Below are 53,447 nucleotides of genomic sequence, written 5' to 3'. Positions count from 1 at the left end.
CCATGCCGGCGCTGATGCCGGGGCTTGGCCCGCTCACCTGGCCGGAAGCCTCGCAGGATCCCCGTGCCCGCGCCTATTTCGCGCAGGGCCTCAACCTCGCCTGGGGGTTCAACCACGCCGAGGCGGTGCGCGCCTTCCGCGCAGCGCAGAGCTACGACGCTGCCTGCGCGCTCTGCCTCTGGGCGGAGGCCTGGGCGCTCGGCCCGAACATCAACATGCCGATGGACGCCGAGGCGAATGCGCGCGCCATGCAGGTGCTGGCGCTCGCCCGTCGGCTGGCACCGCGCCAGGGCCCGCTGGTGGTGGGGCTGGTGGAGGCGTTGTCGAAGCGCCACGCCGCTGATCCCACCGCGCCGCGCGCCCCGCTCGATCAGGCCTATGCCGAGGCGATGCGCGCCCTGCAGGCGCGCTTCCCCGACCACGCGCATCTTGCCGTGCTGGCCGCCGACGCGCTGATGAACCTCAGCCCCTGGGACTACTGGGCCGATGAGGGGCACACGCCGAAGGGCGCCACGGCGGAGGTCATGGCCCTGCTGGAAGGCGTGCTGGCGCGCGAGCCGAACCACATCGGCGCCATCCACCTCTACATCCACACGGTGGAGGCCTCGGCGCGGCCGGAGCGTGCGGCGCCGCATGCGGCGCGGCTCGGCGCGCTGGCGCCGGCGAACGGCCACCTCGTGCACATGCCCTCGCATCTCTGGTACCGCCTCGGTGCCTGGCGCGAGAGCCTGGAGGCGAACCGCGCTGCGGTCGCCGCCGACCGCGCCATGCTCGCCCGCGGCGGCGCCAGCCTGCTCTATGCGGAGGCCTACCACCCGCACAACGTCCACTTCGTGCTGGCCTCCGCGCTGATGGGCGGCGACGGCGCGACGGCAGTGCGGGCGGCGGAGGAACTCGCCGGGCTGGTTTCGGACCGCGCGGCGCGCGAGGTGGCGTGGACGCAGCCGATCCAGGCCGCGCCCTATGTCGCACATGCGCGCTTCTCCGCGCCGGCGACGGTGCTGGCGCTGCCGGCGCCGGCCAGCGAGGGCGCCTTCCTCGCGGGGCATTGGCACTATGCTCGCGGCGTCGCCTTCGCACGGCTCGGCCGCGCGGAGGAGGCCAGGGCGGAAGCGGCGCGTATCCGCGAGCTGGCCGGCACGGACGAGATCGCGGGCCTCACCGCCGCCGGCGTGCCCGCCCCCGCGACGCTCGGCATCGCCGCCCGGCTGGTGGAGGCGCGCGCCGCCTCCGCCGAGGCCAACCATGATGCAGCCGCAGCGCATTTCTCCATCGCGGCGGAGATGCAGGAGGCGCTGCCCTACATGGAGCCGCCCTTCTGGTTCGACCCGATCCGCCCCGCCCAGGGCGCCGCGCTGCTCGCGGCCGGCCGTGCGCGGGAGGCGGTGGAGGTGTTCCGCGCCGCGCTGGTGCGGGTGCCGCAGGATGGCTGGTCGGCCGCCGGGATGCTGGCCGCCGCGCAGCGCCTCGGCGACCGGCCGCTCGAGAGGGAGATGCGCGCGCTGCTGGCGCGCAGCTGGTTCGGCGAGGCGCTGCCCGCGCTCGACCGTCTCTGATCGCACCGACATCGAAGGAGAGAACGCCATGTCACGCACCGATCGCCACGGCAACGCCGTGTCTACCGACAACCGCGCCGCGGTGGAGGCGCTCGACGACGCCACCGAGCTGATGCTCGGCTACCGCACCGATCCGCTCGCCGCGGTGGATGCGGTGATCGCCGAGCAGCCGGACTTCGCCATGGCGCATGCCTTCCGCGCCGGGCTGATGGTGATGTCCATGGAAAGCGCCGCGGTGCCCGAGGCGGCGGCGAGCATCGCCGCCGGCCGGGCCGTCTCGCGCGCCAATGACCGCGAGCGCGGCCACCTGGCCGCGGCGCAGGCCTGGTCCGAGGGCGAGTTCGAGACCGCGCATCGCCGCTACGCCGACCTGGCGGCGGCCTTCCCGCGCGATCTCTTCGCGCAGCAGGTCGCGCACCAGTTCGACTTCTTCCTCGGCAACCCCTCCGGGCTGCGCGACCGCCCGGCGGCGGCGATGCGGGCCTGGCAGACCGGCGAGTCCGGCTTTTCCTGGCTGCTCGGCATGGCCGCCTTCGGGCTGGAGGAGAACGGCGAATACGAGGCCGCGGAGGATGCCGGCCGCATGGCGCTCGCGCTCGAGCCGCGCGACGCCTGGGCGGTGCATGCGGTGGCGCATGTGATGGAGATGCAGGGCCGCGACGTGGAGGGTGTCGGCTTCCTCACCCGGCGCGAGGCGGATTGGGCGCCGGCCGGCCTGCTTGCCGTGCACAACTGGTGGCATCTGGCGCTGTTCCACCTGGAGCGGGGCGAGTTCGGGCGCGTGCTGGCGATCTACGACGCCGCGGTGGCGGCCGGCCTGGCGAAGGGCGAGGCGCAGCCGGCGATCGAGCTGGTGGACGCCTCGGCGATGCTGTGGCGGCTGCTGCTGCGCGGCGCCGAAACCGGGCGGCGCTTCGCCCAGCTCTCCACCGCGTGGGAGCGCACGGGCGGCGAGGGCTTCTACGCCTTCAGCGACCTGCATGCGGTGATGGCGCATCTCGGTGCCGGGCGCGAGGAGGTGGCGGCGCGCGTGGTCGGCGCGATGCAGCGCGCCGCCGAGGCCGGTGGCACCAATGCACGGCTGACGCGCGAGGTCGGCCTGCCGCTGGCACGCGGCATGATGGCCTTCGCGCGCGGCGACTATCCCCACGCCGTGGAGCTGATCGCCCCGGTGCGCCGCGGGGCGGTCGCCTTCGGCGGCTCCAACGCACAGCGCGACGTGCTCTCGCTGACGCTGCTGGAGGCGGCGCTGCGCAGCGGCGAGCGCACCCTGGCGCGGAGGCTGGCGGCGGAGCGCATCGCCGCGAAGCCGGACAGCCCGCTGGCGCGTGCCCTCGCTGGTCGGGCCGGCGGCCTGGCGCAGGCGGCCTGAGCACGGCCGATCGGGCCGGCGCGCTGCTGCGCGCCGCATTCGCAGCGCGACGGGTGCACGGCCCGTCGGGCACGCGATGCATCCGGCGGGCGATCTCCCATCAAGGAATGACTTGCAACTGCCGTTGAAGCGGGAGCGTTGGCGGGCTGGGCGCGGATAGGCCTCTTCCGTGATCCGGATGACCCCTCGACAGACGGAGATGCCCGTGTTGCACATGTGGCTGAAGCGCGCCGCAATGGCGTCCCTCTTCGCGACGGCGACGATCGCCGCCCCTGGAGTGGCGCAGGCGCAGACGTATAACTACGGCGGCTACGGCTATGGCACGCCGTATCGCGGCGGCGAGCGCGCCGAGCGCTTCGACCGCGAGCCCGACTGGAGCGGCTACAACCAGCGCCGGACCTATGGCTATGGCGGCGAGCGCGCCGAGCGCTTCGACCGCGAACCCGACTGGAGCGGCTACAACCAGCGCCGGAACTATGGCTATGGCTATGGCGGCGGTGAGCGCGCCGAGCGCTTCGACCGCGAGCCCGACTGGAGCGGCTATAACCAGCGCAGGAACTATGGCTCCGGCTACGGCTATGGCGGCGGGGAACGCTCCGAGCGCTACTACGATCGGATGGAGGAGCGCTACGATCGGCTCGAGAGCCGTTCGGATGATCGCGACGGTTGGGATTGGTGGTGAGTCCCGGCCCGCCCGGCGGCGATGTTCGCCGGGCGGGCATGGCCGCCGGGCGTTGACCCCTGGTTCCGGACGGCCGGCCCGGGCGGGCCGGGGTCGCGGCCCGCCGGGGCGCCCTAGCCACCACGGTGCCGGGCCTGTAACCCGGCCGCCATGCCGCGCCCGCCCGCCATTCTCCAGGTGCTGCCCGCCCTTGTCTCGGGCGGGGTGGAGCGCGGCACGGTGGAGATCGCGGAGGCCATCGCCGGTGCCGGCTGGCGCGCGCTGGTCGCCTCCGCCGGCGGCCCTCTGGCGGCGCAGGTGGAGCGCGTCGGCGGCGTGCATGTGACGCTGCCGCTCGATACCAAGTCGCCGCCCGCCATCTGGCACAACGCCGCCCGGATCGCCGCGCTGGCGCGGGCGGAGGAGGTGGCGATCATCCATGCCCGCTCGCGCGGCCCGGCCTGGTCGGGGTTGATTGCAGCGCGGCGGACCGGCGCGCGCTTCGTCACCACCTATCACGGCGCCTACAACGAGGGCGTCCCGGGCAAGCGGCTCTATAACTCGGTGATGGCGCGCGGCGAGCGGGTGATCGCGATCAGCCGCTTCATCGCCGAGCTGATCGAGGCGCGGCACGGCACGCCGAGGGAGCGCATCCGGCTGATCCCGCGCGGCGTGGACCCGCGCCGCTTCGACCCGGCCAGTGTCGCGCCCGCCCGTGTGCTGGCGCAGCGCGAGGCCTGGGGCGCGGCGCCGGCCGACAAGGTGGTCCTGCTGCCCGGCCGGCTGACGCGCTGGAAGGGCCAGATGGTGCTGGTGGAGGCGCTGGCCCGGCTGCCCGGCGCGATCGGCGTGCTGGCCGGCGGCGGCAACGACGCCTTCGCGCAGGCGTTGCAGGACCGCGCCGTGCAGCTCGGCCTCGACGCGCGGCTGGTGCTGGCCGGGCATGTGGAGGCGCTGGATGTCGCGCTGCTCGCCGCCGATGTGGTGGTGCATGCCAGCACCGACCCGGAAGCCTTCGGGCGCACGGTGATCGAGGCGCAGGCCATGGCGCGCCCTGTCGTCGCCTCCGACCTCGGCGGCCCGCGCGAGACGGTGGAGGAGGGCGTCACCGGCTGGCGCGTGGCGCCCGGCGATCCGGCGGCGCTCGCCGCGACCCTCGCCCGCGTGCTGGCCATGCCCGAAGGCGAGCGCGCCGCAGTCGGCGCCCGCGCCCGGCAGGCGGTGCTGGCGCGCTACTCGACGCAGGCGATGCAGGCGGCGACGCTGGCGGTCTATCGCGAACTCCTGCCATGAGCGCGCACCGCATCCTGGTGATCCGGCTCGGCGCCTTCGGCGATTTCTTCCAGAGCTTCCCGGCCTATGCCGCCATCCGCGCACACCACCCGCGCGCCCAGATCACGCTGCTGACCACCGCGCCCTTCGTCGCCATCGCCCGCGCGGCGCCCTGGTTCGACGAGGTGTGGTCCGATGGGCGCCCGCCCTGGCGCGACCTCGGCGCGGTGCTGCGCCTGGCGCGCAGGCTGCGCGGCGGGCGGTTCGACCGGGTCTATGACCTGCAGACCTCGCGCCGTTCGTCGCTCTACCGGCTGATGGCCGGGCGCGGCGTGGAATGGTCCGGCATCGCGCGAGGCGCTTCCCACCGGCACGGCACGCCCGGGCGCACCCGGCTGCTGACGCGCGAACGCCAGCGGGAGCAGTTGCAGATCGCCGGCATCACCCACTTTCCGGAACCCGAGACCGGCTGGCTGGCCGCCGACCTCGCCGGGCTCGGCCTGCCGCCGCGCTTCTGGGTGATGGTGCCGGGCGCCTCCGCCCGCGCGCCGGAGAAGCGCTGGCCGGTCGCGCGCTACGCCGCACTCGCCAAGCTGCTGCCGCTGCCGCCGGTGGTGGTGGGCGGCCCGGCCGAGGCGCCGCTCGCCGAGGCGATCCGCGCACAGGTGCCGGGGGCGGCGGATCTCTGCGGGGAGCGGAGCCCGCCTGCCGTGCTGGCCGCGCTGGCGCAGCGCGCGGCCTTCGCGGTGGGCAACGATACCGGCCCCACGCACCTGCTCGCGGTCTTCGGCTGCCCGGTGCTGGCCCTGTTCGGGCCGGGCAGCGATCCGGTGGTGCATGCGCCGCAGGGCCGCGCGGTCGCCGTGCTGCGGAAGGACCCGCTCGGCGCGCTGGAGCCGGAGGAGGTGCGCGGCGCGCTCGCCGGCCTGCTCGCCCGCGAGGGCATCCAGACCACCCTGGGATGAGGGCCGCCGGCTGGACAGCCGCGCCGCGCCGCGCCACATCCTGCGCATGCTCCTTACCATCCCCGCCTCGGCCGGGGAGGTCATCGACAAGCTGACCATCCTCGACATCAAGCTCGCCCGCATCGCCGATCCCGTGAAGCGGGCCAATGTCGCCCGCGAGCACGCGTCACTGGCCGCGGCCTGGGCGGCCGCGGTGCCGGAGCCCGGTGCGCTCGGGCACCTGGTCGCCGATCTGCGCCAGGTGAACGAGACCCTGTGGGAGGTGGAGGACGCGCTGCGCGAGCATGAGCGCCAGGGCGACTTCGGTGCAGCTTTCGTCGAGCTCGCGCGCAGCGTCTATCGCACCAACGACCGCCGCGCCGCGCTGAAGCGCGAGATCAATGCCCGCCTCGGCAGCACGCTGATCGAGGAAAAATCCTACGCGGCCTATTGAGGCGCGACGGCGGTCTCCGCGGCTTGGTCCGTCCCTTGGGCCGCGCCGGTGGCCACATGCAGCGCCCACTCGCGCAGCGCCTCCTTCTCGCTGTCGCTGAGCTGCTCGTTGACCGCCCGCACGGCCGCCACCAGCGTCGCGTAGAGCAGGCGTCCCAGCCGCAACGCGGCGTCGGGCGGCGGTGGATCGGCCAGCTTCGCAAAGCCCCGCAGCAGCCAGCGGATGACCGCCACCACCTCGCGCGCCGAGACGTGATGGCCCTGCGCCGCACCGGCAGCGGCGATGCCCGCGGCGATCTCGGCCGTCTCATCGGGGGCGAAGGGCAGGCGGTCGGCGACGGCGCCGAGGACGAAGCCGATCTCCGCGGCCGAGAAGGCGGGAAGATCCTGCGCCAGGCCGCGATTGTCGCGCGATCCCCACAGCAGGTCCCGCACCAGCAGGGCGGCTTCCGACATCAACTCCTCGGCTGACGGACCGGCCTCCTCGACCATCGGCGGCTGATCGGGGACCGGTGGCCGTGGTGCTGGCGGCACTGCAGCCGGTTCGGCCGGCACGGGGGCTTCGATCATCGGCTGTTCGGGCGGGGGCGGTTCCGCGGCCGGCTCCTCCGGCGCCTCGATATCCTGCTCCGCCGCCGCGCCGGTGTCCGGCTGCTCCTCGACGCCGGGCGGCAGGTCACCGGGTGGCGGGCCGCGCTCGGGGTCGAACACCCAGAGCCGCGGCGGGGTGCCGGTCACCGCCAGCCTCGGATCCCGTCCCTCCTGGATCAGCGCCAGCAGCGAGCCCGCGCCCGCATAGCTGGTCTGCCGGAGGGAGGGAAAGGCACGCCCGATCGCGGTGCCGACCTCGGTGAGACGCAGCGCGCCGGAGGCACTCGCGGCAACCGCCTCGCGCAGCCAGGCCAGCGCATTCGCGCGCAGGCTCGCCGCATCGGCCTTCGGCTCCGGCCGCGGCACCGCGCGGGGCGGCGCCTGCTGCTCCTGAGGCGGCGCCGCCTGCGCCTGCGCGATGGGCAGGTTGCCCATGCCCCGGTCGGCGAAATCCTCCAGCCCGACGACCACGTCGGCTGCGGCCAGGTAGGCGCGCCGCGCATTCTCCTGCGCGAGGATGGTGACGCGCCGGTCATGCGCCCGCAACCGCGCCAGGGCCGGCAGGAAATCGCTGTCGCCGGACAGCAGCACGAACTCGTCGAAGCGCGTCGGGTGGTCCAGCGCCTCGCGGATGTCGAGCGCCATCTTCATGTCGGCAGTGTTCTTCAGGTAGGCGACCGGCGGGCAATCCACCACGTCGAAGCCGGCCTGCACGAAGGCGGCGCGGAATTCGCTGAAATAGGTGCGGTTGCGCAGGTCGCGCGCCGCGCGGTAGCGCGCCACGGCGCGGCCGGGATGGAAATCGAAGAATCCGCCGGGATTGAGATAGCAGCGGCGGATCAGCGTGCGCCGCTCGGTCGGCAGCCCATTCCCCTCGCGCCCTTCGAGCCAGGCGAGCCAGGCATCCGGGCGCTCGCCGAAGGCATAGGCCGCGCGCTCGTCCCAATGGACCAGCGAGATGAAGACGTTGTCGAAATCGACATAGAGCGCCGCACGGCGCGGCGGGGCGGGCTCAGGCATGCGGGGTCCCGATTCGACTTAGCCGGAAAACGTAGCACACCGGATCGGCGCCTTGACGACCGGGGCCCGGACTGGCCATCTGCCGCCCCTTCAAACACCCGAGGAGCCCGGTTTCCTTATGCCCGCCATCACCCTGCCAGACGGTTCCGTGCGCGTCTTCGACGGGCCCGTCACCGGCACGACGGTGGCGGCTGCGATCGGGCCGGGCCTCGCCAAGGCCGCGCTCGCTATGGAGGTGGACGGCAAGCTGCGCGACCTCGGCACCGAGATCGCCGCCGACGCCGCCATCCGCTTCGTCACCCGCAAGGATGACCGGGCGCTGGAACTGATCCGCCACGACGCCGCGCATGTGCTCGCCGAGGCGGTGCAGGAGCTCTATCCCGGCACGCAGGTCACCATCGGCCCGGCGATCGAGAACGGCTTCTACTACGACTTCGCGCGGAACGAGCCCTTCACCCCCGAGGACTTCCCGGCGATCGAGGCGAAGATGCGCGAGATCATCGCGCGCAACGCCGGCTTCGAATGCGTCGTCACCACCCGCCACGAGGCCATCGCCCTGTTCGAGGCGAAGGGCGAGAAATACAAGGTCGAGCTGATCCAGGACCTGCCGCGCGGCGAGACCATCACGCTCTACCGGCAGGGCGACTGGGTGGACCTCTGCCGCGGGCCGCATATGCGTTCCACCGGCGATGTCGGCGACGCCTTCAAGCTGATGAAGGTGGCCGGCGCCTATTGGCGCGGCGACCACCGCAACGCGATGCTCTCGCGCATCTACGGCACCGCCTGGCGCGACCGGAAGGAGCTCGACGCCTATCTCCACCAGATCGAGGAGGCGGAGAAGCGCGACCACCGGAAGATCGGCAAGGAGATGGGGCTGTTCCACCTCCAGGAGGAAGCGGTCGGCTCCATCTTCTGGCATCCGAAGGGCTGGAAGCTCTATCGTACCATCGAAGGCTACATGCGCCGCCGGCTGGACGAGGCCGAGTACCAGGAGGTGAAGACCCCGCAGCTGCTGGACCGCAAGCTGTGGGAAGCCTCCGGCCATTGGGAGAAGTTCCGCGAGAGCATGTTCATCGCCACCGTCGAGGACGAGTCCGAGAAGGATCGGATCCTGGCGCTGAAGCCGATGAACTGCCCCTGCCATGTGCAGATCTTCAACCAGGGCATCCGCAGCTACCGCGACCTGCCGCTGCGCATGGCGGAATTCGGCGCCTGCCATCGCTATGAGCCTTCCGGCGCGTTGCACGGCATCATGCGGGTGCGCGCCTTCACCCAGGACGACGCGCACATCTTCTGCGAGGAACACCAGATCGCGGAGGAGACGGTGCGTTTCGTGGCGCTGCTCTCCTCGATCTACTGCGACCTCGGCTTCGAGAGCTTCCGCGTGAAGTTCAGCGACCGGCCGGCGAATCGCGCCGGCGACGACGCCACCTGGGACCGCGCCGAGGGCGCGTTGAAGCAGGCCTGCGAGACCGCCGGCGTGGACTACCAGCTGAACCCGGGGGAGGGGGCCTTCTATGGCCCGAAGCTGGAATTCGTCCTGCGCGACGCGATCGGGCGGGATTGGCAGTGCGGCACGCTGCAGGTTGACTTCGTGTTGCCGGATCGGCTGGACGCCGAATACGTGGCCGAGGATGGCAGCCGCAAGCGCCCGGTCATGCTGCACCGTGCCATCCTGGGAAGCTTCGAGCGCTTCCTCGGCATCCTGATCGAACAGCATGCCGGCCGCTTCCCGCTCTGGATGGCACCCGTCCAGGTTGTGGTCGCGACCATCGTGGACGACGCCGCGCCCTTCGCCAGGGAAGCGGCGGCGGCCCTGCAGAAGGCCGGGCTCGCGGTGTCGCTCGACCTGCGGAACGAGAAGATCAACCGCAAGGTGGTGGATCACATCGACCAGCGCGTGCCCGTGCTGGTCGTGGTCGGCCGGCGCGAGGCGGAGGAGCGCAGCCTGGTGCTGCGCCGCCTTCCCGGCCGCGAGCAGGAGACGGTGCCGCTGGCCGAGGCGGTCGCGCGCCTGGCGGCGGAGGCTGCCGCGCCGGACCAGCGCCGATGACCGGTGCCGGGACCTGTTGCACCGGGCGCACCGGATCGCCATAAAGACGCATTGCACTGCCAGCCACAACGATAGGAGATCGCCATACCCCGAGGACCGATGCCCGCTCAGCTGCCGACACGTGACGGCCCGCGGGTGAATGAGGAAATCCGTGCGCCGCAGGTGCGGCTCATCGACCAGGAAGGTGAGATGCTCGGCGTGATGAGCGCGCGCGAGGCACTGATTCGCGCCTATGACGTCGGCCTCGACCTGCTTGAGATCAGTCCGAATGCCGTGCCGCCCGTGGTCAAGATTCTTGACTATGGCAAGTACAAGTACGAGCAGCAGAAGAAGGCCAACGAGGCCCGCAAGCGCCAGAAGGTCGTGGAGATCAAGGAGATCAAGGTTCGTCCGAACATCGACGACCACGACTACGACGTGAAGATGCGCCAGGCCAAGGACTTCATCGGCGAGGGCGACAAGGTGAAGGTCACGCTTCGCTTCCGCGGCCGCGAGATGGCGCACCAGGATCTGGGCCTGAAGGTGCTGGACCGCATCCGGACGGAACTGGCGGAGATCACCAAGGTGGAATCCATGCCCCGCCTGGAGAACCGCCAGATGATCATGGTGCTGGCGCCGAAATAGGCTTCGATGGACGCCCCGGCCACCCATGTCGGTGACACCGGTGCGCCACGGCACGACTCCTTGGCCCCGCGCTGGATAGTTGTTGATTCCACCAGGTGGGGCGCCGGCGCGGTCAACGCGCAGGACGAGATCCTTTTCATCAGGCGGGCGCGGCTTCTGCCCGGGTTGTGGGGTGCGGCGTGGCTCGCTATCGGCGGCTGCCTCGCGGCACCTCTGGCGCTCCTTCATGGGCAGTTCGCGGAGGCCGCCAGGTTCCTGCTGGTCGGCATCGTTGGTGTCCTGGCGTGGTGCTGGATCGGGCGTCGGCGTGCCCGCCTGCTGAGTGAAAGGCGCCTGCTCGCCCAGCAGTCTCCGGCGAACTGATCCATAGCCTTGACCCTGGGCAGCTTCCGGGCATAAGACGCCGTGCAGGTCCGCCCCGGACCATACGGTCGTCCCGCATTGTGCAGGATGGCTCCGCCGCTCCGCGAAGGCTCGCGCAGCGGCGCTTTCGCGTTTGGGGCGGCCGTAATGGAAAGGGACTCTCCCGCCCGATGTTCGAGGCGCTGGGCAACAGGCTGAACGGGGTCTTCGACAAGCTGCGCCGTCGCGGCGCGCTCTCGGAGTCCGATGTGCAGGAGGCGCTGCGCGAGGTGCGCGTGGCCCTGCTGGAGGCCGACGTCGCCCTGCCGGTGGTGAAGGACATCACCGCCCGCGTGCGCGAGCGCGCCGTCGGCGCCGAGGTCATCCGCTCCGTCTCGCCCGCCCAGCAGGTGGTCAAGATCGTCAATGATGCGCTGGTAGAGGCGCTCGGCGGCGGGGAAGGGGACCAGGGCAAGCGTGGCCTGGACCTGAACGCTCCCGCGCCGGTGCCGATCCTGATGGTCGGCCTGCAGGGGTCGGGCAAGACCACCACCTCAGGCAAGATCGCGCTGCGGCTGCGCGCGCGTGAGCGGAAGAAGGTGCTGCTCGCCTCGCTCGACGTGCACCGCCCGGCCGCGCAGCTGCAGTTGCAGCAGCTCGCCGCACGCGCCGAGGTCACTTCGCTGCCGATCGTCGCTGGCGAGACGCCGATCCAGATCGCGAGCCGCGCGATGGATGTGGCGCGCCGCGAGCTCTACGACGTGGTTATCCTCGACACCGCCGGGCGGCTGGCGATCGACGAGGCGCTGATGGCCGAAGTGGCCGCGGTGAAGGCCTTCGCGAAGCCGCACGAGACGCTGCTGGTCGTGGACGCCATGACCGGCCAGGACGCGGTGAACACCGCGCGCGCCTTCCAGGACAAGGTGGGCGTCACCGGCGTGGTGATGACGCGCGTGGATGGCGATGCGCGTGGCGGCGCGGCGCTTTCGATGCGGGCCGTCACCGGCGCGCCGATCAAGCTGCTCGGTGCCGGCGAGAAGCTGGACGCGCTCGAGGATTTCCACCCGGACCGCATCGCCAACCGCATCCTCGGCATGGGCGACATCGTCAGCCTGGTGGAGAAGGCGGCGGAGAACATCGACCAGGCGGAAGCCGAGAAGCTCGCGAAGAAGATGCAGAAGGGGTCGTTCGACCTCGATGACTACGCGCAGCAGCTCAAGCAGATCGGCAAGATGGGCTCGCTCTCCGGCATGCTCGGCATGCTGCCGGGGCTCGGCAAGATGAAGTCGCAGATCGAGAACGCGAATCTCGATCAGACCATGCTGAAGCGCCAGGCCGCGATCATCGGCAGCATGACGCCGAAGGAGCGCCGCAACCCCGACATCATCAAGGCGAGCCGCAAGAAGCGCATCGCCGCCGGGTCCGGCACCTCGGTCCAGGAGATCAACAAGCTGCTCAAGCAGTTCGACGACATGTCCGCGATGATGAAGCGGATGAACAAGCTCGGCCAGAAGGGGCTGATGCGCGGGGGGCTCTCCGCGCTGATGCCCGGCCTTGGCAACCGCAGACCGTTCTAGTTCCTGACAGGAGAGTCCGTACTCATGGGCCTGAAGATCCGCCTCGCCCGCGCCGGCGCCAAGAAGCGCCCCTACTACCATATCGTGGTGGCCGACAGCCGCTCGCCGCGCGACGGCCGCTTCATCGAGAAGCTGGGCTCCTACAACCCGATGCTGCCCTCCGACCATCCGGACCGCGTGCGTCTCTTCGCCGAGCGCATCAACCACTGGAAGTCGCAGGGCGCCCTGCCGACCGATCGCGTCGCGAAGTTCCTCGGCCATGCGGGCCTGGCGCCGATGCCGGTCTTCCCGGAGCAGCCGAAGAAGTCCGCGCCGAAGAAGAAGGCGCAGGAGCGCGCCGCCGCCGCCGCCGCGGCCGCGGGCTGAGCTGACCGCCGGGGTCCATCGTGACGAAGCGCGTGCTCATCGGCGAGATCGGGAGGCCGCACGGCGTGCGGGGCCTGGTGCGTCTGCACGCCTTCACGGAGGACCCGAAGGCGATCAGCGCCTATGGCCCGCTGACGGATGCCGCCGGCACGAGGCGCTACGCCGTCTCGCCGCTGCCCGGCGGGCTCGGCCGTATCGAAGGCGTCGCCGACCGTGACGCCGCGGCGCGGCTGACCGGCACGAAGCTCTATGTCGAGCGCGACCGCCTGCCGCCGCCCGCCGATCCGGACGAGTTCCTGCTCTGCGACCTCGAGGGCCTGCCGGCCTTCGCGGAGGACGGTTCGGCGCTCGGCACCGTGCGCAGCGTCGAGGAATACGGCGCCGGCCCCTTCCTGGTGATCCAGGGCGAGGGCGGCGAAAGGCTGGTGCCCTTCACCAAGGCCGCCGTGCCGGTGGTGGACATCGCTGGCGGCCGCGTGGTCGTGGTGCCGCCGCCGGAGGTTGTCGTGCCGCCGCAGGACGGGGAGGCGGCCGCATGAGTTGGCGCGCTTCCGTCCTCACCCTGTTCCCGGAGATGTTCCCCGGCCCGCTCGGCCTTTCGCTCGCCGGCAAGGCGCTGCGCGAGGGGCGCTGGTCGGTGGAGGCCATGGATATCCGCGGCTTCGCCACCGACCGGCACCGCACGGTGGACGACACGCCCTTCGGCGGCGGTGCGGGCATGGTGATGCGGCCTGACGTGGTGGACGCCGCGGCTCAGGCAGCGGCGACGGCGAACCCCGGCGCGCCCGTCATCTACCTGACGCCGCGCGGGCGGCTGCTGGACCAGGCGCTGGTGCGCGAGCTCGCCACCGGCCCCGGCGTGGTGCTGCTCTGCGGCCGCTACGAGGGGGTGGACCAGCGGGTGATCGAGGCGCGCGGCATGATCGAGGTCTCGGTCGGCGATGTCGTGCTCTCCGGCGGCGAAGTCGCGGCGCTGCTGCTGCTCGACGCCTGCGTGCGCCTGCTGCCGGGCGTCATGGGCGCCAGCGCCAGCGCCCTCGAGGAAAGCCACGGGCCGGAGGGGCTGCTCGAATACCCGCACTACACGCGGCCCGCCGAGTGGCAGGGCCGGACCGTGCCGGAGGTGCTGCTCTCCGGCCACCACGCCGAGGTCGCGAAGTGGCGTCGCGCGCGGGCGGAGGAAGCCACGCGCACGCGCCGCCCCGACCTCTGGGCGAAGCATCTGCAACGGAACACAGCGTTCCGCCGCGAGGCGGACGGACATCAGGAGTCGGGGCGGCTGGACGGCCACCCGGCTGCCGCCTAAACGCATCGAACGAAGGGAACCACTCTGATGAACCTGCTTCAGCAGTTCGAGGCGCAGCAGCAGGCGCGCCTCGCCGCCGCCCGCGCCACGCCCGAATTCGCGCCGGGCGATACCGTCCGCGTCATGGTGAAGGTGGTCGAGGGCGAGCGCATCCGCACGCAGGCCTATGAGGGCGTCTGCATCGCGCGCTCCAATCGCGGCCTGAACAGCAATTTCACCGTCCGCAAGCTGTCCTACGGCGAGGGCGTGGAGCGCGTCTTCCCGCTCTACTCGCCGAACGTGGCGGAGATCGTGGTGGTGCGCCGCGGCCGCGTGCGCCGCGCGAAGCTCTATTACCTGCGTGGCCGCACCGGCAAGTCGGCGCGCATCCAGGAGCGCGCGCGCGAGGCCGGGTCTGCCGCCGCCGCCGCCGGCCCGGCCGCCCCCGCGGTGGCCGAGCAGGGCTGAGACTGATATCCCGCGCGGCCCGACCAGGCCGCGCGGGTTCCGTTTGAAGGGCCAGGGAAACGATGTCGGCATCACGTCCGCGCACGCTGTTCGACAAGATCTGGGACGCCCATGTCGTCGAGACGCTTCCGGACGGCACCGCGCTTCTCTACATCGACAAGCACCTGACGCATGAGGTCACCAGCCCGCAGGCCTTCGAGGGCCTGCGGTTGGCTGGCCGCAAGGTGCGCCGCCCGGATGCGACCATCGCGGTGGTGGACCACAACATCGCCACCGACGCCTCCCGCTACGGCACCATCGAAGATCCCGAGAGCCGCCAGCAGGTCGAGACGCTGGAGCGCAACGTCGCCGAGTTCGGCGTCCCCTACATCCCACTGACCGACAGGCGGCAGGGCATCGTGCATGTGATCGGGCCGGAGCTGGGCCTCTCGCTGCCGGGTATGACGCTGGTCTGCGGCGACAGCCACACCTCCACGCATGGCGCGATGGGCGCGCTCGCCTTCGGCATCGGAACGTCCGAGGTCGAGCATGTGCTCGCCACCCAGACGCTGCTGCAGAAGCCTGCGAAGAACATGCGCGTGGTGGTGGACGGCACATTGCCGGTCGGCTGCACAGCGAAGGACATCGTGCTGGCGATCATCGGCAAGATCGGCACCGCGGGCGGCACCGGCCATGTGATCGAATATGCCGGCGAGGCGATCCGCGCGCTCGACATGGCCGGGCGCATGACGGTCTGCAACATGACCATCGAGGCCGGCGCGCGTGCCGGCATGGTCGCCCCGGACCAGACCACCTTCGACTACGTGAAGGGCCGCCCCTTCGCGCCGAAGGGCGAGGCCTACGACCGCGCCGTCGCCTGGTGGAAGACGCTGCCCTCCGACCCGGGCGCGCATTTCGACAAGGAAGTGCGCCTGGATGCGTCGCAGATCGTCCCGCAGGTCACCTGGGGCACCAGCCCGGAAGACGTGCTGCCGATCACCGGCAGCGTGCCCGACCCCGCCGCCATCACCGACGAGACGCGCCGCGCGCAGGTGCAGCGGATGGTGGACTATATGGGCCTCACGCCCGGGCAGAAGCTGACGGACCTGAAGGTGGACGTGGTCTTCATCGGCTCCTGTACCAACAGCCGCATCGAGGACATCCGCGCCGCCGCCGCCATCGCCCGCGGCCGCAAGGTGGCGGAGGGCGTCCGCGCCCTAGTGGTGCCCGGCTCCGGCCTGGTGAAGGCGCAGGCCGAGGAGGAGGGTCTCGACCGCGTGCTGAAGGAAGCGGGCTTCGAGTGGCGCGAGGCCGGGTGTTCCATGTGCCTCGGCATGAACCCGGACAAGCTGACGCCCGGCCAGCGCAGCGCCAGCACCTCCAACCGCAACTTCGAAGGCCGCCAGGGCCCGGGCGGGCGCACCCACCTGCTCTCGCCCGCGATGGCCGCGGCCGCCGCGGTGACCGGCCACCTCGCCGATGTGCGCGATTTCCAGCCGAAGGGGTAAGCGACGATGGAACCCTTCACCACGCTCACCGGCATCGCGGCGCCGATGCCGGCGGCCAATGTGGACACCGACAAGATCATCCCCGCGCGTTTCCTCAAGACCATCGCCCGCACCGGCCTCGGCAAGAGCCTGTTCGCGAACATGCGATACAATGAGGATGGCTCGGAAAAGCCCGACTTCGTGCTGAACCAGGAGCCCTACCGCAAGGCGCAGATCCTGATCGCCTACGAGAATTTCGGCTGCGGCTCCTCGCGCGAGCATGCGCCCTGGGCGCTCTTGGATTTCGGCATCCGCTGCGTCATCGCGCCGGACTTTGCCGACATCTTCCACAACAACTGCTTCAAGAACGGCATCCTGCCGGTTCGCCTGCCGCGCGAGATCTGCGAGAAGCTGATCGAGGATGCGAAGCTCGGCGCCAATGCGCGCGTGACGGTGGACCTCGAGCGTCAGGTCGTGGTGCGCCCGAACGGCGAGGAGATCCCGTTCGAGGTGGACAGCTTCCGCCGTCACCTGCTGCTGAACGGCCTCGACGACATCGGGCAGACGATGCAGCACAAGCCGGCGATCGACGGGTTCGAGGCGAAGCAGAAGGCCGCGCAGCCCTGGCTCTACGCCTGATCAGGACAACGACATGCCCGCCAACAAGAAGCTCCTGATCCTGCCCGGCGACGGCATCGGTCCCGAGGTGGTGCGGGAGACGCGCCGTATCATCGAATGGATGGAACGCCGGCGCACCGTCAGCTTCGCGATCGAGGAAGGCCTGGTCGGCGGCGCTGCGATCGACGCCACCGGCTCGCCCTGCCCCGATGCAACGGTGGAGGCTGCGAAGGCCGCGGATGCCGTGCTGTTCGGCTCCGTAGGCGGCCCGAAATGGGACAGCCTTCCCTTCGACCAACGGCCCGAACTCGGCATCCTGCGGCTGCGCAAGGATCTCGGCCTGTTCGCCAACCTCCGCCCGGCGGTGGTTCTGGATCCGCTGCTGGACGCCTCGTCACTGAAGCCGGAACTGGTGCGCGGCCTCGACATCATGATCGTTCGCGAGACGACGGGCGGCGTCTACTTCGGCGAGCCGCGCGGCGTGACCACCGGCGCCGACGGCAAGCGCACCGGCCTCGACACCCAGATCTATCACGAGGATGAGATCGCCCGCGTCGCCCGCGTGGCCTTCGAGCTGGCGCGCAAGCGCCGCAACAAGGTGACCAGCGTCGAGAAGGCGAATGTCATGCAGTCCGGCCGCCTCTGGCGCGCCGTTGTCTCGGAGGTCGGCAAGGCCGAGTTCCCCGATGTCGAGCTGCAGCACATGTATGCCGACAACTGCGCCATGCAGCTTGCCAGCCGCCCCAAGCAGTTCGACGTGATCCTCGGCGATAACCTGTTCGGAGACGTGCTCTCCGATCTGGCGGCGGCGCTGACCGGCTCGCTCGGGATGCTGCCCTCGGCGACGCTCGGCGCACCGCAGCCCTCCGGCAAGCGGTATGCCCTGTACGAGCCGATCCACGGCTCGGCGCCAGATATCGCCGGCAAGGGTATTGCCAACCCCTCGGCACAGATCCTGTCCTTCGCCATGCTGCTGCGCCTGTCCTTCGGGATGGAGGAGGAGGCGAAGATGCTGGAAACGGCGATCGAGAATGTGCTGGCCGGCGGCCTGCGCACCGCCGACATCATGGCCTCCGGCATGGCCCGCGTGGGCACGAGCGTGATGGGCGAAGCCGTGCTGCGCGAGTTGGAGAAGCTTTCGGCGTGATGCGCGGGGCGGAGGGGGTTGCGCACCCCTCCCACCTCCGCTACATCGCCGCTCCCGGCGGGACCCGTAGCTCAATTGGATAGAGCACCAGACTACGGATCTGGGGGTTAGGAGTTCGAATCTCTTCGGGTCCGCCAGGATTTTCAAGGGCTTCCGCGGTGCGGAGGCCCTTTTCGATTCCGCCTCAATGAAGTGCGGACCCGTGGCGGACCCGCCCGATCAACCTCAGACCGCGATTACTGACCGGCGGACGGTCATGCGTTCAGCGGATGTCGCTGCTTCATTGCGAGGCCGGCCAGCTTCGATGATACTTCGCCCATGAAGGAAGCTGACAGGACGCCACAACTGGCTCCGGTTGTATCGCCGGCGATGCGCATTGCCGCCGAAGGCAAGGGGTTTTTGGCGGCGGTTGGCGCTGTGCTGCTCATCTGCCTAGCAACCGCTTGGCTAGCGGGTTTCTTCGCCGACGCGCGATCCGCGGCTGACGCGCCACGACGAAGCGCCTGGGAGTGCGCGGCGCTCTACTCGCTGGCGCCCAGCCTCATAGACGCGCCGCTCAACGATCTGGCGATTGCCGTCGTGCACCGGCTCAGTACGCGGTTGGCGTGCGAAGGCCGTCATGATGAGGCGGCCGAGGTCCGGCGCGTAGGCAGTGCGGCGCTGCAACGGAAAGTGGAACTCATCGGCCAGTTGCTTACCTGGTGTTTAAGGGAATACGGCAGCTCGTCGGCCCAAGCGTGCGGCGCCTGGGCACCGGAGGAGGCGAACCGCAGCGCGGCTGAGCCGCTCCGGGCCGCTCTGCTCCCCTATTTCAGATGAGAAGCGACTTGCGCGACACGAGGCGGTGGCTTCTTGCACACGCTCACGCACTGGCTTGGAACGGCGCTGCCTTCTTGTTCTTAGGCGCGAGCTTCTTCGAACTTGTCGCGCGCTCGGAGCCGCGTCTCGGCGTGGCGACCCTGCTACTCGGCTCAGGTGCCCTAGCCGGAGTGATCGGCAATGCTCATCGCATTGAAGTGCTGAAGGTCTTTGGCCTTGAGGCTCGCACGCGCCAAGTGGTGCAGGAGGCCGAGGGCGTGATTGCATCGCTGCGGGAGGTTGCGGCTGAGTTCGGCGCGGTCATGGTGGAGACACTCAGCTCAGCCAACGGCTTCGCCGATCGGAACACGTATCGGGTTCGAGATGCCCAGAGGCGGCGAGTGCTTGATGCGCTGCGGGGGCTTGGCGTTCCGGCTGACCGTATTACCGCTGTGGGTCTAGCCGACCGAGAGCAAGTGATCGCCGCCTACGCGCACGGCGTTCTGAAGAGCCTGCACCGCGCTGCGAAAGGAACGCCTCTGCAGGAGACGGTGGAGGCGCCGATACTGGCCTGGAACGAAGGTGGAGATACGCCCTCTACGGCGGCCCTTCGGGCTGTCGCACGCTCACTTCCCGCTCCGGTCCCGGCCGCCGAAGCCCTGCTCGCGGACATGGAGCACTACTCTGCCAATGGCGAGCACAGACGCCCCGACGTTTGGGCGGCGCGCGGAGACTGGTGATGCTAGACGACCGCGCAGCGCGGTGCGTCCGGCAACGCCGAGGTTGGGCATGCACTCAGCACCACCCGGTGCGCCGCCCGCGCCCATCGTAGGTCCGGGCCAACTGCTCGCGGATCAGCACCACCGCCACGTCGCGGCCGGTCCGGTCGCGCACCACCGCCAGCGTCCGCCGGTAGCGGTCGCGGCCGTGCCGCTCTAGCCGCACGCCGCCGGCGACAAGCTGCTGTAGGCGGGCCGCTGCGGCTCGGGCCAGGCGGTTCTCGCGCGGGCAGCGCCCGCGCATCTCCGGCGCATCCAGGCCCATCAGGCGGACCACCTCGCCCGACACTCGGATAGTGTCGCCGTCGATCACCTGCGCCCGCTGCTGCGCCAGGGCGGGGGAGGCGAACAGCAGGGCAGCGAGGATGAGGGAGCGCAGCATCGCGCCAGCATGCCAAGCCGCCGGGCTGCCGTCGCGTTCTTTCTCCGTTCCCTCGCGTCGGCTATGCTGCGGCGATGCCCCGCCGGCGCGTCCTCCCGACCACCACCGCCGCCGCGGCCATGGAAGCAGCGGAGGAAATGCGCCGGGCGGCGGTGAGGGTCTGCACTGAGGCGCCGATCGGCGGGCCAGCCTACAAGGCGGCCGCTACGGTGCTGGAGGCGTTGGACGGCATGGCCGAGGCCCTGACCGGCCGGCGGGATGCGCTGCACACCCCACCGCACCGGGCGGGCGGCTGAGCGCCGGTAAGTCAGCTGCGCGGCATGTCCTTCGGATCATAAGAGACATAGACCCACGTGAAGCCAGGCGGCGGGTGGCTTGGCGGCGGCGCGGGGCTCAGGTTCGCGCCGCCTGAACTCGCGTATCTACAGCCAACGGCTGTTCCGATCTGCCGAACAGCTGCCTGCAGCGCGTCCACATCATCGCGCGAGCACAGGATCAACTCGCCTCTCCTCTGACGCGCCAGCATGCGAAGGCGCCCGTCCCACCTGCTCATGCGCGCAAACTCCTCAAATGGGCTCCGGGCCGGTCGCAGCGCGATGCAGCCCCGCCTCCGAACTAGTCGGGGTTCGTCCTCAACGGCCGGGCCGGTACGTGCCCCCGTAGTCTCTCCGCTTCAGCTTTCACGACAAATTCGTGGTGCAGGAACGGCTCCAAGATGTCCATCATCGTGCGTAAGTACCGAAAGCTGGGCTTCCACCCACGATGCGCAGCCGCGCTCCCGGCCTCGGTAAGCGCTTCCAGCGCCGCTCGCTGGCTTTCTCCGATGTGCTGTCCCGCCTGCAGTGCTTTCAAGCGGACCACGAAGGGCCCGTCCGGAATACCGATCAACGTCATTGCTCGATCGAGTGCAGTCCGAATTCCGATAGCTGCGAGGGAGCGCAAATTATTGTCGAGCGCCGAGTATATTTCTTCCAAAATTTCGAGAAAATCTTGATCTATTTCGCCTACAAAAAAGAAGTCATTCAGCCAGCTTGGTCTTTCGCGGCGCTTCGGGATCGGCCAATGCTCAACGCTAGCTCCTTCTTCATTGTCTTCATAGGAGGCAATGATCCTCTGAAAATATACAGCATCACATCCCTTGCATTCGAGGATGCGATACTCGCAATGTTCCCAGTGCGGAGAATTTTCGTCATCGAACTCCGTCTTGAAGAAGCCTCGAACATTAGCGCGGCGGTTTGCGCCGCATTGCGGGCAATGTCCCTTAACTTCCTCAACTATGGCATTGTCCACCAAGAGCCGCTCCGCCATCCGGACCGGCCCATCCTAGCGCGATCATTTGCGGCCCGCATCACCATCCGTGATTGCGCGATCTTCGCCTGATTTGGACAGCAGGAGAGCCTAACAGCAGGGTTCTCGGCATGGCAGACGGCGGAAGCGTGCTTCTCGGCGGGGTCTGGCGATGGCCGACGAACCACAGCGCAGCCACGGCCCTCCGGCGTGCCATCTCCCGAGACCGAAAGGCGCGCGGCCTCGACATGGCGCAGAACCGCGCGACGGGGCTGCCGGCGGGTGGAGTGCGGCACCGCACCTGCCAGTGGCCGGCATGGGCGGACGGAGAGCGTCCAGGCCGCCGCGCGATGTTCTGCGGCGCGCCGGTGGTCGAGCGCGCGAGCTGGTGCGCCTGCCATCGCGCGCGGGTGTTCCAGCCCCGGGAAGCGGCCACCAGCGCCGCCTGAACGGCAGCCGATCACCGCTGCCAGGTCAGCGCCCGAAGCCGCCGCTCGGCGCCTCGCCGGGCGAGCGGGCGGGCTCGATCGGCGCCGTGCTGTAGTGCTGGGCGAAGAAGGCCCGCACCTCCTCCTGCACCCGCTTGTCCATCCGGTACGCGGGGCTGCTCATGAGGTCGTGGATGCGCTTGCCTTCCACGTAGGCGGCCTCCTCGCCGGGCGTGGCGTAGGTCGGCATGTGGACCGGCTCTACCATTACAGGCGTCCCCTGATGCCGCGATGCAGCCGACGGCGGGCTTCGTCGGTGCCGATGCCCTGCGCCGCCGCCGCCTCGGCCACCACCACGTCGAAGGCCACGCGCTCGGCCTCCATCTCGCGGGTGATCGCGTTCTCGCCCTCGGCCGCCGGAAGCCCCGTGCTCATGTCGAGGTTGGCGAGTTCCACCAGGCGATCCGCGGCCGGCTGGTAGGCCGGATCGCGCGCCGTGATCGCCGGCATCGAGGGTCGCACCGCGCGCATGGTGCCGGGCGGGGCGATCTGGAACGCCAGCGGCGGCGAATGGCGTGTGGCGCCCTCCAGCCGGATCGCCTTGAACACCAGGCCGACGCCGCAGTTGGTGCCCTCGAACTGCCGGGCGATCATCCCGGCGATGGTGTGGGGCGTGATCGTCCGGCCGTTCCCCGGTTCGAGCATGTCCACGATCTCGCGGCTGATGTCGGCCACCTCCACGCGGGCAGCGCCGTAGAGCCGCGTCCACGTGTTGATGAACGTCACGGCCGACGGCGCCTGCTTCAGCATGCCGCTGGCCCGGGCGCGCGGCGTGTAGGGCCGCCCGTCCGCCCAGGTGAAGAACTCCGGCAGGTCCGGAGAGTGCGGACCAGGCCCGCCCGCGCCGTCGCCGGGGTGGAAGGCATCGCCGCGCCGCAGCGAGGTCCAGCGCGACAGGGACCGCTTCGAATTCTCCGGCGGCGCCACATGCGCAACCCGAAGCATGGCCTCGGCGACGTAGAGGTCGCCGGCGGCGCCGTCGTCCAGCAGCTTGAACGCGAGCCGATACCATGCCGCCTCGGCCGCATGGTCGGGGTGCATGCCGGCATCGCGGAACTCCGCCACCAGCACGTCATGTGCCGCGCGCCAGCGCACGGCATCGTCGGGGTTCCGGTCCATCGTCGCCACCGTGATCGTCTCCTTCAAGCGCCGATGCCGGCGACGGCATCACGCGCGCGCTGCAGCTTCGCCTCGACCTCGGCGAGCCGCGTCTCCGCCGCCTGCAGCCGGGCCTCGGCCGCCTCGGCGAGCCTCAGCTTCTCGGCCGCGGCGCGGGCCTTCTCCTCCGCCTCGCGCGCCCTCGCATTCTCGGCGGCCTTGCGCGCGCGCGCCTCGCCGATGCCCGTCTCCGCGTCGGCGATCTGGTTCTTCAGGTCGGCCAGCGTCGCCTCCGCCGTCGCGACGCGCTGCCGGATCTCGCGCTCCTGCTGCTGCAGGCCGGCGCACGCCTCGGCAAACTCGTGCAGCGCGCCGAGCTCGCGGTAGAGCCGCGCGAAGCCGCGGGCGGTGTCGAGCGCGGCGGCAGCGGAGATCGGGGGGGATGCCGTGTCGGCGGTGGTGCTCATGCTGGTGCCCTCGTGGATCGCGCCGCCCGGTAGGCGTGCGCAGGGTGCGAATGGGTGTAGCGCTCGCGCTGCGTGCCGGCTGGGATCAGCATGCGGTAGAGCGCCGCCTCGCTGTCGTAGTGGTCGCAGCGGTGCTCCGCGGAGTAGGCGCCGGCCGTGAGATACCAGGCCGCGACCTTCGCCTCGTCTGGGTGCATGCCCCAGGCGATGCACTGCGCCGCAGTCTGCTCGTGGTGCACGCGCCAGCGCGCGGCGTCCGCCCTTGGCGTAGGAGGTGTCATCCTTCGGTTCCTTCGTCGTGGTCGATGACGCGCGGCGCCGGCCGGGCCGCCTCAAGTTGCGCGCGGAGCTCGGCGGGCAGGACCAGGTTCACCACCACCCGCGCGCCATGGTGCTCGGCCTCGGCCACCTGGCCGAAGTCGGCGCGCGTCTCCGGATGCGCCTGCAGCATGGCGAAGTCCGCGCGCCAGTCGCCGCGTGCGCCGGCCTTCTGCACGCGCTGGATCGCTTCGTGCGCGCACTCCGCGACCGCGGCCTCGGCCAGCGAGAGGAACGCCGGATCCGCCTTGAACCAGTCGTCCAGTTGCTGCCGCGTGAGCCCCGCCATGCGCGCGGCCAGCGTCTTGGTCGAGCCGGCGCGCAGAGCGTCGAGGATCTTCTGCATCGCGGCCGGGGTGCGGCGCGCGTCGAGCGCCAGCAGCGCGCGGTCGCGCGCCGTCTGCGGCCGGTTGATGCGCTCCGCCGTGGCCGTCGCGGCGATCGCCTCGGCGTCGCTGCTGCGGCTCCATTCGTACTTGTCCCGGCGCCAGGCGATCGCCTGCCGCGTCACGCCGAACCGGCGCGCGAGGCTGCTCTCCGATTGTCCAGCACGCCAACATTCCTCGATTGCGGGCCAGGCAATGCCGGGCTTGGCGGTGCCGACCATCGGCTGCCTCCTAGGCCGCCGCGCCGGCGGCAGCGCGGGCCGCCGAACGCGGGCGCCTCTCGCGGGCTTCCGCCCATGCCAGCGCCCGGTCGAGATCGTAGAGGGCCGTTCGGCCGAAGATGACGAAGCCGGGCCCGGTGCCGCGGGATGCGTGCTGCGCCAGCGTGTCCGCCGCGATCGGATAGCCGCGCGCCGTCAGCTCCGCCGCCAGTTCCTTCCGCGTCAGCCGGGTCCGCGCCATGCGCGTGTCGGTGCTCATACCACCGCTGTCCCGAGCGGACTGCGCCCGTCAACAGAAATCGTCAGACGTCGTCACGCAGCGCAAAGGCGCACCCGCACCGACGGCATTCGGTTAGTCTAAAATGGCCAGCGCTTCCGTTCGCGACGATGGTACCGGACCATCGCCAAGTAGCGCATCATCGCGCGAACCTCGCGCTCTAGCCGTGCGATGCAAACGAGTAGCCCGATCCAGGATGCCAGCCCCAGTGCCACGAGGCCGACAGTGCCCGTGGCATCAAGCAGGGCAGGGATCTCCAGGAAACGAAGTAAGCCCGGGGCGGTGGTGTCCAGGAAGGCCACGAGCAGGACCACGGGCATCACCGTCGCTACTATCCATGAACTCCACACGAGCATGAAGACGTCGCGCAAAGTCACGGCGCCGTCGCCGTTGATGTCCAGCCCTACAGCGCCGTTCAACCCGTCGAGGGCCGCGAGCACGAAGCATGCCGCCCACGCCAGCGGAAGAAGGAACACAACGACCGGATCATCCTCAAGGCTTCGCATGTGCCGGATGATAGCTGCACGCCGACCGGCGTTGCACGTTGTTCTTGCGGCAAAACGGCAAGGAATGGTCTGCCAGCAGAAAATTCCCGACCTCACTGCGAGGGCCCGAGCAAGGTCGGCAGCGGGGGCGGATTACGTGAGGGGTGGGTAGTACACCGAGGTCGCCGAGTTTTTCCCCCCGGCACTTCTCTGCCGATGATTTTTCCCTGGCGCCGGGGAGGGGTCGCGCATGCCGCCAGAAATCGCGATGCGTCCAGGGGGCGGCCTTCCCGGCGAGGGTGCCTGCGCCGGGCGGCTGGAGATGGCCTTTGTCTCACATGAGCCTGCCCTAGTGGAACGTCCCAGGTGGCGGCCCGCTATGGTCCCAAAAGGTTGTCCCATTGCTTTCGGGTGCCGATAGGCGTATGGTCTAAGACCTTTTGGGAAAGGAGAGAGTTCATGGCGCAGGCGACAGGGCGGAAGGGGGTCAAGGTGCCCGTCAAGCGGGTGCCCCCGAAGGACCAACAGTCAAACGGGCAACTCGTTGGATATGCCCGCACGTCCACCGTCGACCAGGAAGCAGGTCTTGAGGCTCAGGAGAGGGACCTACGCGCGGCTGGATGCGTCCGGCTGTTCTCCGAACGGGTCTCGTCAGTAGCAAAGCGGGACGAGCTTGCCGCAGCCCTGGACTACGTGCGGGCAGGCGACACGGTAGTGGTCACACGGCCCGACAGGCTTGCGCGCTCTGTTGCGGATCTCTTGGACATTATCGGCCGGTTGGAGGCCAAGGGCGTCGGGCTGCTGGTGCTCTCCATGGGCGGGCAGCCGGTGGACACGCGAACCCCGACTGGTCGCCTGACCCTGACGATGCTCGGCGCCGTCGCCGAGTTTGAGCGCGCCCTAATGCTCGAAAGGCAGCGGGAGGGCATCGCCAAGGCCAAGGCGGAGGGCCGCTACAACGGCCGGAAGCCGACTGCGCGGGAGAAGTCCAGCAAGGTGTTCGCCTTGTCCCACGACGGCTACACGGCATCCGAAATAGCCCGACAACTCGGGATCGGGCGCTCAAGCGTCTATCGCATCCTCAACTCGGCGGGGCCAGCGGCGCCCTGATGGGCGCCGACGCGCAAGCCATCCAGGACCGGCCCGACGCGGGAGAAACACCTCTCCCGCACACTCGGGTGTAGGGTTGTGCAGGGTTTCCCGGTTGAGCCGTTATCGTGCGCGCGCACACGCGTAACGCTGTAATCGGCAAACCCTGCACCACCCTACACCAGCGGCCACGCAAGGCCCGCCAGTTCACATCACGCCGGTGTCGGAGGGGCGCAGCCGCAGGCCGAGGAAGACCTGCCCGTGCTTGGTCCGCTTCTTCGCGAAGACGCGCTCCAGGGCTTCGGAGAACGCCTTGACGGTGCCGGGTTCCTCGCCCTGGTCGCGCGCCCATGCTTGCCAGTCCCGGTAGAGGGCGGTGGCGGGCGCCTGCGCCGTTTCCTGCCGCTCGGTGCGCTCGGCGATCCAGCGGGCGAGTAGATCCTGCTCAGCGAAGTAGGCCGCGGTGGCGTCGAGCACGACGGCGGGCGGTTCGAGGCCGTGCTCCTGCCACTCGAGGCATCCGGCGATCAGCCAGGCGAGGATGCCCGGCAGTTCAGCGCGCAGGCGATCGGGGAGTTCGGGGTCGGGCATCGGCGGCACGTAGGTGAACGGCAGGAACAGCAGGCGGCGGCGCATGGCGGCGTCGGCGCTGCGGATGGCGGGGCTGTGGTTCGTCGCCATCACCAGCTTGAAGGTCGGCGTGAACTCGAAGAAGTCGGCGCGCATGAACCGCGCCTTCACCCGATCGCCGCCGGTGAGCGCCTTCAGCCGCGCCTCGGCCAGCCGCGCGCCGGCCTCCGTCTCCTGCGCCACCACCAGCCGGGCGCCGCGCAGGTCGGCGAGGCCGGTGGGATGCTGCTCATGGCGGCCGGCGGTGAACAGCGACGTGTCGGCCGAGGTGGCGTAGTCGCCGATGGCGTCGGCTATGGTGGACAGGAGGAGGCTCTTGCCGTTGCCGCCCGGCCCCTTCAGCACCACCACCTTGTGCTCGCGGGTGGAGCCGGTCAGGCAGTAGCCGAACCAGCGCCGGAGGAAGGCGACGAAGGCTCGATCGCCGCCGGTGACTTCCTGCAGGAAGGCGAGGAAGCGCGGGCAGTCGCCGCCGGGCCCGGCTCCCGTCACCTTGGTGAAGTAGTCGCCGCGCCGGTGCGGGCGCAGCGTGCCGGTTCGCAGATCCACCACACCGGCCGGCGTGTTGAGCGCGAAGGGGTCGGCGTCGAAGTCGTCGGACGCGCGGGCATGCCTCCGGTCGGAGCGGGCGAGCCGCTCGACGGCCGCCACCTTCTGTGCGCTGGCGACGATGGCGGCGAGCCGCGCCTTCTCCTCGCTATGGCCGAGAGCGCGATCGGCCGCGCGTCGGCAGATGGCGCGGGCCAGGTCGAACACGGTCAGCGTGTTGTCGGTCGCCCAGCGGCACCCGTCCCACTTCCGCCACTGCCCCCATTCCGCGACGTGGACGAGGCGCCCGTCGTGCTCGGCGGAGAACTCCAGCGCCAGCGCGTCGTCGGAGAACTCCGGCGACATCGGCTCGGCGTCGTGCTGGTCGTGGCGATGCTCGGCGCCGTCAGGCATGGGCGGCTTCCTCCCTGCCGCGGGCGATGCCGTCGCGGGCCGTCTGTTCTGCACGGCGGCGATCGTCACCGCCGGCTTCCATGGCCGCGTCGGCGAGTGCGGCCGCGGCGCTCAACTCCTCCAGGTGCCCGTCGCGGGCGAGCTCGCCGGCGCGACATGCCGCCCAGAACAGGATCGGGTGGCGCCGTCCCTCCGGCGCGCGCCGGACCATCCGCAGCAAGGCGCCCAGTCGCCTATCGGCGTCGGCGTCGTGACGGATCGGCGGTGTGGGCGGGCGCCGAGGCTGCGCGAGGTAGGCGGCCGGCGGGGCGTGTACCGCGTCGTCCCCCGGCAGCACCGCCAGCCGGTGCGGCAGGTGGTCACGGCGGCCGGCGAGGAAGATCGGCGCCGCGACATAGATCGGCTGTGCCGCCCAGAACACGGTGCGGTCCACCGGCGCGTCGCGCAGCCAGCGGATGGCCTCGGCGCCGGTCATAGGGCGGTCGAGCCAGAACCAGAGGCGCAGCCGGGCGCCGGCCTTGATGCCATGCGAGGCGGTGGCCTGCACCACGCACGATGCCCAGCCGAACGCGCCGGGCAGAAGCGGCATGACGGCGCGGGCGCAGCCCGCCAGGTCGCGCGGATCGGCGCCGGCGGGCAGCGGGACGCTATCAAGATCCAGCGCCAGCCACCGCCGCGGCACGTCGCGCAGCGTCGGCTCGTCCCCGCTTTCCAGGTCGCGCCGTACCAGGCGCCGAACGCCGCGGGCGCGAGCCGGGTCGAGTATCTCGCCGCGCACCACGCAGCAGTCGGGGCGGTGGAGGAGGCGATGCAGCAGCATGTGCACATCCTGCAGCCCGGCGACGTGGCGCTGGTGGAGATCCACCATGCGCGCGTTGTCGTAGGGCTCGATGACGCCGGCCGGATCGATCGTCTTGGCGAGGCGCCGACCGCGGGCATGGACGACGGTGACGGTATCGCCGATCATCGGCGCCCTCCGCCGCCGCTGGTCGGGGGCGCGGCCGCGCCGAACATGAGGACGTGGCTGTGCTCGCCGCCGTCGTTGGCCTCCCAAACGACGATGCGCAGCCCGCCGAGCCTGCCGGTCAAGTAGCGCCGGCCCTTTCGGCTGACGCGCTCGAACAGCCGGCAGCCCTCGATCAGCGGCGCCTCGAAGCGGCGCGCGTCTTGGTCGCGATCGGAGGTCATCGCGGCACCTCGAAAACTGCAGGGGGGAAGCTGCGGCCTCCGCACCAGCGGCCCAGCACGTGCCGGACCAGCGCAACGTCGAGCTGGCGCCACCGGTCGAGCCGGTCGAGGATGTCGCCGCCTTCGCGCTGGTGCTCGGCGATGAACTCCGCGACGGCGCGCGGGCCGCAGGCGTGGAGATGCGCGGCGCCGCGTTCGAGCAGCGCATTTGCGTCTGGCGGGAAAGCGGCTTGCTGTGCAAAGAATGCGGTGTCGTCGCCTGCCAGCTCGACAATCCGCGCCCTCGCACTTGCCGCCCCGCCGGTGAGGCGAGGGCGTTCCATTCAGACGGTCCGCTGCCGCTTCACGGCTTCTTCGGCGCGGCTGCCGACTTCCCTTTCGTTCAGCCACCGCTGAAAGCCGCGCTGCGGATACCCGACGCGGCGCGTGCCCAGCCGCACGAAAGGCGGCCCACCGCCCTTGATGCGCCAGTTCACCAGAGTGTTGTCGTGCACCTGTATCGTCTCGCGCACCTCGCGTGGCGTGAGCACACGATCATGCGCTGGCGCCTCCGCCACACTGGCCGCGCTGCTCAGCAAATTCGGCTTCATTCGGTGCCCTCCGATCTGTGTCGGCTCCACCCTCGGTGGAATGAACGGAGGCTCTCTATCCACACTAAATCCTAGATGCCACCATCGTTTTCGCGGCGTTCCCCAAGCGAGCGCTCCCTTTCGAAGGGAGTGCTCTATTGAAGAAATCGCAGATGGCGTCAGCGACTTTGCGCTGGCCTAGTGAGCGGTGTCAGTGTGGCGTCACCCTCGTGTCACGTCGTGGCCGCTCCTGTCCGGAAGGGTCCGATGGTGGGTGCGGCGCGCCTCGCGTGATTGCCCGCCGCTGTTGCACGAGTGCCACAGCACCGACCTCGTCAGGCGCGGCGAAGTGCCACCACTTTGTCATCCGCCTCGCGCCGCTCCGCGCAGGACAGGACGTGTCGGGCCCAAGCCTCAAGTGCGGCCTTTCGCTCCGGAAGAAACTCTGCCCGCTGATAGACCTTTGCCACGCCGCGGATGGTGCCCTCCACGTGGTTCAGGATCCGGTCGGCAACGTGCGGGGGCACGCCCGCGTGCTGCGCCAGCCAGGTGACGCAGGTTCGGCGGAAGTCGTGCAGGACGAACGGCCGCAGCGGCGCGGGTATTCGGCCCTCCTCCTGCGCTTCCTTGGTCCGTTCATTCACGATTGCCCGGTCGAGCCGACGCTTCGCCACGCTGAAGCCCGACGGCGGCGTCTTGCCTGTCGTGGTGAACAGCAGGCTCCAGCCGTTGATGCGAGGCACCGCCGCGAGCACCTCCCGCGCCTCCGGCGCTAGGTGCACCACGTGCTCCTCACCGTTCTTCGATCGCCCGGCCGGCAGGGTCCAAACCGAATGGTCGTGCGCCAGTTCCGACCATGGCAGCCCCGCAACCTCGTCCCGCCGCTGCGCCGTCAGCAGCAACAGCCGGATCATTGGACCGAACGGATGGCCCAGCGTTCCAGCCGCGCGCCACACCTCGCCCACCTCGTCGTCAGTCAGAACTCTGTCCCGCTCGCCGCTCTTGGTGCTGATGTTCCGCAGGGCGGCGAAGGGGTTTTCCCGCACCAACTCCTCCCCCATAGCCCAGCCGTAGGCGGCCCGCCCGTAGGCTTTCACCCGGCCGGCGTTCCCGACCTTGCCGGCGTCCAGCATTCCGTCGAACACCTCCCGCACCTCGGCCTTGCCAAGCTTTACGGCTGGCCTGCCGAGGTGGGCGGCGAACACCTGCTTCAGCGCCCGCTTCGCCTCGCCGATATAACCGGGCCGCCTGCTGTTCCGCGCGAGGTGCTGACCCCACCGCTCAATCAGCGCCTCAACCGTCAGCGCCTCCTCGGCCTTCCGCGCCTTGGCCGCCTCACGCTGGCGAGCGAGTTCCTTCGACGGGTCGCGGCCCTTCGCAACTTCGCCCAGGATGATGCGTGCCGCGTCACGGGCCTGCTTGAGAGTGATCGCGCCCCAGGCACCGATCTTGTGCCGCCGCCGCTCGCCGGTGGCCTTGTCAGTCCAGCACGCGAAGAACGTCTTTGCGCCGCCCGACGTCGCCCGGACGCGGAGGCCCTTCACGGTGCTGTCGGATAGCCACGCCTCCCGCCCACCGGACGGAATAGTCAAAGCGTCGATCGCGTCGTCATTCACCCGTTGCATGCCGGCACCTCCAGACTGGCCCCTGCGGACCCCCTGCGGACCCCGGTAGCGGGTCCGCAATGTGATTCATTGTGGAACCAATAAGAGGGTCACAGGAAAAGCCAAGCAAATCCGGACTTATGTGGGGGTCCGTGGGGTCAGGTGTGGGAGTTAGCACCAGACTACGGATCTGGGGGTTAGGAGTTCGAATCTCTTCGGGTCCGCCAGGGTTTCCATCAGATCCGGTTGCATGGTTACGCAACGGCCCAGCTGCGGCGTGCGCCGAGCGGGCAGGCCGGAGTGTCTGCGGCTCGGAAGCCTTCCTGCCGACGGGCGCCGGACTGGTCGCCCCGCTCCGCCCATCCAGCCACTTCGCCCCACAGCCCGTTTATGCGGAGTGCGCGCCCTGGCAATCCGGGGGCGGAGCCGCTAGATAGCGCCTGCCATGACCACCGTCCTCATCGTCCTGTTCCTGCTCGTCACCCTCGCCATGATCGGGGTCATCCTGGTCCAGCGCAGCGAGGGCGGGGGGCTTGGCGTGGGCTCCTCCCAGGGGATGGGGTCGTTCATGAGTGGGCGCGGCACCGCCAACCTTCTCACCCGCACCACCGCCGTCCTGGGCACCGCCTTCATGGCGTTGGCCCTGGCTTTGGCGATGCTGGGCAAGGGGCAGGCGCCGCGGGGCTCGATCCTCGACGCACCGGCCGCACCCGGCGCGGCGGCGCCGGCGGTGCCCGCCCTGCCGGCGGCCCCCTCCGTGCCGACCAACTGAGGATCACCGGCCGCCGGCCCGCGCCGGCTGCATGGCTGGCCGCGCAGGCTTCCGGCAACAGACGGGTATCCCCGACTCCGGCACCACGCTAAGAGGGGAGCCCATGACCCGGTTCGTGTTCATCACCGGCGGCGTGGTTTCCTCGCTCGGCAAGGGTATCGCCGCCGCCTCCCTCGGAGCGCTGCTTCAGGCGCGCGGCTACAAGGTCCGCCTCCGCAAGCTCGATCCCTATCTCAACGTCGATCCGGGGACGATGTCGCCGTATCAGCACGGCGAGGTCTTCGTGACCGATGACGGGGCGGAGACCGACCTCGATCTCGGCCATTACGAGCGCTTCACCGGGGTCCACGCCTCCAAGGCGGACAACTGGACCACCGGGCGCATCTATTCCGACGTGATCGCGGCGGAGCGGCGCGGGGATTATCTCGGCGGCACCGTGCAGGTGATCCCGCACATCACGGACAAGATCAAGGAAGTCATCCAGGCGGAGACGGAAGGCTACGATTTCGTCCTGGTCGAGGTCGGCGGCACCGTCGGCGACATCGAATCGCTGCCCTTCCTGGAAGCCATCCGGCAGCTCGCCAATGAACTCGGCCCGACCCGCAGCCTGTTCATCCACCTCACCCTGGTGCCGTACATCCCCTCCGCGGGGGAGCTGAAGACCAAGCCGACGCAGCATTCCGTGAAGGAGCTGCTGGGCGTGGGCATCCAGCCGCAGATCCTGCTGTGCCGCTGCGATCGCCCGATCCCGGAGAACGAGCGCCGCAAGATCGCGCTGTTCTGCAACGTCCGCCCGGAAAGCGTGATCCCTGCGCTCGACGCCGACAGCATCTACGCTGTGCCGCTGAGTTACCACGAGGAGGGGCTGGACCGCGAAGTGCTGCGGCATTTCAACCTCTCCTTCTACGGCGAGCCGGAGGTGACGCGCTGGCAGAAGATCGTGCAGTCCATCCGCGCACCGGAGGGCGAGGTCACCATCGCGGTGGTCGGCAAGTACACCAACCTGCTCGACAGTTATAAATCCCTTGCCGAGGCGCTGACCCATGGCGGCATCGCGCACAACGTGAAGGTGCGGCTGGACTGGGTGGACAGCCAGATCTTCGAGGGCGGCGAGGAGGAAGCCGTGAAGCGCCTGGAAGGCGTGCATGGCATCCTGGTTCCCGGCGGCTTCGGCGAGCGCGGCACCGAAGGCAAGATCGAGGCCGTGCGCTTCGCGCGCGAGCGCAAGGTGCCGTTCTTCGGCATCTGCTTCGGCATGCAGATGGCGGTGATCGAGACGGCGCGGAACCTGGCGGGCCTCAAGGGTGCCTCCTCCACCGAGTTCGGCCCGACGCCGGAGCCCGTGGTCGGGCTGCTCACCGAATGGCTGAAGGGCAACGAGGTGGAGCGGCGCGAGGCCGGCGGCGACCTGGGCGGCACGATGCGGCTCGGCGCCTATGCAGCGAAGCTGGCCGATGGCTCGCTGGTGCGGGAGGTCTATGGCGGTGCCGCCGAGATCCGCGAGCGCCACCGTCACCGCTTCGAGGTCAACATCAACTACAAGGACCGGCTGGAGGAGTGCGGCCTGCGCTTCGCCGGCATGTCGCCCGATGGCACGCTGCCCGAGATTGTCGAGCGGCCAGAGCATCCCTGGTTCATCGGCGTCCAGTTCCACCCGGAGCTGAAGTCCAAGCCCTTCGACCCGCACCCGCTGTTCCGTGGCTTCATCGGCGCTGCGGTGCAGCAGGCGCGGCTGGTCTGACCCGGCGGAGGTTTCATGGACGAGAAGGCGCGGCTGCGCCGCTTCGGATACGGCCTGGCGATCACGCTGGTGCTGACGGTGGCGGCCGGCGCGTTGTTCGGCACGCTCGGGGTCAGCATGGCGCTGATGGCGGGCCTGCTGGTGACGCTGCTGCTCGGGGGCGGCCTCGGCAAGCGCGGCTGAACGCAGCGTAACCCAATCTCAACCATGACCGTGTTTGATGTCGCCATGCGGGTGACGACAGGACATGGCGGGGTCGAGATCTTCTTCTACGAGGCGGGCGACCTCGTGCGCCTGTGCCGCGACGAGGGCGGGCCGCTGGTCACTGCCTTCGCAGGTGACTGGGGCCGGGTGACGAAGGTGCATCCGGACGGCTCGCTCGACATCAAGCTGGCCGGCTACAGCCGCGCCAAGGACGCGAACATGCTCCGGGCGCTGGCGGTGCCGCGCAGCCGGGTGGAGCCCTGCGACGACCAGGGCCGGCCGCGCGTGCGCGGCACCGCCGCGGTGTGGGACACCCGGCGGGTCCTCTAGGCGAAGCCTCTGTTTCTGGGGCGCTCCTGCGCCAGCCGCTATCGGCGCCGATGAAAGAACCGCCGGACGCTCCTCATTGAGCTTCTCGACCGATAACCACCGCAGCCTTGGCAGGCGTCTGGCCCAATCGCCAAGACGGGCCCGCTTTGCGTCGCCGTCGCAGAGGCTGAAGAAGCGCCGATCCAGCCGCGTCAGCTCATCCGGCGTCCCTTCGAAGCCACCCGCTTCCAGCGCCGCCGCTCTCGCTTCCGGCGATTCGATCAGCGTCACGAACTCGCGGAAGATGGCGTGCAACTCCGGGAAATCGGCCGCGGCCAGCAGGTTGCCGATGCCCTCCAGTGTCGCTCGGCAAGGGCCGGATTTGAACACGAACTGGCCGTGTCCGCCATTCTCGACCTGGACGAGGTAGTACGACGCGGCGTTCGCCCACTGCGCCTCCCGCGGATACTCGCCAGGCGCCGAGAGGGCCTCGTGCGCGGCCCAGAAGGCGAAGTCTCCGGCTTCGGCAAGCAGATACCGGTCGCCCCGTGTCTCCAGTCGGGCGGCGGAAACCAGGGTGGCAGGTGCAATCAGCCCTTGGGGATGGCCGTTCATGGCGGTTGTGTGCTGCCCGGGTGCGCGCGGCTGGTGATCCTGACCTTGCGCCCGGGGGTGTTGGTGTCGGCTGGTCTCTTGCCGGGCTGGCGACGCGCGTCTAATCGCCGGGTAGCGCATGCATCGCTCGGAGCCCCCTCATGGCCGCCATCGCCGACATCATCGCCCGCGAGGTCCTCGACAGCCGCGGTAACCCGACCGTCGAGGCCGAGGTGGTGCTGGACAGCGGCATCCGAGCTCGCGCCATCGTGCCCTCCGGCGCCTCCACCGGCGCGCATGAGGCGGTGGAGCTGCGCGACGGCGACAAGGCGCGCTACGGCGGCAAGGGCGTGCTGAAGGCCTGCGGCAATGTCGAAGGCGAGATCTTCGACGCGATCGGCGGCATGGACCCGACCGAGCAGGTGAAGATCGACGAGACCATGATCGAGCTCGACGGCACGCCGAACAAGGCGCGGCTCGGCGCGAATGCGGTCCTCGCCGTCAGCCTGGCGGTGGCGAAGGCCGCCGCGGCCAATCTCGGCCAGCCGCTCTACCGCTATGTCGGCGGCGTCTTCGCCCGCACCCTGCCGGTGCCGATGATGAACATCATCAATGGCGGCAAGCACGCGGACAACCCGATCGACATCCAGGAATTCATGATCATGCCGGTCGCTGCCGGCACCATGGCTGATGCGGTGCGCATCGGCTCCGAGGTCTTCGCGCAGCTGAAGAAGGCGCTGCACGACGCCGGCCACAACACCAATGTCGGCGACGAGGGCGGCTTCGCGCCGAACATCGGCAGCGCGGACGAGGCGCTTTCCTTCATCGCCAAGGCCTGCGAGGCGGCGGGCCACCGCGTGGGCGAGGACATCGTCTTTGCCCTCGACTGCGCCGCGACCGAGTTCTTCAAGGACGGCAAGTACGCCATGGAGGGCGAGGGCAAGGCGCTCGATGCCGGCGGGATGGTGGACTACCTGGCAGGGCTCTGCGGCAAATGGCCGATCGTCTCCGTCGAGGACGGGATGAGCGAGGATGACTGGGCCGGCTGGAAGCTGCTGACCGAGAAGCTCGGCGCCAAGGTGAACCTGGTCGGCGACGATCTCTTCGTCACCAACACCGAGCGGCTGCGGCGGGGCATCGAGGGCGGCTATGGCAACGCCATCCTGGTGAAGGTCAACCAGATCGGCACGCTCACCGAGACGCTGGAAGCGGTGGAGACCGCGCATCGCGCCGGCTATCGCGCGGTGATGAGCCACCGCTCCGGCGAGACCGAGGATTCGACCATTGCCGACCTGGCGGTGGCGACGAATTGCGGTCAGATCAAGACCGGCTCGCTCTCGCGCTCGGACCGCACCGCGAAATACAACCAGCTGATCCGTATCGAGCAGCAGCTTGGCCCGGCAGCGCGCTACGGCGGCCGCCTGGCTGTGCGCCGCTGAGCACGCCAGCCTGAATCACGCAGGCCATACGCGCTTTCCCCTGGACAGTCCGCGCGCGCTCTGATTCCTTATGGGCGCGCGCCACGCGGGTGAGGGGATCCGTTGCCGCGCGATCGGGCTGGGGGGCTCGGACACTTGCACAACGACTATGAAACGGCTGATCGCCCGGGCCTGTCCGCCTGGATCGCGCGCAAGTTGCGCGCGGCCATGCTGCCCATGTTGTTCCTGGCCTGCTGCGGCTATTTCGTGTGGCATGCGATCCATGGTGAACGCGGCCTGATCGCGCGGGACCAGCGCGAGCAGCAGATCGCGGAGGCGCTGGTGGAACGCGCCCGCGTGCAGGGCGACCTTGCCGCCATGGAGCGCCGCGTTGACGGCCTGCGCGGCGACCTGCTCGACCGTGACCAGCTCGACGAGCGCGCGCGCCAGTTGCTGAACCTGGTCGGCCGTGACGAGGTGGTGGTGCCCTACGGGCCGGAGCGGCGCCTTTTCTAGCTCTTTCGGCGGCTCGGTTATCGTGACGCGGCCGAGCGGCTCCGTCGTTGTCCGGTGGCCGGCGCACGGATCGCGTGGGCACTACCGACCCGTGGCGAGGCCTACCGAAAGGCGCCACTGGCCTTGGCCGCCTGATGGCGGCACGGGGAAAGCTGCGAACCGGGGCCAGCTCGCGGAGATCGCCGGAGTGACGACGAGGTGATGGCGAACGGGACGGACCCGGGGCTTGGCAGAACCCGCCGACTGTCACGCACCGTCGAGTGCGCTGGCCACTCGCCACAAGACGACCGCCAGAAACTACATTGGCGTCGTCGCTTTCGCCGCCACCATCCTGCAGCTTCAGCCAGGTCATGTCGGCCGGCGGCGCGATGCGCCTGCTCGGGCGCGGGCCCACACAGCCTCATCATGGTCGGCGCGCGCAGGCCGGCGTGGCGGCCGCGCCATGGCGAGGCCCGCGGATCCTCTGGCAAGCGGTCGTGCCTCCGCGGTCGGTGCGGACCTGCTGGCCATGCAGGCGCGTGATCCGGCCGTTCGCCTTGCGCTCCACCGTGAATATCCGCCGCTGCATCTCCTCGCCAGCGGCTCCCAAGCCGACAAGCGTCAGGGTTTCGGCCTTCGTGCCGTCACCGGGTGTGGAGAGTTGGAGAACCGCCATGGCGGCGCCGCGGGACCGCATCTCCGCCCCGAGGATCGCGCCAAGAACTTCATAATCGGCCGCCTCGGCCGGCGCATCGAACTCCAGCGCCGTCACGCGGCCCACGGCATCCGCGACATAGGCCCGCAGCGGCAGAAAAGCCTGCTGAGCGGCATTGCGCAGCAGCAGCGCCTCGGTGTGATCGAGGAGTCTCGCGATCGTGAGGTTCGGCAGTCGGTTCATGGCGACCTCTTTCTGCTCGTCAGCGCAACGCCGATGTGCACATCCCGTCGCGCCGGAAAAGGTGCCATTCCAGGCCCGTATCCGCTCTCCATCCACATATCCACAGTGTTGATCGCGGAACGAGCCCCGGTTCGGCAGCGCAGGTCGCCGGCGTCGCGAGTCCAGCGGCCTAGCGCACGAAGCGCATGCAGCATGCGAAGCGCGCCAATGCATGCTGCTGCGGAACGGCCGCCGAAACCCGCCGATCGAACACCCCGTTCTCCCGCCGACAAGATGCGAGAGCACGGATATGGCAGCACGACCGACATGGGAGGGGCATCTGCGACTATCGCTCGTCACCTGTCCGGTGCGGCTGTTCAAGGCCGTGGGGGAGGGCGACGCGGTTCACTTCAACCTCCTCCACAAGGAGACGCTCAACCGCGTGAAGCAGATGTGGAAGGATCCCGCGGACGGCATCGTGGAGCGCAAGGACCTGGTGCGCGGCTTCCAGGTGGAGCGCGACCGCTACGTCGTCGTCGAGGACGAGGAACTGAAGGCGCTCAAACTGGAGAGCACGAAGGTCATCGACATCGAGCGGTTCGTGGATGGCCGGGAGATCGACCGCCTCTACTGGGACGAGCCCTACTTCCTCGTGCCGGACGGCAAGCCCGCACAGGATCCCTACGCGGTGATCCGCGAGGCGATGGCCACGGAGGGGCAGGTCGCGCTCGGCCGGCTGGTGATGAGCAACCGCGAACGCATCGTCGCCATCGAGCCGCGCGGCCGCGGGCTGCTGCTGAGCACGCTGCACAGCCAGGACGAGGTGCGGTCCGAGGAGGACGCCTTCGACGACATCGCCGAGGTGAAGATCGACCGGCGCATGGTCGAGATCGCGAAGCAGATCATCTCCCAGGCCAAGGGTCCCTTCGACCCGGCCGAGTTCCACGACCGCTACAAGGAGGCGGTGCGCGACCTGGTCGAAGCGAAGGCGGGCGGCGAGGCCCCGGTGCATCGCCCGGCACCAGGCCCGAGCGAGAGCAATGTCATCGACCTGATGGAGGCGCTGCGCAGATCGCTGAAGGCGCCGCCGCGCGACGTAGAGGCGAATGCGAGGCGACCGCGGCGGCAGGACGCCGCGCCGAAGCGGGCAGCCGCGGAGAAGCAACCATCGAAGGCCGCGAAGGGGGGCGGGCGAGGGGAGGACCGATCGTCTCCTCGCAAGGAAAGCTCACGTGCCCCGCGGCGTGCTGCAGGGTGACCCCGAGCTTATCGGCGTTCCGCCCCACCATCGGCGGCCCGGCGATCCGTGCCTGGTCCTGGCGCGCGACCTCGCCACGGGCGAGGTGGTGCCGGCGGCGATGCGCTGGGGCTTGCCGGTGGCGTCGGATCCGCGCCGGCGCGTGCTGCATGTCCGGGCGGACCAGCTGAAGGGCAAGCGGCTGGCGCGGCGACTGCGCTGCCTGGTGCCGGTCGGCGGCTATGTGCAGCGGGGCGTGAAGCGGTCGCGGATCGGCGTCACGGTGGTCGCGGACATGACCCTGGCGATGGCGGCCATCTGGAGCGACGAGATCGGCGGGCCTGTCTTCGCCATCGTCACCACCGAGGCGAACGAGACCCTCGTTGCGGCGCATGAGCGGATGCCGGCGCTGCTGCCGCCCGCCCTCTGGGCTCGCTGGCTGGACGATCGTCCGCTCGCCGAGACCGACCTGGTGCTGGTGGACCGGCCGGCGCCGCCCGCCTGGCTGCGTGCGCAGGCGCTACCGCGGCAGGGCGAGGAGGGGCCGGCCGCTTCGGTCGCCCAGCAGCTGCAGGACTGGGCGCCGGGCAGCACCCTGCGGGATCCCCGGGGTCTGGATCGCTCGGACGCGAGCGCCGCCGCGTGAGCGGCGCCGCGACCCGTTCATCAGCGCAACTCCGGCAGCGGCCGCGCGGCCGCGGCGTAGTCCGCCCAGGGATCCGTGCGCTTCACCCGGCCCGGCGCGCTGGCGATGGTGAAGGCCGCCGGATCCAGCTTCGCCGTCACCTCCCGCCACGCGATCGGCATGGAGACGGTCGCGCCCGGCCGCGCGCGAGGCGACCATGCCGCCACCGCCGTCGAGCCCCTGTCGTTCCTCAGGTAGTCGAGAAAGATCCGCCCGATCCTGGCGCGCTTGGCCATGGTCGTCGTGAAGCGGTCGCGGCTGTCGGCGGCCATCACCTCCACCATCGCCCGACAGAACTCCTTGGCCTCCGGCCATCCTGCGACTGGCTTCAGCGGCACCACCACATGCAGCCCCTTGCCACCGGTGGTCTTGCAGAACGCGCCGAGGCCCAGCTGCTGAATCCGCTGGCGCAGTTCCTGCGCGGCTTCGACGACGCGGGCGAAGGGAAGGTCCTCCGCAGGGTCGAGGTCGAATACCAGCCGGTCCGGATGCTCCTCATCGCCCACGCGCGACCCCCAGGGGTGGATCTCGAGCACGCCCGCCTGCGCCAGCGCCGTCAGCGCCTCCGGGCGATCCACGGCGAGCAGCGGCTTGCTCTCGCCGGCGACCTCGACCAGGCGGATGAGGCTGGAGGTGCCTGGCATGGCGTGGCGCTGGAAGAAACGCTGGCCGTGGACGCCATCCGGTGCGCGGACGAGGGAGAGCGGACGCCCGCCGGCATAGGCCATCAGCGGCTCCGCGACCGCGGCGTAGTAGTCGGCCAGCCCACGCTTGGTGATGCCGTCCTCCGGCCAGAGGAGCTTGTCGGGGTTGGTGAGCGTGATCGCGGTGCCGGCCGGCCGGCGAGCCGATGACTTCGACGGTGGCGGTGCAGGCGGCTCCCCGGTGCGCGGAACGCTCACTTCGCCCGCATCCTTATCCTCGCGGATACCCTTGAAGGAGGCCTGCCGCAGCAGGCCGTCGGCGGTCCAGCCCGTGTAGTCGATCTCCGCCACGAGACGCGGCTCCACCCAGGTCGTGGCGCGCCGCTCCCGTGCCGGCAGATTCGACACCGGCGGCTCGTTGCGGCGGAGCGGCGCGAGGCGCTTGCCGAGAAGCACTGCCTCGCGCTCGCCGATGCCGGAGCCGACGCGGCCGAGATAGATCAGCTTCCCGCCGCGCCAGGCACCCAGCAGCAGGGTCATGCGGCCCTTTGCACCCGCGCCGTGGCCGACCACCACGCACTCGTCGTTGCCCCGGCACTTGGTCTTCACCCAGTCGCCGCCGCGGTCGCCCGCGCGATAGGGCGAGTCGCTGCGCTTCGAGACGATGCCCTCGAGGCCCAACCGGCAGGCCGAGTGCAGCACCGCGTCACCCGGCCGGTCGAATGCCTCGACGGTGCGGATGCCCTCCGGCGGGTTCGCGAGCAGGTCGCGCAGCCGGTCCTTCCGCTTGGTCAGCGGCTGCGCGCGCAGGTCCTCGCCACCGATGGCGAGCACGTCGAAGGCGTGGAAGGTCAGCGCGCGGGTCGCCTTCTGCTCCATTGCGGCCTGCAGGGCGGCGAAGTCCGGGTTGCCCTCCGCATCCAACGCGACCAGTTCGCCATCCAGGATGCAATCCGGCAGCTGCGACAGCGCCCGTGCCGTCTCGGGGAAGCGGGTGGTCCAGTCATGGGCGTTGCGCGTGAGCAGGCGCGCCTTGCCGCCAGAGATGATCGCCTCCATCCGATAGCCGTCCAGCTTGATCTCGTGCAGCCAACCCGGCCCCTCCGGCGCACGGTCCACCAGCTTGCAGAGCATCGGCGGGACGAAGGAGGTCAGCGGTGCAGTGCGCGGCCGCTTCGTGCGCCCGGCGGGCTTCGCGGCGGCGGGCTTGCCGGTGCTGGCCGCCGCCTTCGCCCGGCCGTTGCCGCTGGCCTTCGCGGCAGAGCCGGGTTTGCCGGCTGCGATCTGCTCCATGGTCCGGCCCGACAGGATGGAGGTGGTGGCCTCCTCGACCAGCTGCGTGCCGCCACCGGGACGGGCCTCTTCGTCGCGGCGCTTGAACAGCAGCCATTGCGGCTGGCGCTCCTTCGGCCGGGGCTTCATCCGCACCAGGTCCCAGCCGCCACGCAAGCGATGGCCGTGCAGCACGAATTTGAGGTTGCCCCTGGCCAGGGCCTCGGCGGCATCGGCAATCTCGGGTGCTGGCTCCCAGCTGCCCTCGTCCCAGACCATCACCGTGCCGGCGCCATAGCCCTCCTCAATCGTCCCTTCGAAGCTGCGATACTCGATCGGATGGTCCTCGACCTCGACGGCCAGGCGTTTGTCGGCAGGGTCGAGAGAGGGGCCGCGGGTGACCGCCCAGGACTTCAGGACACCGTCGAGTTCAAGCCGCAGGTCGAAGTGCAGGCGGGATGCGGCGTGCTTCTGGACGACGAAGCGGAGCTCCTTCGCGGATTTTCGGGGCGCATGCCCCCGCGGCTCCCGGCTGGTCGCGAAGTCCCGCTTGGCGCGGTAGGCTGTCAGCGGGTCGGCGGTGCTGCGTGGCTGGGCGGCCGGGCGATTTGGCATGTTGCGCAAACGCTCGGCCCGGATGTGTGTTCATCGCCGGACGCGCAGCATCACCGATCACCGCGTGCTTGGGCACGGCCTTCGGCTGGTCGGTGGTGTCGATGGATGACCCGGTGCTGGCGGGCCTTGCCGGGTTGATGCTGTCGGTCATCGAGGTGACGCGCCAGGAGGTCGAGCGGCTGACCAGGCGCGTGCTCGACCAGCTGCGCGACGAGCCCACGTGCCGGCGCCTGATGACGGTGCCGGGCCTCGGGCCGCTGCCCCAACTGGCGTTCCGCGCCACCATCGAGCAGCCAGACCGCTTCCGATACAAGGCGAACACGGGTGTGCACAGGTGCGCGAGATCGCCGGCCCAGCAGTGCACCGGCGCAGCACGCGTGCGTGAAGACCTTCAAGCGGCGTCTCTACTCCGCCAGATCACCCTTAGGCGCCGGTCTGTCGGAGCGTGCTGCTCCGGGACGAGCGGCCGAGGAGGGACAGGCGATGATCGCGGGCGATCTGATGACGCGCGACGTAGTGGCGGTTCCGCCGGATATGGCGGTCGCGACCGTCGCGCGGGTCCTCGCGGAGGCCGGCATCTCGGCCGTGCCGGTCACGGACGAGGCGAACCGGCTGCTCGGCGTGGTGGCCGAGCTGGACCTGATCCGCCGCTTGGCAGAACGGGACAAGGCGCCGCCCGGCTGGCTCGCCTCCCTCTTCGCCGACGAGCGCGCGCTGGCGGAACGCTACGCACGGACGCATGGGCTGAGGGCGCGCGACGTGATGACGCGGGAGGTCACGACGGTCCCGGAGGATGCGACGGCGGACCACCTCGCGCGCCTCATGGAGGAGCGGAACGTGCGCAGCGTGCCGGTCGTCGGCGCAGACGGAACGCTGCGCGGGATCGTCTCCCGCGCCGATCTCCTCCTCGCGCTCCTGACGCCGGGGCGCCATGGAGCCACGGCCGTGGATGACGCACGACTGCGGCGATCCATCACGGAGGCGCTGCGCCGCCAGCCCTGGGCCGACGTGCACTATCTCACGGTGGAGGTCGAGAACGGCATCGTGCGGCTGCACGGCTTCCACACCTCGCCCGAGGCGCAGCGCGCCGTACGCGTGCTGATCGAGGGCATCGAGGGGGTGCGCTCCGTGGAGGACGACAGCCGTCCCTGGCGGCCGACCTACGCCTATGGCATCGGTGGCACGCTGTGAACTCCGCCACATCACCCGCCGGGCCGGCGCCGGCACTCGGCGAGGGCGATGCGCTGCTGCTGGTGGATGTGCAGGCGGATTTCTGCCCGGGCGGCGCGCTGCCGGTCGAGGCCGGCGATACCGTGGTGCCCGTCCTCAATGCCTGGATCGAGGCGGCGTCTCGAGCGGGTGTCCCGGTCATCGCCTCGCGCGACCTCCATCCCGGCGGGCACATGAGCTTCACTGAGAGCGGCGGTCCCTGGCCCGTCCATTGCGTTCAGGATACGCCGGGCGCTGCCTTCCACGGCGCACTCCAACTTCCCTCCGGGACGATCTACGTCGCCAAGGGGACGCGGCTCGACCGTGACCAGTATTCGGCGTTCGACGAGACAGGCTTGGCGCCGGCGCTTCGGGCGCGCGGCGTGCGCCGCCTCTGGGTCGGCGGCCTGGCCCTCGACGTCTGCGTGCGCGCCACGGTGCTCGATGCGCTGCGCGAGGGCTTCGAGGTGCGGCTGATCCGCGACGGAAGTCGCCCCGTCGAGGCCGCAGCCGGCGCGCGGGCATTGGCCGAGATGAAGGCGGCCGGCGCGCACGTCGTCTGACCGCCCGACCTCAAGGGAGCATGCTGGCGGCGCGCGCGCGAACCTCGCGTTCCTCGGCGGCAAGGGCATCGCTGATCGCGACGGGATAGGGCGGGTCGGCCGGGTGCAGCGCCCGCAGGCGCGCCGGCAAGGCCATGCGCGCTGCCTCGGCCAGGCGACGGGCTTCCGCCGGAGAGGGGCGCGGCAGCAGGCGCCGTCCGCCTGCCTGCATGACGGGGCGCAGCAGGGGCGTGCCGGGAAGGCGCTCATCGCTGCGGGCGATGGTGTCGCCCACCGCCACGCCGTTCTCCGTGCAGCGGAACACCTGCTTCGAGCCCGGCAGGATACGCTTGCCGGCCGAGAGTTTCGTCCGCCCCACGCCGGCGTAGCAGGTGAGCTTGTAGGCCAGGTCGAGCGCCGGCGCGTCGCCCGAGACGCTCATCTCGGTGCCGACGCCGAAGGCGTCGATCGGCGCGCCGGCATCAAGCAGGCCCGTGATCTTAGCCTCGTCGAGGCCGCCGCTGGCGAAGACCTGCACCCGCTGCAGCCCTGCCGCATCCAGGATGGCGCGCGTCTCGCGCGACACGGCGAGCAGGTCGCCGGAGTCGAGCCGCACGCCGCGGATGCGGAAGGCGTCACCCAGTTCCCGCGCCAGCGCCACGACGCGGCGGACGCCTTCGGCTGTGTCGTAGGTATCCACCAGGAGGATGGTCTCGGGATAGAGGCGCGCAAACGCGCGGAAGGCCTCCGCCTCGCTGTCGAAGGCCTGGACGAAGCTGTGCGCCATGGTGCCGGCGACAGGGATGCCATAGCGGGCCCCGGCGAGCAGGTTCGAGGTGGCAGCCACGCCGGCGATGTGGAAGGCCCGCGCGCCGGCCACCGCAGCGTCCATCCCCTGTGCGCGGCGCGAGCCGAAATCCACCACCGGCCGGCCTGCCGCCGCCGCAACGACGCGAGCCGCCTTCGAGGCGAGCAGTGTCTGCACCCCGATCACGTTCATCGCGAGCGTCTCGATCATCTGCGCCTCCGCGATCGGCGCCACGACCTCGAGCAGCGGCTCCTCGGCGAAGACCGGCGTGCCCTCCGGCACGGCGCGGATGGCGCCCGAGAAGCGGAACCCGGCGAGCCAGGCCAGGAACGCCTCCGGGAACTCGCCCAGCGAGCGGAGATAGTCGACGCTCTCCGGCCCGAAGCGCAGGGCGCCGAGGATGTCGAGCAGGTCCTCGACGCCGCAGGCCAGCAGGTAGTTGCGCGCCGGCGGTAGTCGCCGGACAAACAGGCTGAACACTGCCTCGTCCCGCATCCCGAGCTCGTGATAGGCGCGGGCCATGCGCAGCTCGTAGAGGTCGGCGAACAATTCTGGCTGCGCCGGCGGCGCGGGCTGGCCGGGCGGCATGGCCTCCATTCCCCTGATGGCGCGTTGTTCCATCTTCTGGTGCTGCCGCGGGGAGGCTGCCATGCACGTATTCGCGCTCGGCGACAGTCACGGATTTGGCAAGCGTGTCGCTGCGGCACTCGGCACCGCGCTGGCGCCGCACGAGGAGCGCGAGTTCGAGGACGGCGAGCACAAGGCGCGGCCGCTGGCGGAGGTACGCGGGGGCGACGCCTACGTGCTGCACTCGTTGCATGGCGGCCCGGCGGCGAGCCCGAACGACAAGCTCTGTCGGCTACTGTTCTTCCTGGGCGCCCTGCGCGATGCCGGCGCGGCACGCGTGACGGCTGTGATCCCCTATCTGGCCTACGCACGCAAGGACCGCCGGACCAAGCCCCACGATCCGGTCACCACGCGCTATGTCGCCCAGCTCCTGGAAGTGGTGGGCACGGATGCGGTGGTGACGCTCGAGGTGCACAACATCGTCGCCTTCGAGAATGCATTCCGCTGCCGCACCGTCCATCTCGACGGCCGTGCCCTGTTCGCGCCGCGTCTCGCCGACCTGGAAGGCCCGCTCGTCGTCGCTTCGCCCGACCCTGGGGGCGTCAAGCGCGCGCAGCTCTTCCGCGAGCATCTGGAGCGACGGCTCGGCCGCGAGGTCGGCGCCGCCTTCATGGAGAAGCGGCGTAGCGGCGGCGTGGTCAGCGGCGATCTGCTGGTCGGTGAGGTTGCCGGCGCCACCGTCATCGTGGTGGACGACCTGATCGCCAGCGGCGGCACGATGTCGCGCGCCGCCGAGGCCTGCCTGGCGCGGGGCGCGGTGCGGGTGATCGCGGTGGCAGCGCATGGTCTGTTCACCGGGGGCGCCGCGAAGGCGATCGGCTCGCCCGCCCTGGAGCGGGTTCTCGTCGCCGACAGCGTGCCGCCGTTCCGCCTGCCGCCGGCGCTGATCGGATCGCGGGTGGAGGTGCTCGGCGCCGCCCCGCTCTTCGCGGAGGCGATACGGCGGCTGCACGAGGGTGGCTCCATCACCGACCTCGTCGAAGGCGGTTGAGTCTGGCGCAGGCTGCTTCGGCCTCCGCCAGATAGCGTTGGGCGCGCGGCTGCCATTTCGTCGGCTCGCGCGGCTCCGGTTCCTGCAGGTGTGCCAGCGACAGCCGCGCACGCAGGCAGGCGCGGAAGGCGGTGTAGAAGGCGAGGAGGCGGAAGGAAGGCGGCCTGCCGAGGGCGGCCGCGACGCGACGCAGGAAGAGGCCGCCCGCCCAGGTGCCGCCAAGCACGCGGCATTCCATGGCGAGGAAGGCGATCTCCTCGAAGGGGTCGAGCAGGCGCAGCGCGCGATCGAACTCCAGGCAGTCGATCACCGCAGGTGGGTCCCCCAGAAAGACATGCTCCGGGCGCAGATCACCATGGCCTTCCACAACGCCGCCCGACCGCAGCGGCGCGAGCAGCAGGTCGGCCTCCGCGGCAAGGAAGGCGTCGAGCGTCCCAAGTACCGAGGCGGGCGTCTCCTGCGGCAGTCCGTAGGCCCCGTCGTGCAGGATGCGGCGGTTCAGCGCGAGCTCGTGGCGGAACCGGTCGAGATAGGCCGCTTCCGCGACGGGTTCGGGCGCGGCGGCGGCGTAGAAGGCCGCGACATGTCCGGCCGCGCGCGCGACTGCAGCCCGCGTCGCCGTCCCATTCTCGATCGCGGCATCGAGCATCAGCCCAGCCGGCAGGCGTCGCATCCTGACGAGCCAGTCCACGACCTGGCCCGAGCCGCCGATGCCAAGCTTCCCGTCGGGGCGACGCAGCAGCGGGACGACGTCAAGGTAGACCCCGGGCGCGAGCCGGCGGTTCAGGCGAACCTCCTCCTCGCAGAAGTGGCGGCGCTGCTCCGTCGCGCGGTAGTCGAGAAACGGATAGCGAACCGGCTTCTTCAGCTTCCAGGCGAAGCCATCGGCAAGGAAGACCCAGGACATATGGGTTTCGTGCGCTTCGACGGCGCCGCAGGCGTGCGGGTAGGAGGCGGGCGAGCGCAGGAAGGCGACCTTCTCCGCGACATCCGTGGCGCCGTTGAGCGAACTCGGGCCGTTCACGACTGCACACCCGCTTTGCCGCGAGGCTGGCTCCCCTTTGCGTGATGATCCAGGTCAAGTCCAACGCACGGCGGGGCCCTATGATATTCTCGAAGCTCAGGAGCGCACACCCATGGCCGCCAGAGGGCTGCGCACGAAGGTCGGCGGGAGGCAGCCATGCAGATCAGGGACATCCTCGTGCACCTCGATGCGACGGAGCAGGGGCGGCACCGCCTCCAGCTTGCCGCCGATCTTGCACGACGGCACCAGGCCCATCTGACCGGGCTGCACGTTTACGACATCCTGCTTCCGCTGGTCGTCGGTGAATCCGGCAGCGGCGCCGCGCTGATGGTCGAAATGCTGGAACGCATGCGGCAGGATGCGATTGCCGCAGCCGGCGGCGTCGAAGCGACCTTCCTTGAACAATTGCGGAGTGACGGGATTGCCGGCGAGTGGCGCCTGATCGAGGGCTTCGTGCCGGAGCAGGTAGCCCTGCACGGGCGCTACGCCGACCTGCTGGTGGTGGGCCAGGAAGACTTCGAGGGCGCACGGAAGACCGACGGCGCGGTGATCGAGGCGGCACTCTTCTCCTCCGGGCGCCCTGTCCTGGTCGTGCCGCATTCGGGGCGCTTCGACGCGGTCGGCCGGCGCGTGCTCATTGGCTGGAATGCCAGCCGCGAGGCTGCGCGTGCCGTGCATGACGCCCTGCCACTGATCGCCGGAGCGGAAACCGTCACCGTGCTGGCCGTGAACCCGCGCCCCGGCATCGCTTCGCACGGGGAGGAGCCGGGTGCGGACATCGCGCGGCATCTCGCGCGCCATGGGCTACCGGTGACCGTCGAGCGGACTGACGCAGCTGAGATCAGCGCGGGCGAAACCATCCTCAACCGCGCCGCGGAACTCTCCGCGGATCTCATCGTCGTCGGAGCCTACGGGCATTCGCGCATCCGCGAGTTGGTGCTGGGCGGCGTGACGCGCACGCTGCTCCGCCAGATGACTGTCCCTGTCCTGATGTCGCACTGAGCCATCCGATTGCGTCCGCGGTCCTGCGTCGGGAAATGGAGGTGACGCATGAAGGTCAAGGATCTCATGACTTCGGATCCGGTCGTCGTGCCGCCCGACATGCCCGTGGAGGCACTGGTGCGACTGCTGGCGGAGCGGCACGTGTCGGGTGTCTTCGTGGTGGATGCGGATGGCACCCCCGTCGGTGTCGTCACCGAGGCAGACCTGGTGCGCCGTCTGGCCCCCGAGGGAGAGGAGGCGGACCTCGGCTGGCTCGAGCGGCACCTCGTTGATCCGGACCGTGCGGCGGCGCGCTATGCCCGCGCACATGGGCGGCTCGCCCGGGACGTGATGAGCCGGACGCTGGTCTTCGTGGATGAGGATGCGCCAGCCGAGGAGGCGACGCAGCTCATGCGCGAGCGACGTATCCGGCGCGTGGCGGTAATGCGGTGGGGGCGCCTGATCGGTGTCGTCTCGCGCGCCGATCTGCTGAAGGCGGTCGTCGGAGCGGATGCGCTCGGCGCCGAGACCGCGGACGAACGTATTCGCCGTGCGATCCTCGAGGAGATGCGCCGGCAGCCCTGGGCCGACACACGGCTGACCATCGTCTCGGTCGCTGCAGGCGTGGTGCGGCTGGAAGGCTACTGCCGCTCGGAGGAGGCGCGGCGGGCGATGCAGGTGCTGGCCGAGCGTGTCGCCGGCGTGCAGCGCATCGAGAACCGGTTGCAGCTGGGGCCGGCAGGAGCCGATGCCACGGTGCAATCTCTCTAGCCGACTGCGCCGCCGGGCAGACCAGCAGAGGGAGAATGCCATGAGCCACTCACGTCCCGCTGTCAGCCGCGCCGAACGCGTCATCATCCCGCCCGGGCTGGAGGGCACGATCGAGCTTCCGGCCCGAGCCGATGCCGTCATCCTGTTCGCCCATGGCAGCGGCTCCGGCCGGCTCAGCCCGCGCAACCGGCAGGTCGCGGGCGCTCTCAACCACGCCGGCCTTGCGACGCTGCTCTTCGACCTGCTGACCGAGGATGAAGCAGCAGACCGGCGCAACGTGTTCGACATCGGTCTGCTGGCGCAGCGGCTCGGGGATGCGATGGAGTTCATCGCCGGCCACCCGGCGACCGCGGACCTTCCGCTCGGCCTGTTCGGCGCAAGCACCGGTGCCGCGGCTGCGCTGGTGGCGGCCGCCGCGCGCCCGGCGGATGTCGGCGCCATCGTGTCGCGAGGCGGTCGGCCCGACCTGGCCGGGGAGGCAAGCCTCGCGCGTGTCGCCGCACCCACCCTCCTGATCGTCGGTGGCGAGGACCGGGAGGTGCTGGAGCTCAACGCCCGGGCGCGCAGCCGGATGACATGCGCGACCGAACTCGCCGTCGTTCCCGGCGCGAGCCATCTGTTCGAGGAGCCGGGTGCGCTGGAGCGCGTCGGCCGCCTCGCCGCTGCCTGGTTCCTGCGCTGGCTTGCGCCCGAGGCGAGCGATGTTCCGGTCTGAGCTCACCCGATTTGCCGACCGCTCCGAGGCGGGTCGGCTGCTGGCGGAGCGCGTGAAAGCGCTGCGGCTGCGGGATCCGGTGGTTTACGCGCTTCCACGCGGCGGCGTGCCGGTGGCCGCCGAGGTGGCCGCCGCGCTCGGTGCCCCGCTGGATCTCGTGCTGGTCCGCAAGATCGGCGCTCCGGGCCAGCCGGAACTGGCGATCGGCGCCGTGGTGGATGGCGACAACCCCGAGGTCGTCCTGAATGCGGACATCGTCGCGGCGACCGGCGCAACCAGCGCCTTCATCGCCGCCGCGCGCCGGCGCGAACTCGCCGAGATCGAGAGGCGGCGCGCGCGCTACCTGGCTGGACGCGCGCCGATGGACCCGACAGGCCGAGCGGCGGTCTTGGTTGATGATGGCATCGCCACGGGAGCCTCCGCGCGGGTCGCGCTGCACGCGCTGCGGCGGCGTGGCGCCGCCCGTCTCGTGCTCGCCGTGCCGGTGGCACCGCCCGAGACGCTCCAGGCGCTCCGGGGCGAGGTCGACGAGATCGTCTGCCTTCTCGAAGCGGAGCTGTTCTTCGGAATCGGAGCCTTCTATCGCGACTTCCACCAACTCAGCGACGAGGAGGTCATCGCCTCGATTGCTTCACACCAGGGGCCAGCAGCGACCGGCACGTGACCACCCTCGCTGCGTGCGCCGGTGCCGCGCGGTGCATGTGCAATGACCGGATGGCTGGGCACCTGGACCGAAACGCGGTCACAAGCTGGTGAGGCATGGCCCGGTCGGTCCGGAGCCGGGTGCAGACTTCATCCGGAGCAGCGCAGTAGGGGGCTCGCGGGTCGAGAAAGGAGTTGGCAGCGAGCCTCGTCAGGCCGAGGCCGCGCCTTCTTAACTGGAGGATCATCATGCGTAGCCGAACCATGGCCGAGATCATTCGAGACCAGCATCCCCTCTCGATGCGCCCGGATGCGACTGTCGCCGAGGCCTGCGCCGCGATGTACCAGCGCCGCGTCGGTGCCGTGCTGGTGACGGAGGCGAGTGACCATCTGGCAGGCATCTTCACGGGGCGCGACGCGGTCCGCTGCCTCGCGCAGGGATGCGACGCGCGCCACACGAAGCTGCGCGAGGTGATGACCGCCAAGCCGGTGACCCTGGCGCCCGAGCAATCGGCGATCGAGGCGCTGCGGCTGCTGGACAATTGCGGTTTCCGGCACCTGCCGGTCTGCCGCGACGGAAGGGTGTTCGGCGTCGTCTCCCGCTACGACTTCCGCGCCATGGAGCATGCGCGTCTCGACGAGGAGACCGGCTTCTTCGAGGTGCTGCGTTGAAGGCGCAGCGGCGACGGCTACCGCGCGAGCGTCCGCAAGAGACGGACTTCGCCGGGGGAACCCGGGGGCTGCCGATAAGGCCAGAGGGATCGCCGGGCTGCGAGTACATGCCAGAGACAATCCTCGCCGCCATCCGCGACCCGGGACTGCGCGAGGCGGTGGAGCTGACACGGCTGGCATGTGTGCGGCAACCGTGCCTGCGCTGAGCGGGGTTGGTTGGCTACGTGACCCGGGATCGCTTCTCCGTGATGCGCGAGCGCCTGTCTACTTGACGTGAGTCAACCCGCCTGCTGGCGGGCTAGACTTACCTGCCGGCGGAGGACATCGCGTGCGGCACCCGGCACGTGCTCTCCGAACGGTCCAGCGGGAGGAGCATGCGCATCATGAGCGAGACTCAGGGCGTGACGAAGACGGAGCAGAAGGCCCCGCAGGCGGGCGGTGTGCGCCCGGAGAGCGTCTGGCAGCCCTTCGTCGCGCTTCGGAACGAAGTGGATCGGCTGTTCGACAGCTTCTGGCGCGGGATGGGAACGGGCGGCACGGCACGCGGCGCCGAGGCCGGCCCGGAGCCGCTCTGGCGGCCCGAGGGCAGCTTTGGCCTCGCCGTCCCGGCGATCGACCTGGTCGAGGCGGAGAAGGAGTTCCGCATCAAGGCGGAGCTGCCGGGCATGGACGCCGGCAGCGTCGAGCTCGCCCTTTCCGACGATGTGTTGACGATCAAAGGCGAGAAGAAGGACGAGCGCGAGGAGAAGACGGAGAACTACCACCTCTCGGAGCGCCGCTTCGGCTCCTTCCGTCGCTCCTTCCAGCTGCCGCGCGGCGTGGACCGCGAGCGGATCGAGGCGAGCTTCGACAAGGGCGTGCTGACGGTGACGCTTCCCAAGACGGCCGAGGCGGCAGCGCAGCAGCGCAAGATCGACATCAAGCAAGGCTCGTGACGACCGGGCGCCAAACCGGCGACAACAGCTGAACGGAGGCAGGAATGCCCGCCAAGCAGGTGCTGTTCCGCTCCGCCGCACGGGAGAAGATCCTGCGTGGCGCCGGTGCCCTCGCGGATGCCATCCGGGTGACGCTCGGCCCGCGTTCGAAATCCGTGCTGATCCAGAAGCGCTGGGGCTCGCCCATCGTCTGCAACGACGGCGTGACCATCGCGAAGGAGTTCGAGCTGAAGGACGCCGAGGAGAATCTCGGCGCCCAGATGCTCCGACAGGCCGCCGAGCGGACCGGCGATGCGGTGGGTGATGGCACCAGCACCGCCACCGTGCTCGCCCACGCCATCCTGGCCGATGGCATCCGCAACGTCGTCGCCGGGGCGAGCGCGGTGGACCTCAAGCGCGGGCTGGACCGCGCGACACGCGCGGCGGTCGGGGCGCTGCAGCGCCTGTCCCGCCCCGTCGAAACCCGTCGCGAGAAGGCGCAGGTCGCCACCATCTCCGCCCACAACGATCCCGCGATCGGCGAGCTGGTCGCCGACGCCATGGAGCGGGTCGGCAATGAGGGCGTCATCACGGTGGAGGAGTCGAAGACCACCGAGACCAGCCTCGAGGTGGTCGAGGGCATGCAGTTCGACCGTGGCTATCTCTCCCCCTATTTCGTCACCAATGCCGAGCGGATGGAGGCGGAGCTGGAGGACGCCTTCGTCCTGCTCGCGGACCAGAAGATCCGCAACCTGAACGATGTGCTGCCGCTGCTCGACCAAGTGGTGAAGGCCGGGCGCCCGCTGCTGGTGGTGGCGGAGGATGTGGAGGCCGAGGCGCTGGCGACGCTGATCGTCAACCAGCTCCGCGGCGGGCTGAAGAGCTGCGCCGTGAAGGCGCCCGGCTTCGGCGATCGCCGCAAGGCGATGCTGCAGGACATGGCGGTGCTGACCGGCGGCATGGTCATCGCCGAGGAGATCGGCCTGAAGCTGGACTCCGCGCGCCTGCCACAACTTGGCCGCGCGAAGCGCGTGGTGGTGGACAAGGAGAACACGACCATCATCGGCGGCGGCGGCGAGCGCGCGGCGATCGAGGCGCGAACGAAGGAGATCCGCCGCGAGATCGAGAAGGCGACGGGCGACTACGACCGGGAGAAGCTGCAGGAGCGCCTGGCCAAGCTCGCCGGCGGCGTGGCGGTGATCCGCGTCGGGGCGCCGGCGGAGGCCGAGATGAAGGCGAAGAAGGAGGCGCTGGACGATGCGATCAGCGCCACCAAGGCCGCGGTAGCCGAGGGCATCGTCCCCGGCGGCGGCCTGGCGCTGCTGCGCTGCATGGAAGCCGTCACGGCGGAGGAGCAGAACTGCGCGGGCGACGAGCGGACCGGGGTGCAGGTCCTGAAGCGCGCGCTGGAGGCGCCGACACGGCAGATCGCGGAGAACTCGGCCGCCGATGGCGGCGTGGTGGTGTCACGCATGATGGAGGGCGCGGGCAACCGGGGCTTCGACGCCGCCCGCAAGGAGTATGTGGACCTTGTGGAGGCCGGCATCATCGACCCCACGAAGGTCGTGCGCGTCGCGCTCGAGAACGCCGTTTCGGTGGCAAGCGTGCTGCTGCTCACCGAAGCCACCATGACCGAGTTGCCCGAGCCGAAGAAGGCGGGCGCAACCCCAGCCGAGGGCGAGATGGCGCTGTAGGCGGAGGGCACCGCGTGTCCGGCGCGCCGGCGGTGCAGGAGGAGAGCTGCGTAATGCGCCAGTCAAGCGGCGTTTCGGGTTGGATCGAAGTTCTGGCGCGAGTGGAGCATGGTCCAGAGGACGGTGACGCGTCGTCTGGCGAGGGCGATGAGGGCCTGGGTGCGGTGTTTT

At 70.2% G+C, this 53,447-nt stretch carries 59 protein-coding genes and 2 tRNA genes (1 of these 61 running past the window's edge); 40 read left to right on the top strand and 21 right to left on the bottom strand.

Going from position 1 to position 53,447, the window contains the following annotated elements:
- The 6 genes from ACESM1_RS20585 to ACESM1_RS20560 form a co-directional block, all read left to right on the top strand.
- On the top strand, positions 1 to 1,556 hold the 3' portion of the coding sequence (locus tag ACESM1_RS20585) for a hypothetical protein (protein WP_372623083.1). The gene continues 172 nt to the left of window position 1, outside the view; 1,556 of the gene's 1,728 nt are visible here — the last part of the coding sequence; its start codon lies off the left edge, out of view; its stop codon occupies positions 1,554 to 1,556.
- A gap of 28 nt (positions 1,557 to 1,584) precedes the next feature.
- Positions 1,585 to 2,928, top strand: a complete 1,344-nt coding sequence (locus tag ACESM1_RS20580) for a tetratricopeptide repeat protein (protein ID WP_372623082.1) — start codon at positions 1,585 to 1,587, stop codon at positions 2,926 to 2,928.
- A gap of 205 nt (positions 2,929 to 3,133) precedes the next feature.
- A complete protein-coding gene (locus ACESM1_RS20575; RefSeq protein ID WP_372623081.1) occupies positions 3,134 to 3,610 on the top strand; it encodes a hypothetical protein in 477 nt (158 codons plus the stop codon).
- A gap of 150 nt (positions 3,611 to 3,760) precedes the next feature.
- Positions 3,761 to 4,882, top strand: coding sequence for a glycosyltransferase family 4 protein (locus ACESM1_RS20570; RefSeq protein WP_372623080.1), 1,122 nt, complete (start codon positions 3,761 to 3,763; stop codon positions 4,880 to 4,882).
- On the top strand, positions 4,879 to 5,826 hold the full coding sequence (locus ACESM1_RS20565; RefSeq protein WP_372623079.1) for a glycosyltransferase family 9 protein: 948 nt from the start codon (positions 4,879 to 4,881) through the stop codon (positions 5,824 to 5,826). The genes ACESM1_RS20570 and ACESM1_RS20565 overlap by 4 nt, the downstream gene beginning before the upstream one ends.
- A gap of 46 nt (positions 5,827 to 5,872) precedes the next feature.
- Positions 5,873 to 6,259, top strand: a complete 387-nt coding sequence (locus tag ACESM1_RS20560; protein WP_372623078.1) for a DUF6165 family protein — start codon at positions 5,873 to 5,875, stop codon at positions 6,257 to 6,259.
- Here the strand turns inward: ACESM1_RS20560 and ACESM1_RS20555 are convergent.
- Positions 6,253 to 7,869, bottom strand: coding sequence for an NYN domain-containing protein (locus ACESM1_RS20555; RefSeq protein WP_372623077.1), 1,617 nt, complete (start codon positions 7,867 to 7,869; stop codon positions 6,253 to 6,255). The genes ACESM1_RS20560 and ACESM1_RS20555 overlap by 7 nt on opposite strands.
- A 118-nt stretch (positions 7,870 to 7,987) precedes the next feature.
- Here ACESM1_RS20555 and thrS point away from each other — a divergent pair, with 118 nt between their 5' ends.
- The 14 genes from thrS to ACESM1_RS20485 all read left to right on the top strand — a co-directional run bounded on the left by thrS (position 7,988) and on the right by ACESM1_RS20485 (position 19,353).
- Positions 7,988 to 9,922 (top strand): threonine--tRNA ligase, encoded by a 1,935-nt coding sequence (thrS, locus tag ACESM1_RS20550; protein ID WP_372623076.1) that lies wholly within the window; start codon positions 7,988 to 7,990, stop codon positions 9,920 to 9,922.
- A 99-nt stretch (positions 9,923 to 10,021) separates the two neighbouring features.
- Positions 10,022 to 10,546: a translation initiation factor IF-3 gene (infC, locus tag ACESM1_RS20545; RefSeq protein ID WP_372623075.1), complete on the top strand. Its 525-nt coding sequence runs from the start codon at positions 10,022 to 10,024 to the stop codon at positions 10,544 to 10,546.
- 6 nt (positions 10,547 to 10,552) lie between these two features.
- Complete coding sequence (locus ACESM1_RS20540) at positions 10,553 to 10,909, top strand: hypothetical protein (protein WP_372623074.1); 357 nt, start codon at positions 10,553 to 10,555, stop codon at positions 10,907 to 10,909.
- A gap of 170 nt (positions 10,910 to 11,079) precedes the next feature.
- Entirely contained in the window at positions 11,080 to 12,465 is a 1,386-nt protein-coding gene (gene ffh, locus ACESM1_RS20535) for a signal recognition particle protein (protein WP_372623073.1), read from the top strand.
- A gap of 24 nt (positions 12,466 to 12,489) precedes the next feature.
- Positions 12,490 to 12,831 carry a 30S ribosomal protein S16 gene (rpsP, locus tag ACESM1_RS20530; RefSeq protein ID WP_372623072.1) on the top strand — a complete coding sequence of 114 codons (342 nt, stop codon included), beginning with the start codon at positions 12,490 to 12,492 and terminating at the stop codon, positions 12,829 to 12,831.
- A 17-nt stretch (positions 12,832 to 12,848) separates the two neighbouring features.
- Positions 12,849 to 13,370, top strand: coding sequence for a ribosome maturation factor RimM (gene rimM, locus ACESM1_RS20525; protein WP_411278377.1), 522 nt, complete (start codon positions 12,849 to 12,851; stop codon positions 13,368 to 13,370).
- Positions 13,367 to 14,137 (top strand): tRNA (guanosine(37)-N1)-methyltransferase TrmD, encoded by a 771-nt coding sequence (trmD, locus tag ACESM1_RS20520; RefSeq protein ID WP_372623070.1) that lies wholly within the window; start codon positions 13,367 to 13,369, stop codon positions 14,135 to 14,137. Before rimM ends, trmD begins: the two co-directional genes overlap by 4 nt.
- 27 nt (positions 14,138 to 14,164) lie before the next feature.
- On the top strand, positions 14,165 to 14,584 hold the full coding sequence (gene rplS / locus ACESM1_RS20515; RefSeq protein WP_372623069.1) for a 50S ribosomal protein L19: 420 nt from the start codon (positions 14,165 to 14,167) through the stop codon (positions 14,582 to 14,584).
- Positions 14,585 to 14,646: 62 nt separating this feature from the next.
- Positions 14,647 to 16,071 carry a 3-isopropylmalate dehydratase large subunit gene (leuC, locus tag ACESM1_RS20510; protein ID WP_372623068.1) on the top strand — a complete coding sequence of 475 codons (1,425 nt, stop codon included), beginning with the start codon at positions 14,647 to 14,649 and terminating at the stop codon, positions 16,069 to 16,071.
- A 6-nt stretch (positions 16,072 to 16,077) separates the two neighbouring features.
- The gene (gene leuD, locus ACESM1_RS20505; RefSeq protein ID WP_372623067.1) at positions 16,078 to 16,689 is read left to right on the top strand and encodes a 3-isopropylmalate dehydratase small subunit; all 612 of its coding nucleotides are present in this window, start codon (positions 16,078 to 16,080) and stop codon (positions 16,687 to 16,689) included.
- Between the two features lie 13 nt (positions 16,690 to 16,702).
- On the top strand, positions 16,703 to 17,815 hold the full coding sequence (leuB, locus tag ACESM1_RS20500) for a 3-isopropylmalate dehydrogenase (RefSeq protein WP_372623066.1): 1,113 nt from the start codon (positions 16,703 to 16,705) through the stop codon (positions 17,813 to 17,815).
- Between the two features lie 60 nt (positions 17,816 to 17,875).
- A tRNA-Arg gene (locus ACESM1_RS20495) sits at positions 17,876 to 17,952 on the top strand.
- 181 nt (positions 17,953 to 18,133) lie between these two features.
- On the top strand, positions 18,134 to 18,634 hold the full coding sequence (locus ACESM1_RS20490; protein ID WP_372623065.1) for a hypothetical protein: 501 nt from the start codon (positions 18,134 to 18,136) through the stop codon (positions 18,632 to 18,634).
- A gap of 8 nt (positions 18,635 to 18,642) precedes the next feature.
- Complete coding sequence (locus tag ACESM1_RS20485; protein ID WP_372623064.1) at positions 18,643 to 19,353, top strand: hypothetical protein; 711 nt, start codon at positions 18,643 to 18,645, stop codon at positions 19,351 to 19,353.
- 55 nt (positions 19,354 to 19,408) lie between these two features.
- Here ACESM1_RS20485 and ACESM1_RS20480 read toward each other — a convergent pair whose 3' ends face one another.
- The gene (locus tag ACESM1_RS20480) at positions 19,409 to 19,774 is read right to left on the bottom strand and encodes a thermonuclease family protein (protein ID WP_372623063.1); all 366 of its coding nucleotides are present in this window, start codon (positions 19,772 to 19,774) and stop codon (positions 19,409 to 19,411) included.
- A gap of 74 nt (positions 19,775 to 19,848) precedes the next feature.
- On the opposite strand from ACESM1_RS20480, the gene ACESM1_RS20475 reads away from it, so the two are divergent.
- Positions 19,849 to 20,070: a hypothetical protein gene (locus ACESM1_RS20475; protein WP_372623062.1), complete on the top strand. Its 222-nt coding sequence runs from the start codon at positions 19,849 to 19,851 to the stop codon at positions 20,068 to 20,070.
- A 319-nt stretch (positions 20,071 to 20,389) separates the two neighbouring features.
- On the opposite strand, the gene ACESM1_RS20470 is transcribed toward ACESM1_RS20475, so the two are convergent.
- The 8 genes from ACESM1_RS20470 to ACESM1_RS20435 all read right to left on the bottom strand — a co-directional run bounded on the left by ACESM1_RS20470 (position 20,390) and on the right by ACESM1_RS20435 (position 24,822).
- Entirely contained in the window at positions 20,390 to 21,082 is a 693-nt protein-coding gene (locus ACESM1_RS20470; RefSeq protein ID WP_372623061.1) for a DUF4145 domain-containing protein, read from the bottom strand.
- A 453-nt stretch (positions 21,083 to 21,535) separates the two neighbouring features.
- Positions 21,536 to 21,757 (bottom strand): hypothetical protein, encoded by a 222-nt coding sequence (locus tag ACESM1_RS20465; RefSeq protein WP_372623060.1) that lies wholly within the window; start codon positions 21,755 to 21,757, stop codon positions 21,536 to 21,538.
- A complete protein-coding gene (locus tag ACESM1_RS20460; RefSeq protein ID WP_372623059.1) occupies positions 21,757 to 22,695 on the bottom strand; it encodes a hypothetical protein in 939 nt (312 codons plus the stop codon). The genes ACESM1_RS20465 and ACESM1_RS20460 overlap by 1 nt, the downstream gene beginning before the upstream one ends.
- Complete coding sequence (locus ACESM1_RS20455; protein WP_372623058.1) at positions 22,692 to 23,114, bottom strand: hypothetical protein; 423 nt, start codon at positions 23,112 to 23,114, stop codon at positions 22,692 to 22,694. The genes ACESM1_RS20460 and ACESM1_RS20455 overlap by 4 nt, the downstream gene beginning before the upstream one ends.
- Positions 23,111 to 23,395 (bottom strand): hypothetical protein, encoded by a 285-nt coding sequence (locus ACESM1_RS20450; RefSeq protein WP_372623057.1) that lies wholly within the window; start codon positions 23,393 to 23,395, stop codon positions 23,111 to 23,113. Before ACESM1_RS20450 ends, ACESM1_RS20455 begins: the two co-directional genes overlap by 4 nt.
- Positions 23,392 to 24,039 (bottom strand): hypothetical protein, encoded by a 648-nt coding sequence (locus ACESM1_RS20445; RefSeq protein ID WP_372623056.1) that lies wholly within the window; start codon positions 24,037 to 24,039, stop codon positions 23,392 to 23,394. The genes ACESM1_RS20450 and ACESM1_RS20445 overlap by 4 nt, the downstream gene beginning before the upstream one ends.
- 10 nt (positions 24,040 to 24,049) lie before the next feature.
- Positions 24,050 to 24,298 (bottom strand): hypothetical protein, encoded by a 249-nt coding sequence (locus ACESM1_RS20440; RefSeq protein ID WP_372623055.1) that lies wholly within the window; start codon positions 24,296 to 24,298, stop codon positions 24,050 to 24,052.
- Positions 24,299 to 24,396: 98 nt separating this feature from the next.
- A complete protein-coding gene (locus ACESM1_RS20435) occupies positions 24,397 to 24,822 on the bottom strand; it encodes a hypothetical protein (RefSeq protein WP_372623054.1) in 426 nt (141 codons plus the stop codon).
- Between the two features lie 438 nt (positions 24,823 to 25,260).
- On the opposite strand from ACESM1_RS20435, the gene ACESM1_RS20430 reads away from it, so the two are divergent.
- Positions 25,261 to 25,911: a recombinase family protein gene (locus ACESM1_RS20430; RefSeq protein ID WP_372623053.1), complete on the top strand. Its 651-nt coding sequence runs from the start codon at positions 25,261 to 25,263 to the stop codon at positions 25,909 to 25,911.
- A gap of 186 nt (positions 25,912 to 26,097) precedes the next feature.
- Here the strand turns inward: ACESM1_RS20430 and ACESM1_RS20425 are convergent, their stop codons facing one another.
- The 6 genes from ACESM1_RS20425 to ACESM1_RS20400 all read right to left on the bottom strand — a co-directional run bounded on the left by ACESM1_RS20425 (position 26,098) and on the right by ACESM1_RS20400 (position 30,844).
- Positions 26,098 to 27,462 carry a phage/plasmid primase, P4 family gene (locus ACESM1_RS20425; protein WP_372623052.1) on the bottom strand — a complete coding sequence of 455 codons (1,365 nt, stop codon included), beginning with the start codon at positions 27,460 to 27,462 and terminating at the stop codon, positions 26,098 to 26,100.
- Entirely contained in the window at positions 27,455 to 28,429 is a 975-nt protein-coding gene (locus ACESM1_RS20420) for a hypothetical protein (RefSeq protein WP_372623051.1), read from the bottom strand. Before ACESM1_RS20420 ends, ACESM1_RS20425 begins: the two co-directional genes overlap by 8 nt.
- Positions 28,426 to 28,650, bottom strand: coding sequence for a hypothetical protein (locus ACESM1_RS20415; protein ID WP_372623050.1), 225 nt, complete (start codon positions 28,648 to 28,650; stop codon positions 28,426 to 28,428). The genes ACESM1_RS20420 and ACESM1_RS20415 overlap by 4 nt, the downstream gene beginning before the upstream one ends.
- Positions 28,647 to 28,973: a hypothetical protein gene (locus tag ACESM1_RS20410; protein WP_372623049.1), complete on the bottom strand. Its 327-nt coding sequence runs from the start codon at positions 28,971 to 28,973 to the stop codon at positions 28,647 to 28,649. Before ACESM1_RS20410 ends, ACESM1_RS20415 begins: the two co-directional genes overlap by 4 nt.
- Positions 28,974 to 29,240 (bottom strand): helix-turn-helix transcriptional regulator, encoded by a 267-nt coding sequence (locus tag ACESM1_RS20405; RefSeq protein ID WP_372623048.1) that lies wholly within the window; start codon positions 29,238 to 29,240, stop codon positions 28,974 to 28,976.
- A 314-nt stretch (positions 29,241 to 29,554) separates the two neighbouring features.
- Positions 29,555 to 30,844: a tyrosine-type recombinase/integrase gene (locus tag ACESM1_RS20400; RefSeq protein ID WP_372623047.1), complete on the bottom strand. Its 1,290-nt coding sequence runs from the start codon at positions 30,842 to 30,844 to the stop codon at positions 29,555 to 29,557.
- 125 nt (positions 30,845 to 30,969) lie between these two features.
- Here ACESM1_RS20400 and ACESM1_RS20395 point away from each other — a divergent pair.
- The 4 genes from ACESM1_RS20395 (at position 30,970) to ACESM1_RS20380 (ending at position 33,519) form a co-directional block, all read left to right on the top strand.
- Positions 30,970 to 31,050 (top strand) — tRNA-Arg (locus ACESM1_RS20395).
- A gap of 218 nt (positions 31,051 to 31,268) precedes the next feature.
- Complete coding sequence (gene secG / locus ACESM1_RS20390) at positions 31,269 to 31,595, top strand: preprotein translocase subunit SecG (protein ID WP_372623046.1); 327 nt, start codon at positions 31,269 to 31,271, stop codon at positions 31,593 to 31,595.
- Between the two features lie 103 nt (positions 31,596 to 31,698).
- Positions 31,699 to 33,336, top strand: a complete 1,638-nt coding sequence (locus ACESM1_RS20385; RefSeq protein WP_372623045.1) for a CTP synthase — start codon at positions 31,699 to 31,701, stop codon at positions 33,334 to 33,336.
- 15 nt (positions 33,337 to 33,351) lie between these two features.
- Positions 33,352 to 33,519, top strand: coding sequence for a hypothetical protein (locus ACESM1_RS20380; RefSeq protein WP_372623044.1), 168 nt, complete (start codon positions 33,352 to 33,354; stop codon positions 33,517 to 33,519).
- An 18-nt stretch (positions 33,520 to 33,537) separates the two neighbouring features.
- Here the strand turns inward: ACESM1_RS20380 and ACESM1_RS20375 are convergent, their stop codons facing one another.
- Entirely contained in the window at positions 33,538 to 34,464 is a 927-nt protein-coding gene (locus ACESM1_RS20375) for a hypothetical protein (RefSeq protein ID WP_372623043.1), read from the bottom strand.
- 140 nt (positions 34,465 to 34,604) lie between these two features.
- Between ACESM1_RS20375 and eno the strand changes: the two genes are divergently transcribed.
- The gene (gene eno / locus ACESM1_RS20370; protein WP_372623042.1) at positions 34,605 to 35,882 is read left to right on the top strand and encodes a phosphopyruvate hydratase; all 1,278 of its coding nucleotides are present in this window, start codon (positions 34,605 to 34,607) and stop codon (positions 35,880 to 35,882) included.
- 207 nt (positions 35,883 to 36,089) lie between these two features.
- Complete coding sequence (locus ACESM1_RS20365) at positions 36,090 to 36,377, top strand: FtsB family cell division protein (protein WP_372623041.1); 288 nt, start codon at positions 36,090 to 36,092, stop codon at positions 36,375 to 36,377.
- Between the two features lie 403 nt (positions 36,378 to 36,780).
- Here ACESM1_RS20365 and ACESM1_RS20360 read toward each other — a convergent pair whose 3' ends face one another.
- Positions 36,781 to 37,254 (bottom strand): hypothetical protein, encoded by a 474-nt coding sequence (locus ACESM1_RS20360; protein WP_372623040.1) that lies wholly within the window; start codon positions 37,252 to 37,254, stop codon positions 36,781 to 36,783.
- A 289-nt stretch (positions 37,255 to 37,543) separates the two neighbouring features.
- Here ACESM1_RS20360 and ACESM1_RS20355 point away from each other — a divergent pair, with 289 nt between their 5' ends.
- Entirely contained in the window at positions 37,544 to 38,491 is a 948-nt protein-coding gene (locus tag ACESM1_RS20355) for a Ku protein (RefSeq protein WP_372623039.1), read from the top strand.
- Positions 38,466 to 39,116, top strand: coding sequence for an SOS response-associated peptidase family protein (locus ACESM1_RS20350; protein ID WP_372623038.1), 651 nt, complete (start codon positions 38,466 to 38,468; stop codon positions 39,114 to 39,116). Before ACESM1_RS20355 ends, ACESM1_RS20350 begins: the two co-directional genes overlap by 26 nt.
- 20 nt (positions 39,117 to 39,136) lie before the next feature.
- On the opposite strand, the gene ligD is transcribed toward ACESM1_RS20350, so the two are convergent.
- Positions 39,137 to 41,686, bottom strand: a complete 2,550-nt coding sequence (gene ligD / locus ACESM1_RS20345; protein WP_372623037.1) for a DNA ligase D — start codon at positions 41,684 to 41,686, stop codon at positions 39,137 to 39,139.
- A gap of 483 nt (positions 41,687 to 42,169) precedes the next feature.
- Here ligD and ACESM1_RS20340 point away from each other — a divergent pair, with 483 nt between their 5' ends.
- Positions 42,170 to 42,877: a CBS domain-containing protein gene (locus tag ACESM1_RS20340; protein WP_372623036.1), complete on the top strand. Its 708-nt coding sequence runs from the start codon at positions 42,170 to 42,172 to the stop codon at positions 42,875 to 42,877.
- Positions 42,874 to 43,458, top strand: coding sequence for an isochorismatase family protein (locus tag ACESM1_RS20335; protein WP_372623035.1), 585 nt, complete (start codon positions 42,874 to 42,876; stop codon positions 43,456 to 43,458). Before ACESM1_RS20340 ends, ACESM1_RS20335 begins: the two co-directional genes overlap by 4 nt.
- A 10-nt stretch (positions 43,459 to 43,468) precedes the next feature.
- Here the strand turns inward: ACESM1_RS20335 and ACESM1_RS20330 are convergent, their stop codons facing one another.
- Entirely contained in the window at positions 43,469 to 44,866 is a 1,398-nt protein-coding gene (locus ACESM1_RS20330; protein ID WP_372623034.1) for a nicotinate phosphoribosyltransferase, read from the bottom strand.
- 28 nt (positions 44,867 to 44,894) lie between these two features.
- Between ACESM1_RS20330 and ACESM1_RS20325 the strand changes: the two genes are divergently transcribed.
- The gene (locus tag ACESM1_RS20325; RefSeq protein ID WP_372623033.1) at positions 44,895 to 45,863 is read left to right on the top strand and encodes a ribose-phosphate diphosphokinase; all 969 of its coding nucleotides are present in this window, start codon (positions 44,895 to 44,897) and stop codon (positions 45,861 to 45,863) included.
- On the opposite strand, the gene ACESM1_RS20320 is transcribed toward ACESM1_RS20325, so the two are convergent.
- Positions 45,838 to 46,887 carry a hypothetical protein gene (locus ACESM1_RS20320; RefSeq protein WP_372623032.1) on the bottom strand — a complete coding sequence of 350 codons (1,050 nt, stop codon included), beginning with the start codon at positions 46,885 to 46,887 and terminating at the stop codon, positions 45,838 to 45,840. The two genes, ACESM1_RS20325 and ACESM1_RS20320, sit on opposite strands and share 26 nt — an antisense overlap.
- 156 nt (positions 46,888 to 47,043) lie before the next feature.
- On the opposite strand from ACESM1_RS20320, the gene ACESM1_RS20315 reads away from it, so the two are divergent.
- From ACESM1_RS20315 to groL, 7 genes are all read left to right on the top strand, one after another.
- The gene (locus ACESM1_RS20315) at positions 47,044 to 47,889 is read left to right on the top strand and encodes a universal stress protein (RefSeq protein WP_372623031.1); all 846 of its coding nucleotides are present in this window, start codon (positions 47,044 to 47,046) and stop codon (positions 47,887 to 47,889) included.
- Positions 47,890 to 47,937: 48 nt separating this feature from the next.
- On the top strand, positions 47,938 to 48,639 hold the full coding sequence (locus tag ACESM1_RS20310; protein WP_372623030.1) for a CBS domain-containing protein: 702 nt from the start codon (positions 47,938 to 47,940) through the stop codon (positions 48,637 to 48,639).
- Positions 48,640 to 48,679: 40 nt separating this feature from the next.
- Positions 48,680 to 49,354 carry a dienelactone hydrolase family protein gene (locus ACESM1_RS20305; protein WP_372623029.1) on the top strand — a complete coding sequence of 225 codons (675 nt, stop codon included), beginning with the start codon at positions 48,680 to 48,682 and terminating at the stop codon, positions 49,352 to 49,354.
- A gap of 52 nt (positions 49,355 to 49,406) precedes the next feature.
- A complete protein-coding gene (locus tag ACESM1_RS20300; RefSeq protein WP_372623028.1) occupies positions 49,407 to 50,018 on the top strand; it encodes a phosphoribosyltransferase in 612 nt (203 codons plus the stop codon).
- Positions 50,019 to 50,245: 227 nt separating this feature from the next.
- Entirely contained in the window at positions 50,246 to 50,668 is a 423-nt protein-coding gene (locus tag ACESM1_RS20295) for a CBS domain-containing protein (protein WP_372623027.1), read from the top strand.
- Between the two features lie 383 nt (positions 50,669 to 51,051).
- Positions 51,052 to 51,603 carry an Hsp20/alpha crystallin family protein gene (locus ACESM1_RS20290; protein ID WP_372623026.1) on the top strand — a complete coding sequence of 184 codons (552 nt, stop codon included), beginning with the start codon at positions 51,052 to 51,054 and terminating at the stop codon, positions 51,601 to 51,603.
- Positions 51,604 to 51,647: 44 nt separating this feature from the next.
- Positions 51,648 to 53,276, top strand: a complete 1,629-nt coding sequence (groL, locus tag ACESM1_RS20285; protein ID WP_372623025.1) for a chaperonin GroEL — start codon at positions 51,648 to 51,650, stop codon at positions 53,274 to 53,276.
- Positions 53,277 to 53,447 lie beyond the last annotated feature (171 nt).

It is taken from the genome of Falsiroseomonas sp. (genome assembly GCF_041690465.1).
Lineage (GTDB): Bacteria > Pseudomonadota > Alphaproteobacteria > Acetobacterales > Acetobacteraceae > Falsiroseomonas.
Note: the sequence above shows the minus strand (reverse complement) of the source record. Positions and strands in the feature narration are given on the sequence as shown.

Excerpts from the sequence above, each read along its gene's own strand:
- ACESM1_RS20450 (WP_372623057.1), bottom strand. The coding sequence starts at position 23,395 with ATGACACCTCCTACGCCAAGGGCGGACGCCGCGCGCTGGCGCGTGCAC.
- infC (WP_372623075.1), top strand. The coding sequence starts at position 10,022 with ATGCCCGCTCAGCTGCCGACACGTGACGGCCCGCGGGTGAATGAGGAA.
- ACESM1_RS20420 (WP_372623051.1), bottom strand. The coding sequence starts at position 28,429 with ATGATCGGCGATACCGTCACCGTCGTCCATGCCCGCGGTCGGCGCCTC.
- ACESM1_RS20560 (WP_372623078.1), top strand. The coding sequence starts at position 5,873 with ATGCTCCTTACCATCCCCGCCTCGGCCGGGGAGGTCATCGACAAGCTG.
- rpsP (WP_372623072.1), top strand. The coding sequence starts at position 12,490 with ATGGGCCTGAAGATCCGCCTCGCCCGCGCCGGCGCCAAGAAGCGCCCC.
- ACESM1_RS20415 (WP_372623050.1), bottom strand. The coding sequence starts at position 28,650 with ATGACCTCCGATCGCGACCAAGACGCGCGCCGCTTCGAGGCGCCGCTG.
- ACESM1_RS20475 (WP_372623062.1), top strand. The coding sequence starts at position 19,849 with ATGCCCCGCCGGCGCGTCCTCCCGACCACCACCGCCGCCGCGGCCATG.
- secG (WP_372623046.1), top strand. The coding sequence starts at position 31,269 with ATGACCACCGTCCTCATCGTCCTGTTCCTGCTCGTCACCCTCGCCATG.
- ACESM1_RS20580 (WP_372623082.1), top strand. The coding sequence starts at position 1,585 with ATGTCACGCACCGATCGCCACGGCAACGCCGTGTCTACCGACAACCGC.
- ACESM1_RS20490 (WP_372623065.1), top strand. The coding sequence starts at position 18,134 with ATGAAGGAAGCTGACAGGACGCCACAACTGGCTCCGGTTGTATCGCCG.
- leuB (WP_372623066.1), top strand. The coding sequence starts at position 16,703 with ATGCCCGCCAACAAGAAGCTCCTGATCCTGCCCGGCGACGGCATCGGT.
- ACESM1_RS20540 (WP_372623074.1), top strand. The coding sequence starts at position 10,553 with ATGGACGCCCCGGCCACCCATGTCGGTGACACCGGTGCGCCACGGCAC.
- ACESM1_RS20375 (WP_372623043.1), bottom strand. The coding sequence starts at position 34,464 with ATGAACGGCCATCCCCAAGGGCTGATTGCACCTGCCACCCTGGTTTCC.
- ACESM1_RS20360 (WP_372623040.1), bottom strand. The coding sequence starts at position 37,254 with ATGAACCGACTGCCGAACCTCACGATCGCGAGACTCCTCGATCACACC.
- leuC (WP_372623068.1), top strand. The coding sequence starts at position 14,647 with ATGTCGGCATCACGTCCGCGCACGCTGTTCGACAAGATCTGGGACGCC.
- ACESM1_RS20330 (WP_372623034.1), bottom strand. The coding sequence starts at position 44,866 with ATGGAACAACGCGCCATCAGGGGAATGGAGGCCATGCCGCCCGGCCAG.
- ACESM1_RS20565 (WP_372623079.1), top strand. The coding sequence starts at position 4,879 with ATGAGCGCGCACCGCATCCTGGTGATCCGGCTCGGCGCCTTCGGCGAT.
- ACESM1_RS20325 (WP_372623033.1), top strand. The coding sequence starts at position 44,895 with ATGCACGTATTCGCGCTCGGCGACAGTCACGGATTTGGCAAGCGTGTC.
- ACESM1_RS20315 (WP_372623031.1), top strand. The coding sequence starts at position 47,044 with ATGCAGATCAGGGACATCCTCGTGCACCTCGATGCGACGGAGCAGGGG.
- ffh (WP_372623073.1), top strand. The coding sequence starts at position 11,080 with ATGTTCGAGGCGCTGGGCAACAGGCTGAACGGGGTCTTCGACAAGCTG.
- trmD (WP_372623070.1), top strand. The coding sequence starts at position 13,367 with ATGAGTTGGCGCGCTTCCGTCCTCACCCTGTTCCCGGAGATGTTCCCC.
- ACESM1_RS20295 (WP_372623027.1), top strand. The coding sequence starts at position 50,246 with ATGCGTAGCCGAACCATGGCCGAGATCATTCGAGACCAGCATCCCCTC.
- ACESM1_RS20435 (WP_372623054.1), bottom strand. The coding sequence starts at position 24,822 with ATGCGAAGCCTTGAGGATGATCCGGTCGTTGTGTTCCTTCTTCCGCTG.
- eno (WP_372623042.1), top strand. The coding sequence starts at position 34,605 with ATGGCCGCCATCGCCGACATCATCGCCCGCGAGGTCCTCGACAGCCGC.
- groL (WP_372623025.1), top strand. The coding sequence starts at position 51,648 with ATGCCCGCCAAGCAGGTGCTGTTCCGCTCCGCCGCACGGGAGAAGATC.
- ACESM1_RS20380 (WP_372623044.1), top strand. The coding sequence starts at position 33,352 with ATGGACGAGAAGGCGCGGCTGCGCCGCTTCGGATACGGCCTGGCGATC.
- ACESM1_RS20290 (WP_372623026.1), top strand. The coding sequence starts at position 51,052 with ATGAGCGAGACTCAGGGCGTGACGAAGACGGAGCAGAAGGCCCCGCAG.
- ACESM1_RS20355 (WP_372623039.1), top strand. The coding sequence starts at position 37,544 with ATGGCAGCACGACCGACATGGGAGGGGCATCTGCGACTATCGCTCGTC.
- ACESM1_RS20385 (WP_372623045.1), top strand. The coding sequence starts at position 31,699 with ATGACCCGGTTCGTGTTCATCACCGGCGGCGTGGTTTCCTCGCTCGGC.
- ligD (WP_372623037.1), bottom strand. The coding sequence starts at position 41,686 with ATGCCAAATCGCCCGGCCGCCCAGCCACGCAGCACCGCCGACCCGCTG.
- ACESM1_RS20570 (WP_372623080.1), top strand. The coding sequence starts at position 3,761 with ATGCCGCGCCCGCCCGCCATTCTCCAGGTGCTGCCCGCCCTTGTCTCG.
- ACESM1_RS20425 (WP_372623052.1), bottom strand. The coding sequence starts at position 27,462 with ATGCCTGACGGCGCCGAGCATCGCCACGACCAGCACGACGCCGAGCCG.
- ACESM1_RS20430 (WP_372623053.1), top strand. The coding sequence starts at position 25,261 with ATGGCGCAGGCGACAGGGCGGAAGGGGGTCAAGGTGCCCGTCAAGCGG.
- ACESM1_RS20305 (WP_372623029.1), top strand. The coding sequence starts at position 48,680 with ATGAGCCACTCACGTCCCGCTGTCAGCCGCGCCGAACGCGTCATCATC.
- ACESM1_RS20400 (WP_372623047.1), bottom strand. The coding sequence starts at position 30,844 with ATGCAACGGGTGAATGACGACGCGATCGACGCTTTGACTATTCCGTCC.
- leuD (WP_372623067.1), top strand. The coding sequence starts at position 16,078 with ATGGAACCCTTCACCACGCTCACCGGCATCGCGGCGCCGATGCCGGCG.
- ACESM1_RS20365 (WP_372623041.1), top strand. The coding sequence starts at position 36,090 with ATGCTGCCCATGTTGTTCCTGGCCTGCTGCGGCTATTTCGTGTGGCAT.
- ACESM1_RS20310 (WP_372623030.1), top strand. The coding sequence starts at position 47,938 with ATGAAGGTCAAGGATCTCATGACTTCGGATCCGGTCGTCGTGCCGCCC.
- ACESM1_RS20405 (WP_372623048.1), bottom strand. The coding sequence starts at position 29,240 with ATGAAGCCGAATTTGCTGAGCAGCGCGGCCAGTGTGGCGGAGGCGCCA.
- ACESM1_RS20470 (WP_372623061.1), bottom strand. The coding sequence starts at position 21,082 with ATGGCGGAGCGGCTCTTGGTGGACAATGCCATAGTTGAGGAAGTTAAG.
- ACESM1_RS20465 (WP_372623060.1), bottom strand. The coding sequence starts at position 21,757 with ATGGTAGAGCCGGTCCACATGCCGACCTACGCCACGCCCGGCGAGGAG.
- ACESM1_RS20455 (WP_372623058.1), bottom strand. The coding sequence starts at position 23,114 with ATGAGCACCACCGCCGACACGGCATCCCCCCCGATCTCCGCTGCCGCC.
- rplS (WP_372623069.1), top strand. The coding sequence starts at position 14,165 with ATGAACCTGCTTCAGCAGTTCGAGGCGCAGCAGCAGGCGCGCCTCGCC.
- ACESM1_RS20480 (WP_372623063.1), bottom strand. The coding sequence starts at position 19,774 with ATGCTGCGCTCCCTCATCCTCGCTGCCCTGCTGTTCGCCTCCCCCGCC.
- ACESM1_RS20555 (WP_372623077.1), bottom strand. The coding sequence starts at position 7,869 with ATGCCTGAGCCCGCCCCGCCGCGCCGTGCGGCGCTCTATGTCGATTTC.
- ACESM1_RS20445 (WP_372623056.1), bottom strand. The coding sequence starts at position 24,039 with ATGGTCGGCACCGCCAAGCCCGGCATTGCCTGGCCCGCAATCGAGGAA.
- thrS (WP_372623076.1), top strand. The coding sequence starts at position 7,988 with ATGCCCGCCATCACCCTGCCAGACGGTTCCGTGCGCGTCTTCGACGGG.
- ACESM1_RS20410 (WP_372623049.1), bottom strand. The coding sequence starts at position 28,973 with ATGGAACGCCCTCGCCTCACCGGCGGGGCGGCAAGTGCGAGGGCGCGG.
- ACESM1_RS20440 (WP_372623055.1), bottom strand. The coding sequence starts at position 24,298 with ATGAGCACCGACACGCGCATGGCGCGGACCCGGCTGACGCGGAAGGAA.
- ACESM1_RS20340 (WP_372623036.1), top strand. The coding sequence starts at position 42,170 with ATGATCGCGGGCGATCTGATGACGCGCGACGTAGTGGCGGTTCCGCCG.